The organism is Paenibacillus sp. FSL k6-2145 (genome assembly GCF_037976585.1).
Classification (GTDB): domain Bacteria; phylum Bacillota; class Bacilli; order Paenibacillales; family Paenibacillaceae; genus Paenibacillus.
This window is the reverse complement of the sequence record NZ_CP150267.1, coordinates 4,036,777-4,094,447: the sequence shown is the minus strand read 5'-3', so window position 1 is coordinate 4,094,447 and position 57,671 is coordinate 4,036,777. Positions and strand designations below refer to the sequence as shown.

The following is a 57,671-nucleotide window of genomic DNA, read 5'->3' as shown; positions in this document are numbered from 1 at the left end:
TGCCTTTGTATGCATGCAGATCCGTTCCACAGATCCCAATCCGCCGAATGGCAACCAACGCCTCTCCTTCTGCTCGTTCCGGTTGAGGCAGGTCCTGGAGCTTCAATTGATCTATTTCTTCACATACAATGGCTCTCATCGTTGTTCCCCCTTGGATGCTTTCGCTGTCGTGTTGCTTGGCTTAATATTATATTCGGGTCGTCCGCTTGACCACGTCTCGTTATGCAATGGAGCCAAAATGCGCAGCACTTCATCCAGCAGGCTCTGATCCAACGGTTCCTCTATCCAGGCTGCATTATTGAGGATATTGCGCTGGCTGGCACTGCTCACCAGTGTTGTCGGAATTCGTTCATTCGACGTGGAGAATTGCACGGCCAGCTTGGCAATGTCACTACCTTGTTCTGCACAGAAGCGGGCTGCCTTCAGGCAGAGCTCTTTCACCCGATCATCTGCCGGATGCCAGGCAGGAGCACCTCGGGTACTCAACAAGCCCATAGAAAGAGGCGAAGCATTGACGAGGCCAATTTCTTTTTTTTCCAACAAGGGCAATAACGATAATAATGAGGTATCATTCAATGAATAATGACAATACGAGATGATCGCATCCGCATCGATCTGCGGCAGAACCTTCTCGAACAACGGTAAGGGCAATCCACAAATGCCCGCATGTCGTATAACTCCCTGCTCTTTCAGTCGCAGCAACGTTGGAAAGGCTTCTTCTACGATGATCTCTGCTGGCACAAATTCAATATCATGCAGGAACAGAATGTCGATATAGTCTGTATGCAGTCGATCCAGGCTCTCTTGCACGCTATCCAGAATCCGCTGACGTGAAAAATCAAACTCATTTTCCCCGTACCGTCCGGCTTTGGTTGATAACATATATGAACTGCGCGGCAAGCTGCAGATCGCTTCACCCAACACTGTCTCCGCCTTTGTCAGGCCGTAGTAAGGTGAAACGTCTATGTAATTCATCCCCGCATCTACGGCCGCATGTACAGTGCGAATCCCTTCGTCCCGGTCAATGTCACGAAATACAGAACCGAGTGAGGATGCTCCAAAGCTCAATACAGGTACGTCCAGTTCCGTCTTGCCAAGTATTCTTCTCTTCATCGGTTTACCCCTTCCAGCGTGTCTGACTACACAAGTTCCCTTTCATTGTAACAGTTCAATTTCAATATAAAATATCGCCAATTGCGTAACATGTACTGTTTGATGACCTCAATCCGCAGAAACAAATCAAAAAGCCCGCCGTCTCTCCAAACGGAGTAGTCAGCGGGCTTGGTTTCATAAATACTTATCTAACGATCAGCATTTATGGGAGTAGTATTCAAATAATCAGGATTAGTTCTGCATTACGAAATCTTCATGCACGGAATTTTCTTCGTCGAACATGCGCACGATGTCATATCGCGTGTTACGTTGTGCCGGAATATAACCGGACTCCCGAATCAAACGCAGAATGGATTCAATGTTAACTTTATATGTTGCACCAGCAGCAGATACAACGTTCTCTTCAATCATGGTACTACCGAAGTCATTGCAGCCAAATTCAAGCGACTTCTTACCAATCTCCGGACCCATGGTTACCCAAGAGGATTGAATGTTCTTGATATTATCCAGCACCAGTCGGCTGATGGCTACAGTCTTCAAGTACTCTTCTGGAGTCTGACGCTCCAGCTTCAGGTTGGTATTGTCTGGCTGGAAAGTCCAAGGAATGAACGCCAGGAAACCTTCGGAATCATACTTGTTCGCAATACATTCGTCCTGAGCTTCACGTACACGCAGCAAGTGTAATGCACGCTCTTCCATTGATTCACCAAGGCCGATAACCATCGTTGCCGTGGTGTTCATGCCGATGCGGTGTGCAGTTTGCATAACGTCCATCCAATCCCGCCATGAGCCTTTCAAGCGGCTGATCTTCCGACGTGTGCGGTCATCCAGAATTTCAGCACCGCCGCCAGGCAAGGAATCCAGACCAGCTTCGTGAATGGCACGTACAACCTCTTCCAATGTAAGGCCATCGGATACTTCAACCATTTTCATAATCTCCGCTGGGGAGAAAGAGTGCATCGTGATATTTGGGAAACGCTCTTTGATGGCTTTCAGCAGGTCTGTATAATAGCTGAAAGGCAAGTTTGGATTCGTTCCACCTTGCATCAAAATCTCGGTACCATTCACATCTTCCGTTTCCTGAATCTTCTGGAAAATAACTTCGTCCGGAAGCACATAACCTTCATCCGAACCAGGTCTCCGGTAGAAAGCACAAAAACGGCAGTACACATCACACACGTTTGTGTAGTTGACGTTACGCCCAATTACAAATGTTCTGTATGGTTCAGGGTGCATGCGTTTCATAATAACATTAGCAGCTGCCCCGATTTTGTCCACTTCATTCGATTCAAATAGCTCAATCGTGTCTTCCAAGTCCAAACGTTCGCCCCGAAGGGCTTTATCTAAGATACGGTCTACCGTACTCATCGTAAAAAAGCCTCCCTCATGAAGAGAAATTATATAACGATCCGTCCCAACTTGTTCAAGAGAAGCAAGTTCTGGTGGCAACATCGTATTTCTGTACTCCACATATCGTAACACAGGTTACATGTGAAAAAAAGCACCTTATGTACAGGTGCTTTAAAAATAAGTAAAAATTTTTACATATGGAATGGAATTTATTCGAGATTAAGTGATACGCATCGGCGTATTCGGTCATCCACTTTTACTAGGATTCCTGAAGTGCTTGCTCCAAATCTACAATGAGATCTTCGATATCTTCCAGACCTACGGAGAAGCGCAGCAAACCATCTGTAATGCCACGGTCACGGCGAACCTCAGCTGGCATTGCCGCATGAGACATCATGGCTGGGTAGGACAGAATACTCTCCACAGCTCCCAAGCTTACAGCAACAATGGGTAGCTTCACCCGGTTAAGAACTGCTTTTGCGCGATCGCCTGAACCGACGTCAAATGAAACGACAGCTCCATATCCTGTGGACTGGCGCTCATGTGCCTCACGGCCCGGATGATCCTCCAGTCCAGGATAAAAGACAGCGGTAATATCACTACGCTCATTAAGCCATGCCGCAAGTTTAGCTGTGCTCCGTTCACTATGAGCCATGCGAGCCCCCAAGGTTTTCATCCCGCGCATCAGAAGCCAGGATTCTTGTGCCCCGAGTACAGTTCCGAGTCCATTTTGCAACTGTTTCAGTTGTACGCCAAGTGATTCCGTGCGAGCAACGGCTAACCCTGCCAGTACATCACTGTGACCTCCGAGAAACTTCGTAGCACTATGTACGACGATGTCCACACCAAGCTCAATTGGACGCTGATAGTACGGTGTCATAAAGGTGTTATCCAGAATCGTGATCAGGTCATGCTCCTTCGACCAGTCAGTTACGGCAGCGATATCCGTAATTCGTAGTGTTGGGTTGGACGGTGTTTCCATATAAACTGCCTTAGTGTTTGGCTTGAGTGCCGCTTTTACTTCATCTATATTGGTCATGTCTACAAAGGTTGTCTCGATCTGCATACGGCTTAATATGGAAGTAAGCAAACGATACGTACCTCCATATACGTCTTCCGTTACAATCATGTGATCTCCTGCGGAGAACATCATGAACACGCTTGAGATCGCAGCCATCCCCGAAGAATAGGCAAAGCCTCGTGCGCCGCCCTCCAGCAATGTGATGTAATCTTCCAAAGCCTGACGTGTCGGATTACCCGAACGACTGTAATCATGCTGAGGCGGATTGAAGATATCAAAATGATGGAAGGTTGATGCTTGATAGATCGGTACACTGGAAGCTCCAGTTGTTTTGTCAATCTCATCTCCAAAATGGAGCAATTTGGTATCAAATTTCAACTCGGAATTGGGTTTATTGTTGGACTCACTCATGAGTGCATGCCTCCTTCCACTTCCTGCTGTGCAGCTGTCAGAGCATTGCCGAGATCTGCAATCAGATCATCCGCATGTTCAATGCCTACGGAGAACCGGAGCAGACGGTCATCCACACCTACGGCGTCACGAATCTCAAGCGGAATATCCGCATGAGTCTGTACTGCCGGATAAGTCATGAGTGATTCGACTCCGCCGAGACTTTCGGCAAAAGCAATGAGTTTGATATGACGCAGCAACGGTTCAACATAACGTGCATCCTTCACTTTGAAAGAGAAGATACCTGTGTTACCCGTGGATTGTTTGTTCTGTATCTCATAGCCCGGATGATCGGATAGGCCTGGATGATACACTTCAACCACCGCTGGGTGCTCAAGCAAGTATTTAGCAATAGTAAGTGCATTGTGCTCATGACGCTCCATGCGAAGAGCCAGCGTTTTCATACCTTTCATCAACTGGTAGGAGTCACTTGGAGACAATACCGCTCCAATGGAATTATGCAGGAACGCCATCTCTGCAGATAACGCTTCACCTTTGGTAATAATTAGTCCGGCCAACACATCATTGTGTCCGCCCAGATATTTGGTAGCGCTATGAATGATGATATCGGCACCCAGTTCAATCGGACGTTGGAAAAATGGAGTCAGCAACGTGTTGTCAACAATAGTCAACAGGTTGTAACTTTTCGCCCAGGAAGCAACGGCTTCCACATCGGTGATCATCATCAGTGGATTGGTTGGTGTCTCAATAAATACAGCTTTTGTATTCGGCTGACGAACCTTCTCCAGTGCTGCAAGGTCATTCGTGTCCACATAACTTGCCGTTACGCCGAAACGGGACAGAATACGTTCCAGCAGACGATAGGTTCCACCATACAGATCCAGCGATACAATCAGATGATCCCCTTGACCAAACATGGCAAAAATCGTTTGCAGCGCGGCCATTCCCGAGCTACAGGCAAACCCTGCATCACCAGACTCCAGCGCTGCGGCCGCTTCTTCCAATACTTTACGGGTTGGATTAGTCGTACGAATATAATCAAACCCCGTGCTTTGTCCAAGCTTCGGGTGGCGAAACGCAGTGGATTGATAGATCGGAAAGTTAATGGCGCCTGTTACCGGTTCATTGATGGACCCAATTTGTGCTAAGCGGCTTTCGATTTTCAACTTGTTGTTGTCTTCCATTGCTGCATCCTCCTGTAATCTCGATTAGATTTGCGGGCCAATATCGTAAGGTGTTTCTTGATACACATAGTAATTGAGCCAGTTAGAGAATAATAAGTTGGCATGAGCGCGCCAAGTAGCCGGTGGCACACGGGAAGGATCATCATTCGGATAATAATGTCTAGGCAATGCGATATCCAACCCTTTGGCTGCATCCCGGTCATACTCCCACTTTAATGAGAACGGGTCATACTCGGCATGTCCTGTGGCAAAAATCTGTTTGCCGTCTTTGGTAGCAACCAGGAAGATCCCCGCTTCCTCGGATTCAGCCAAAATCTCTAAATTCTCATTCTTTTCAATATCTTCGCGTCTCACTTCCGTATGACGGGAATGTGGAACGTTGAATACTTCATCGAATCCACGCAACAACGGAACATGTGGTTTATTGATGGTATGCGGGAAAACGCCAAAACACTTTTCATCCAGTGCAACCTTAGGTACGTCAAAATGATGGTATAAACCTGCCTGGGAAGCCCAACATATGTGGAGGGTTGAAGTCACATTGGTTTTAGTCCATTCAAAGATCTCTTGGATTTCATTCCAATAGTTCACGTCTTCGAAATCCATCTGTTCCACCGGAGCACCCGTAATAATCATTCCATCGAAACGGCGGTGCTCAATCTCATCAAAGGTTTTATAGAACAGATCCAAATACTCCTGAGACGTATTCTTCGACGTATGGGATTTGGGATGTACGAGAACAACATCTACCTGAATAGGCGTGTTTCCCACCAGACGAAGCAATTGTGTTTCGGTCGTTTCCTTTGTGGGCATCAGGTTTAATATAGCGATACGGAGTGGACGAATATCCTGCTGATATGCAGAAGTTTCATCCATGACGAAGATATTCTCTCCTTCAAGTACTTCTTTTGCTGGTAGAGTATCGGGTATTTTGATTGGCATAGTAAGTCTAACTCCTCCTTTTGCATAGATAGATGCAGCCACCCCTGGCTTGATGTCTTCACATCAATACAGGTATAGACTGCCTTGAGCTTGTAAAAACATTGAATTGCTCTTTCATCCAACGTTACAAACAACCTCAAGTTCCTTAGCGAAAATCACTGCTGAGAAGTCGGGGCATATAACAAAGACCTTCCTCGGATTTCGAGAAAGGTCATATGTAAAAAAGATATGCGCCTCTCTCATCTCTCAGTTACAACAGTGCCACTTGACACTTAGTCGCTGCAAGAATTAGCACCGTGCGGTATACCGCCGGTTGCCGGGTTTCATCGGGCCAGTCCCTCCACCTACTCTTGATAAGATTTCGCTGTATTAGATTGTAATTAAATATGGTTCACCGTCTACTTTATTACATTAATGCCCTCACGTCAAGATGCAGTTCGATGTCTGCTTCCCAGATCGGAACCGTTCATCATCCGTTGTCATACACTGCCTCAGGGCGCGAAATAGACACATTTTTGCGCTTGAAAGCACCTTGTACCAGCGGTATACTAAACAAGGTGTTATAAACCCTTATGTGAGAGGTGACATATTAAATGGATGGCGACCCGAGGCCTGACTGGCAGCCGAATTCCGACAAACTGCATAGAGAATTGACATCAGCATGCCGGCAGCGGGACGTGACTTCCGTTTGATTATATAGTGAACGCAGCCCTGATCTCCAGGCTCCGCTGCCGACCGGCTGATTTGTTCTTTTTGCGCCCATAATGATAATATCCGCCAAGTTGGCGGGTGCAGAAGGAGTAGATTAACGATGAAAATCCGGTTGGTAAACAACGGTGTATTTATTCCGGTGGACGACATTCAGCAGGCGCTGACTCCACCAGCGGAAGGGTTTTACTGGATTGATGCAGACGTAGACGATTTGGCGGTACTTCAGCCGCTGTTCTTGATGCATGATCTGGCTGTGGAAGACTGTCTTAGTGACGAAGAACAACGTCCGAAGATTGAAATTTATGAGAACCATTATTTTATTGTGATTAATAGCATCCGTTTCGATGATGAAGAGATATTTCTACGTGCGGTGAACTTATTCCTCGGCAGACATTTCATTATTAGTGTTACGAAGCAAAAGGTCAGCGAATTGCGCACACTGAAACCAATCCTGTGGGAACAGGAAATCAGCACACCGGATCGTCTGTTGTATTTGCTGGTTGACTTGATCGTTGATAATTATTTCACCGTAGGTGACCGAATTGAAGCACGGATTGAGAAGCTTGAGGAAGACATTCTGATGCACACCAAAAAGTCACATCTGAATGAAATTATCGGGCTACGCAGTGAGATTCTGTGGCTCAAGAAAGTGCTCGGACCTCAGAAAGAGGTCATTAACACCCTGAACAAAAAAGATCTGCGTCTCATTGATGATCAACTGCAAAAGTATTTCAGTGACATCTATGAGAATGCTGTAAAAATATCTGAAACCTTTGAGACTTATCGCGACCTGATGGGCAACTTGCGAGAAGCCTACCAATCCAGTATTGCGAACCGGGCGAATGAGATCATGCGTGTATTTACCGCCATTACCACGGTCTTCATGCCGCTGACGGTCATTACCGGTATATACGGCATGAACTTTACGAATATGCCAGAGCTTAACTGGAAATACAGCTATTTTGTTGTGATTGGTCTGATGGTTACACTGGGCCTGAGCATGTTCTTCATTTTCCGCAAGAAAGACTGGGTATGAACTCGTATGAAATAACAAAGACGAAGCGCTCCTCCGGGAGAAACGCCTCGTCTTTTTTCATTTCTGATCATTAACCAACATTCTTCTCTGTCTCTGCGTGCCGACGAAAACGGATTCGAATCATGCGCAGTCTTTCATAGACCTGCTCCAGACTTCCTCCATCGGGTTTCTCTCCTCCATACACCTTATGTAATACTGGCTTCAGGAACGTATCTCCCAGCTCCTCATACGCACTCCATACGGCCTCTTGTTCGTTCTCTGGCATCACTGCCAGCTCCACGTCAAGAAGACAATCGGTGTCATAACCTTCGTGATCCAGTGCCTCTAACAGCTCAACCAACTCGCGTCGGGATAATCCGGATCGATTAACAATCTCCTCTAACGTATACCCTTCCTTCATGCCTTCAAGCACCTGCTTACGCGTGGTGAACTTATCAAGTTCCTGCTTGTACTTCTGCTCTCTCTGCTTGTATAACCAACTCTCATACTCTTCTTCCTTCAGCGCCGTGTATACCCAGTCCAGCGGGAATGTCGTTGAACGCTCCAACCCGTTTGTAATCTCCATCCATTCCGTACCATACTCAGTCGCTTTGCTCTCTCCTACGCCCGGCAGTTGCATCAGTTCATCCAGCGATTGCGGAACAAAGGCACTGATCAAACGCAGAAGACGATTGGTTGCAATAAAATACGGTGCCTTCCGGTCAGACACAGCTCTCTTCCTGCGCCATGTGCACAGATCCGTATATAATTGTTCATTGCCGTATAACTCACTGTAACAATGGAGCCGCTGTCCACCATAATTGCGTGACTTCAGATCATCATTCTCATGAAATAACCCCTGCAACTGCGGTCGGTACCCCTCACTCATCTGTATGGCAAGCTGATGACGGTAAATATGAAGCAGCTCCTCCCAAGAAGTCCCTTCATACCAGATGCTGTCCTCACGCTCTCCTTCCTCGTAGCGACTCCATCCCAGCTGCCAACTATCTTCCTCTTCCCCAATCCATAACTGTGCATACTCTGCATTCTGATCTGACATTCTGGACAATCTGTTCATGAAAATGACTTCCATTTTCGTTCCCTCCCTTTGAATATTCAGCTTATACGAGTTAGAGATACTACCTACAGGCAGCACAAAAAAACACCCCTCCTGCAAAATCCATGCAAGAGAGGTGCTTCCTCATTAACCGTACTATGCTGTTGCCCATATCATACCACAATGGTAAAATTCGTCAATCCCTTATTGCTCTACTTATTCAATGCCAATTTGGCAAGCGCCAGCGAACCACACAGCCCTGCATTGTCGCCAAGTCCTGGTGAGACAACATACTGGTCAATCTCGGATTGAAGTGCCGGATGCTGAACGTACCCTGCCAGCAACTCTTGCAGTTTGCTACGAACCATCGGGAACAGGTGCTCCTGCTTCATTACTCCGCCACCCATGACAATTTTCTGCGGAGAGAGAATCAGAACATAATTCATCAGTGCGTGTGCCAAGTAATGTGCTTCGATCTCCCAAGCTTTATGATCTGCAGGCAGTTCATAAGCCGGTTGCTCCCAACGTTTGTTAATGGCTGGTCCTGCTGCAAGGCCTTCGAGGCAGTCACTATGATACGGACAGAAACCTTCGTATGTATCCTCCGGATGTCTGCGTACAATGATATGTCCCATCTCTGGATGTGACAATCCATGGACCATTTTACCGCCAACCACAGCACCTGCACCAATACCTGTACCCACAGTGATATACAGACAGCTCTCAAGACCTTGTGCAGCGCCCCAGGTTGCTTCTCCAAGTGCCGCACCATTCACATCCGTATCAAATGTCATCGGTACATCAAAATGCTCCTTGAGCTTGCCAATCACGTTATACTGTCCCCAATGTGGTTTTGGTGTTGTTGTGATATAGCCATATGTTGGGCTTCCTTCAATTGGATCAATCGGACCGAATGATCCTACACCCAGAGCTTCAATGCCTTTGCCTTCAAAAAATGAAATCACTTGAGCCATGGTCTCTTCCGGTGTTGTTGTTGGAAAACTTACGCGTTCCAGAACTTCTCCGTTTTCTGTGCCAATACCACACACAAATTTGGTTCCGCCTGCTTCAATTGCGCCTAAGATCGTCATGTTAGTCACACTCCCAAGTTAGTTTAAAAAGGAATTCGGATTGCTTTACTTGATGACACTATAATTACCCTGCTACTTGTTCTCCAGCTTGGACAATCGTTTCATTAACGTTTGCCTCCAGCTGTCTGACAGCGCAGGAATGGCCAGCAACGCCTGGATACCATCGACATTTTCTTTCCCCTGATGCATAATTCGATTGGCTTCAAGAACCGTCATTGATGTTGGATCGGTGCTGATCCGTCGAAATATCGATGAAGGCCCTACCTCACCTTCTTGCAGTACACGAAAGTAAAAGCCGGTAAATCCACTCTCCTGAAAATAAACAGGCAGCTCCTTATAGTCATACCTCGCACCCAGCTTGAAGCAAGGTTGTCTGGGCTGACTGACCTGCACTGTGGCTTCGCCCAACTCGTACACATCACCAATCCGTACGTCTTCTTCGGCACAGCCTTCAACCGTCAGATTTTCTCCACAAGCTCCCCAATCCAGCTTGCGATCCATCAGTTGTTCCAGCGCCGGATAACGACTGTAATCGTATACACAAACGGCTTTGTCAGGGCCGCCATGATGCACCAGATCCGCCTGGCCGTCCCCTGTCATTCCAGTGAATGACAGGAAAACCGCGCCGGATACAGGATGTTTCACAATGCCGCTCAGCACTTCACGCTTCTGCCCAGGGAGCGGCTGCGGCAGTCCTACATTAATGGCCAGAACAGCTGTATTGCCCTCCTCTGGCTTTCGATCAGATGTGAGTGTCATTTGGCATCATACCTCCCATAATCACTTTCTTTTAACGCACAGAGCCGCCAAATACGAGTGTATTACTCAAGAGCCGGCCTGGAGAAGTCAGCATTTTTCCCCCGGCATACATACCCGAGGAAGCACCGCCATCCAGATTCATGGCCTGTTTGGCACCAAGCTTCTGCATCACCGCTGCCCACTCCTTGATTGTTGCTCCGGAAACAGTAGCCAGCATTACGGAACCATCCGCCATGATCGCAATACCACTTCTGGCTCCGGAAGCATTAAGAATCTTGGCATCCTTGAAACCTTCGCTCGTCGGATTTACAGCTACCTTGCCGTCTTTCACCAGACGGGGTCCTGCCCCAACAGCAGTCACTACATCTTGCCAAGGGATCTCTTTGCCTGCTGCGTTCGTATACTTATAATTCATTTCTACGGTCGAACCAACGGTGAAACGATCCGAAGAAGACTTCTGGTTGCCTGTGAAGACCAATACCGAGCCATTCTTAGGAATCGCTACATTTGTATTGGGCACTTTTTTGGTCACGATACCTTTCTCCATGACAACCGCAGTGCCACCTTTGAACCCGACTGTGGCACCTCGTTCAGGCGTATACAGCATTGTTATGCTCGCGTTCGCTGAAGGTGTTCGATTAATAAAGGTTGCATACCAACTCCGTGATTTACCTTTTGTATCCGTTACTTTACCTGTCAAACTCACCTGAAGTGAATCCATGATCGCCGAGCCGTCTTCCTTAAATCCAATGGATGTTCCGTATCTTCCAATATGTATGACCTTACCATTTGCTATTAACATGCCGTATGGATCTGGTGCTCCGTTGTATGCTTCAAAAAATGCTCCGTTAATGGCTGCTTGTGCACCATAGGCTTTCACAATTGATGGTAATGTTGCTGTCTGGCCAACTTGCTTCTTCGCGAGTCCCACAGTAACCGGTGTCCCCTTCGGAATCGAAACGGTCTGTACGGTAAAATTACGTCCTGCTGCTTTTACTTTCTGTACTTTGGTGCTAATTGCTGCTTTGGCATCCACTGTCTGTGGCGCACTTACTGCTCCCGAAAGAATTACGGGCAAGGCCAGGACGAGGGCCATAGCCCCTGTCCACCACTTTTTGCCTGTTCGTACGTTCTGCTTGTTGCTCACCCTATTGCCACTCCCATCCAAGAGCCAAGGCTCTTCATCTCAAGTTGTTCAAACTTGTCCATCACCATATCCGGATCAAGACGCAATTCACAGATATCCAGCGCACAGGCAACCGGAACAGCACAATGAATCTCTGCCAGTTTGCGGGACAGATGAAGCATGTCCAGATCATTCTCAATCTTGTTACGCACCGAAGGGGTCAGTTTATCCATGTTGCTCAAAATCCCTTCAATGGAGCCGTATTCCTGTACAAGCTTCAACGCTGTTTTCTCACCAATTCCCCGTACTCCCGGATAATTGTCGCTGGCATCTCCCATCAGACCCTTCATGTCAATCACTTGACGTGGTGTCAGTTGTTTCTCTGCCATGAGCGTTTCAGGGTTGTACACCATGTAGTTGCCATGGCCTTTTTTCATAATAATGATACTTGTGCGGTCATTGATCAGTTGCAACATGTCGTGGTCACCCGTCAGTACCATAACATTCATATCGGTCTCTTCGGTATAATACTTCGCAAGCGTCCCGATGCAATCGTCGGCTTCGAAACCTTGTGCACCTATGTTCGGAATACCCAGGCTATCCATGACTTCACGAATCAGGGCAAACTGGGGAATCAGGTCATCCGGAGCTTCGGCCCGGTTGCCTTTGTAGGCTGCATATTCTTCACCGCGGAACGTCTTACCGCCCATATCCCAACAACATACGACATGACTTGGCCCAAAAGTCTGAACCGCATCCCAGAAATAACGGATAAATCCGTAGACTGCGTTGGTAGGCACTCCTGCCTTTGTACGTCTGATATATCCGCTTGCAGATGTCGCATAAAAAGCACGGAACAACACCGCCATACCGTCTACCAGCAACAAAGTAGGTTCATTACGTTGATTCACTTGAATTTGTTCTCTCCTATCTAAATCTAGCATATAAAATATCGAAACTAATTCTATCATTATAGCATAGTTCCGCCAACCATCGTTCAGCCAAAAAAGCCCTGAATTTTTGAACATTCAGAGCCCATTAAGTGTTAGTTCATTCGACAATCATAACAATCATCGAATGACCGATCCCACCAAAAATCTATTTTACGCGTTATTCCATTCCTGCTCGTACGTTTCTTCCTTGAATCCAACCGTCACCTTTTCTCCATCCGTAACGATTGGACGTTTGATCAGACGACCATTGGAAGCCAACAAACGAATCTGTTCATCAGCGGACATGCCTGGCAGCTTGTCCTTCAGTTGTTGTTCTTTGTACACTTCCCCGCTCGTATTAAAGAACTTCTTCACTTCCAGTCCGCTCTTTTGGATGAGTTCTGTTAGTTCAGCTTCTGATGGCGGTGTGTCAAAAATAGGGATTAACTCCAGCTCATGTCCTTGAGCTTCAAGCCATTTCACAGCTTTGCGGCATGTGCCGCATTTGGCATATTGATATACTTTTAAGTTGCTCATGTATGTGTTCCTCCTGTGGCTCCGGTGTGGCTCCGGTTTCGACTTCTCGCTTCCCTTGGTTTGCTTCGCAAATCCAAAAGTCGCTCCAAATCGATACCATCGCCATGTAATTTTACTGACTTTTGCGAATGAGATCAAAACACACATTCGCTATATTTTTTGGGTCAAAATCTTACAGCTTTTATATCCTTAAAAGCTTTTGAGATTTGAATTTTTGAAATATTTAACATGAAATTGGTAAACATCAATACATTAAACCATGAAACCGTAAGATTAGCCTACGGCATGTTGTTCGGGTGCATTAAGCCCCCCTCACATGGAATAGCCCACCAGCGTTGACCTCAACCAAGGCTTGCCGTACAGAAAGCTACGACACCTACTACACAGAGGGCGTATCTAAGGAAATCTAAGAGTCCCGTCGCAGCTTCCTACAGTTCTTCTCTGGGAGCTGCCTCATCATTCAAACGCTGCTCCAGCGCGGCCATATCTGCTGGAAAAGGAGCCTGGAACGTTATTCGTTCCTGTAGAATCGGATGTTCAAACGTCAACTCACAGGCGTGTAAGGCCTGGCGTCCGATCCAGCTGTCCCGTTCTTCTCGAACAGCCATGGTCTGCTCATCGATCTCATGCATAGGTAGTGTCTTGTACATTCGATCACCGATTAATGGACAGCCGATGGACGTCATATGTACCCTGATCTGATGGGTTCTGCCACTTTCCAGCTTAAGACTTACTGCACTGGCGCTGCCTTCTGCCCAACGTGTTAAGGTCGTGTACAACGTTCTTGCAGCGTAGCCATCAGGTGTAACGATTCGGCGGTGCGGCTCTTCAGGATCACGATCAATCGGGCCATCCACTGCGCCCTGTTCCGGGACAGGGCTGCCGTGCACAAGTGCAATATATTTCTTATCCACTGTCCCTGCAATCATCTGTTCAGAGACATGCTGATGGACATAAGGATTCTTGGCTATCGCCAGCACTCCTGACGTTTCCTGATCAAGTCGATGAATCGGTCTGAACCGGAAGCGCTCGCCCTTGGATTTCCAATAATGAACAACGCCATTTGCCAAAGTACCCGTGTAATGTCCATGTGTCGGATGAACGATGATGCCCGCGTCCTTGTTAACAATAAGCAAGTGCTCATCTTCATACAGAACGGTAAATGGAATAGGTTCAGGCAAAATATCATCCGATTCCTCTTGCTCCATCCGAACTTCAACGACATCACCCGCAGCCACCTTGACGCTAATATAAACGCGCTCTCCATTTAGCATGACACCTTGTTCAGTCAGCTTAATTTTAGACAAAAGCTTACGCGACACCAGCAACCGGCGCTGAAGCACGGTCTTCAGCAGCCAGCCATCTTCTTGTTCGGTCACCGTGTAGACAATCGGCGAATAATATTGGCTCATTCTTTGCGGCGGAAGACTTTTTTGCTCCGCACATATTCAATATCCGCCACCTGTTGTCTCGCGTTGGCCGTCCGTGCAACCACGAAGAAGTAATCAGACAGTCGATTTAGATACCGTCGTACAGACGGATTAATATCTGTATGTTGTCCAAGTGTTACCGTGCGACGCTCTGCGCGACGACATACAGTACGGCACACATGAAGAGCAGAAGACAGCTGACTGCCACCAGGAATAATGAATCGTTCCACTTTTGGATTCTCTGCATCATACTGGTCGATCCATTGTTCCAGACGTGTGACCATTTCATCTCTCACCTTATATTTGGTCTCACTAATCTTCACAAAGGCCAGATCCGACCCACAATCAAACAGTTCCTGCTGAACTTCCAGAAGATGCTCACGCAGATCTTCAAATTTCCCTTGAGCAGAGTCAATAAGGCTGATCGCCTGGCCTACAAAACAGTTCAATTCATCAATCGTGCCATAAGCCTCAACCCGATCATCATCCTTGATGACGCGTCCACCAATGACCGAAGTCTGCCCTTCGTCACCTGTTCGTGTATATATGCCCATCGTTATCCCTCCAATTGGTAATATAATAATGAATACGGGAATGCCATTTTTTCAGAAACCCGTCTATCGCTTTACACGTATATAAGAATTGGTGTGCTCTGCCGAGTATACGACAAATCGAAGGAAACCAAAAGTAAAGGAGACGATTATGCAAAACTGGATAACCGATTTCATGGAACAATACGGCTACATAGGCATTGCACTCATTATTGCTCTTGAGAACGTATTTCCCCCGATTCCATCCGAAATCATTCTGCCGTTTGGCGGATTCATGACCACCTATACCAGTCTCACTCTTCCAGGAGTTATTATCGCCGCAACCATTGGTTCTGTCCTTGGTGCTGTTCTCCTGTATGGTATTGGTCTACTCATTGACGTCGAACGCCTTGAGAAAATTGTGGAACGCTGGGGACATGTTCTGCGCATCAAAAAAGAGGATATTCACCGTGTCGATGCATGGTTTGACAAATATGGCATGTGGACCGTATTGTTCTGCCGAATGGTTCCCCTCGTCCGTAGTCTAATCTCCATTCCCGCAGGCATGTCCAATATGAAATTTGGTTTATTCCTTCTCTTTACAACCATTGGTACATTGATCTGGAATGTCATTCTGGTCTGCGTTGGTGCTGCTCTTGGCGCATCATGGGAGAGTATTTTGCACTTCATGGACGTCTATTCCATTGTAGTGTACGTCATTCTGGCCATCATTGTCATCGGATGTATCATCTGGTGGATCAGACGTAGCAAAAAGCAGAAATAAAAAGGATAACTTAATAAATAAAGCCTCCTCGCCACCAATTCGTGGTTAAGGAGGCTTCTTTATGTCACCCGTTTATGTCATCTCGCTATCGTTCATCTTCATTTCGCATGCCCTGACTCTTAAGATCGATAGCCAGACCAGATACCAGCAAGTACATCTTTTCAGCATGTATCTGCAGCATCCGATTAACCGAAGCCATTCTCGCTGTAAATATTCGTTCTTCCTCGGTAGGATGCAATGTGCCATGCATTTCATTGGTAATCACAAGCAACTTCCCCTGATAAGACAATAAAGCATCAAGCAAAAGCTGTGTCTCTGAACGCTGATGATCCAGATCCTCTGTTGCCCTGAAACCGGCAGCCATCCAGGAGGTCAGACTGTCTACAATTACAATTCGCTGATCCGCCAAAAACAGATTGGATTCCCGATTAATCTGGGTGATCACCTCTGTCAGATGCTGACCGTTCCCGGCATGAATGGCACGATAATGAGCGGATGGCAATTCGGGAATAACGGGATCATGATCACCAGTGGATAAATATACACCCTCCCGGCTAATCCCGGCTGCGTACTTGAGGGCAAACCGGGTTTTACCACTACCTATGCCGCCTGTGACCGTAATCAGCAATCCGCTTCCCTCCTTCCATAGCCATTCTGAATTTTCTTTACTCTGTCAGCGCCTTCAGCACTTTTTTGGATTCTTCGACATTGGAAGATGACACTGGAATGGTGGCGAACAAATTGCTCGCAGCATATTCTACATCTTTAAACATTTTCATATCTTCGAGTGGAATGCCATAAAGATGTGATTCTTGCTTGAGATCTGAACCTCCATCTCCTTCACCCTTCTCTACCAATACTCCTCCCTCAAATACACCCCGTTCAAACTTCTTGGGATCAAAAGTATCATCCAGCGGAACATTGGAGCCATTACTTCCGTATTGTTTCATGTCGGACTCAGGCAAAATGAAGATATCATGTCCTCCAGCCGCATATTCTACCATAATTTTCTGAACATCATACATTGCACTGGTAATCACTTCCACCTTGGGTTCCTCGCCCAGTTTCTGTTGCAGATTGGCCTGTAACTGCTCTGAGATTACAGATGGATTTCCTTGGTTATCAATGATGAATATGGAAAAACCATCTTTACCTCCACAACCAGCAAGCAGAAAAACGATAGAAATGATTGCAGTAAGCCCCCAAAATCTCTTCATTCCAGTTCCCCCTTTAGTCTCCTATGTCCAATATATCACAATTGTTCCACGCAAAAAAATAACCTGGCTTATCGGGGGATCACCCTGCCTTTACATACAAAAAAAGAAGACCCTCTCAGGTCTCCCTTTCTAATTCGATTAATGAAACGTTTCGCTCCAGCATAAACGTTATTTTCCTTTAATCGGGTTAGCCTTCATATATTCGTTAATCTTTAAATCAAGCAAACTGCTGATTTCAATTACAATATCGGATGTGAATGATTTCTCTTCGAGGAAGATCTGTTCCATCTTGCGACGAAGCATATGAATTTCATCTTCCAAGGAAATGTCATGCAAAGATGCGTTATCGGGTTTCACCGACCATCGGTCGCCATGATCGCCTTCTGCCAGATAGTGCCCACGATTCGTCGGTAAATCATATTCAACACAAAACAAAGCTAACCCCTCCTTGGAAAAATGGTTTCCAAATTTATGAAAACTTATTTCAAATTGAAATTATATCACATTATTTTGTAAAAGAAAGTTATTTTTTTTCCAAAGATAACAATGTCACATTTGTAAATAGATTCTACTTTAGTATTAACCCTCTTTTTGCAGTTTGTAAACAAAGTTTCCGATTCGTTCCAAAGCTTCATTTAATTGGGTTACGGAAGTAGCATAAGAACAACGCAAGAAGCCTTCACCCTGAGGACCAAAAACATTGCCCGGAACAGCAGCCACTTTATTCTCCGTTAACAATCGTTCAGCAAACAGGTCGGAACTCATACCCGTCTTTTGAATGCTTGGGAATGCATAGAATGCTCCCTGAGGTTCATGACAATCAAGTCCAATATCCCTGAAGCCCTGCACAATTAAACGTCTACGCTGATTATACGATTCTACCATCCGATCTTTCTCACCCAAACCATTTGTCAACGCCTCAAGTGCAGCAACCTGACCCATGGCCGGCGCACACATTACCGTATACTGATGGATTTTGAGCATGGCTGCAATAAGCTCAGGATGACCACACATGTAACCGATCCGCCAACCTGTCATTGCAAAAGCCTTCGAAAATCCGCTTACGAGAATGGTCCGCTCCTTCATGTCAGGGATAGCTGCAAAGCTAACATGTTTTTGCGTATACGTCAATTCAGCGTAAATTTCATCCGCGATCACAATCAGATCATGCTTTTTAATCACTTCAGCAATAGGCAGCCACTCTTCATACGTCATGATGGCTCCAGTGGGATTACTCGGATAACACAGGATAACCACTTTCGACTTCGGCGTGATGCCAGCTTCAAGTGCTTCGGCCGTTAACTTGAACTGATCTTTCGCGTAGGTTTCAACACCAATCGGTATACCGCCACCGATTGAAGCGATGGGTGAATAAGCCACGTACGAAGGTTCAGGAATGAGAATCTCGTCGCCAGGTACGATTAATGCTCGCAAAGCCAAGTCAATCGCTTCACTGCCACCCACGGTAACAATAATCTCATCCTTGGGATCGTATTTGGTATCAAACTGAGTATCCAGATATTCACTGATGGCTTCTCTCAACTTCGGCATACCTGCGTTGGATGTGTAACTGGTCATACCTCTTTCCAGCGAGTATACACAAGCTTCACGCATATGCCAAGGTGTAACAAAATCAGGTTCACCCACACCCAATGTGATAATATCCTTGTTGTCTCCAACCAGATCAAAAAATTTACGAATTCCGGATGGAGGTATCTGCTGCACGAGGGGTGCCAGATAAGATGTCATTTTCTTGTTGTTCCCGGTTGTCTGTTCATTCACTATCATGACACATCTTCCTTTACGGCGAGATCATGAGACGGTTGTCTTCCTGATGGTCTTCAAAAATAATCCCGTCCTGCTTATATTTTTTAAGAATAAAATTCGTTTTGGTTGAAAGTACAGAGTCTATCGGAGACAGTTTCTCTGACACAAAATTAGCGACTTCACGCAGGTTGCCACCTTCCACTTCAACGAGCAGATCGTATGCACCAGACATGAGATATACGGACTTCACTTGCGGATAGAGATAAATGCGTTCGGCAATCCCTTCAAAGCCACGACCACGCTCCGGCGTGATCTGCACCTCAATCAGGGCCGTTACTTTCTCATCATCTATTTTGCTCCAGTTCACGACGGTTGCGTATTTTACGATGACGTGGTCTTGTTCTAGCTGTGCCACGGCGTTCTTGATCTTGTCTTCCGACTCCCCCAGCAGCGTCGACAGCAGTGCGGGAGTCCTTCTCGCGTCTTCCTTCAGCAGATCCAGAACTTTTAATTGCAGATCGTTCAAATCTTTCATGGTTTTCCCTCCAGCATCATCCAGGTTCCTGAAAATGAATTAATACTTATATTACATGAATTTGACGTTGATGCATAGACAAAAGACCGCCTGCCCTGAATTCAGGCAAGCGGTGGTATGGTCCTTTAACGTTAGGTGCTTCAAACCTCTTTTACAAAGGTTACATGTAATAAGGGTTACCGTTATTCGGTTGATGCTGAGGCACATTAGGAGCTTGGCTATATGAACTGTTCTGCGAATTCTTTTCCTGGATGAATTGCTGACACTTCTGTTGGGTCTGGTGTGCAGACTGGATTTGCTTGTCCACATCCTGACGAAGTGCTTTGGACGACACCGAATACATGTTGTTTTGCTGCATCAGATTGAACAGTTCCCCTTGTAATCTTAGGGTATCGTTCGTTAAGTCTGTGAACATTCGACGTGTCATGGGGCAAGAAGCTTCAGTTGTCGCAGTTGTGTATTCGCGCGAGGTTCGTCTTAAATCTGCAAGAATCGACTTCAGCAGATCCTGCTCCTGCATAAAATTTCCACCAGATGACAAAGATTGAGTGTACACGTATTTTCCTCCTATACATTGAAATAACTTGTCATGTTTTGAACTTTACTGTGATTGCGCTGGTGCAAGAGATTGATGTTGCTGTAACGTATTGACAAGAGTATTCAGATGCTGCTCATGTGAGCGAACATAATGATTCAGCGCCTGTTGAATTTGCGGATTATGTGTGATGGAGGCTGTAGCTGCACATTGTTTGATTAACATTTCCTCATTGGAAATTGAATCCGCAATATAGTTCAGTTCCTTGGGGCTCAGTGCTTGCATTTGTGAGTTTTGCATGTATATTTGACCTCCTTAATCTAAAGTTATTGCGAATTTATTGTTACCCTAACCTGAAAAAGTATACTTCAACTATATTCAACAGAGGTGATCAATTATGGAACTTATTAACGGAAAAACATTTTGGCCAACTACCTTTGCTTCCCATCCCCATTATCCTGTTTTGCAAGAAAACCTGTCCTGTGATTGTCTAATCATCGGTGGTGGAATGGGAGGCGCGTTGTCTGCTAAGCTTTTGACGGATCAGGGGATTGACACCGTTGTTATTGACAAAAGAGATATCGGTTATGGCAGTAGTATGGCAAATACGGGCCTGCTCCAATATACGAATGACAAAACGCTCACCTCTTGTATCCAGACATTTGGAGAAGAACGTGGTGTTCGATTCTACGAATTATGCCGGGATGCCATGCACCATCTCGAAAAAATTTCATCGAAGCTTGAGATAGATCCTTGGTTTGTGCCTCGCACAAGTCTCTATTGTGCCAGTCACGAGGAAGATGTATCGTTGCTAGAGGAAGAATATCGTAACCTGAAACATTATGGATTTGATGTGGAGCTGTGGGATCAGGAAAAAATTAGTGCACTATTCCCGTTCAGCAAACGTGCTGCATTATACACAAGCGGGGATGCTGAGGTTAATCCGTATCGTTTGGTTCACTCACTATTCCACTCAGCCTCACGTCAAGGAGCAAGAGTCTATGCTCATAGTGAATTCACCCATTGTGATTATGATGAAAATGGTGTCCTATGTTACACACCTCATGGCACTGTACGTGCCAAACATGTTATTTTCTCAACAGGCTATGAAACACAAGAAATTAAAAAGGACAGAGGCGCATACCTTCAAAGCACCTATGCTATCGCTACCAAGCCACTACAGGATCTCAGCAGCTGGTACAAGCAATGCATGATATGGGAGACCGAACGACCTTATCTATATATGCGCACAACTCCAGACGGAAGAATTATTGCAGGTGGACTTGATGAGAATCGTCCTCGAGAAGAACAACGGGCGATCAAGGCGGTTCATAAAGGTGAGATTTTGTTACAAAAGATTGCCGAGTATTTCCCATTACCTGATCTCGAAGTCGATTACGCTTGGGAGGCTGTCTTTGGAAGCACCCATGATGGTCTTCCGTTAATCGGTCCACACCCAGACTATCCGAATTCGTACTTTGTAGAAGGGTATGGAGGTAACGGGACCGTATACAGTATGATTGCTGCTTCCTTAATTGTGGATGCCATTACGGGCAAACAAAACCCTGATATGGATCTGTTCTCTCTCACACGTACAAGTAAACCATCTCCTGTATAACCAACAACTGAACCAATACAACTACAAACAGGGTACAGCACACGGAAAGTTCTCTTTTCCCGCCGCTGTACCCTGTCTATATATTGGGAAGCCTGCTAAGCCGAGGGCTCTTGCCCTTCCGTTTGGTTCAATAACTTGCGCATAAAGATCCATCCAATTAGCGGAGAAGCACCGAGGACAATAATAAGCCAGGTTAACATGCGTAGAGACGGAGCATTTAAGACTGTCACAATAAATATGACCAACCCACATAGTCTGCCAAGCATCAGGCATAACTCTCTCAAAACGACAAGTTCAACCCTTTTCTCCACATTTTCGCCACTTGTGCCCATCATGTCGAATCCCGCTGATATCATCGGTAGTACATATAACGGCATCGCAACAGCACTCCCAATCCCCATGATTAACAGCGTTCCATAGGTCACTTTCCAGAGAAGAGGAAGAAGCACAACGAGCAGAATGAGGGCTCCGATGAACATGCCTTTTGATCTATACTGTGGTTTGAACCATTTCCCAGCTGCCCAATAACTTACTAGTGCCACAGCTGAAGTGATGAGTGAGAACTGCCCCAATTTGTACTCCTGTGCGGTAGCCAAATATACAAGCAGTGCAATCAGGAAGGCAAAGACACCTTCACGGGCACCCTGAGCGAATAACCCCAAGCCTAAGGTCCTCCAGGGACTATCCCGCTTGGATAGCTGTATCCAAGGTTCTGACCAGCGGTATGTACCGCTCACCTTTCTTTTTTTTAGAAAAAAACTGAAAACTACCGCTATGACATAAATAACGAGTGATACCGTGAAGATGAGCCGATATCCTGTGTTGTCTGTCATGCGAGTAATAATCAGACCAGAGAACCATGGACCTATAATTCCGGTCATCGAACCAAGTAACCCAACCCAGCCATTGAATAGATCCCTGTTTTCCCGATCCGTTATTTCAAAATACACAACATTAAATGCGATCCAGAATAGCCCCAGGGAACAACCCAGTAGTATACCCAGAGGCCATATCCAGTCTACAGCTTTGGAACCAGCCCAGAGGACTATCATATAAAATATGCCGGACAGCGCAGTACCTAATCGTAGTGCACTCATTTTATTGTGTTCCTTGACCCATTTGCCAGCAAGCCAGAATGTCAGTCCAATGGCCAGTTGCTGGCTGAGAGTGAACCACCCCAACATGGCATAATCCGGACGGCTTTTCCACAGAAACACATTCAAAAAGGTTCCCGACAACGCTCCGGCTAACGCAAACAATCCATTCACGCCCAAAAGCAGAATGGATTGTCGGCCTAAAGTAATCTTCATCTGCTCCTCCTTCATCCACCTGAAGTGAATTGTGTACAGGTAGGTCTTAGGGTTAACGTGCCCCAAGCAAGAGGAAAACATGATGAATCTTCAGGATTGCTATGAAATTGGTTAGAATCTTCCGAAATGTTTATTCCTGCGTACTCAGGTTCTTGATCAGACGCAGACGATCTTCCTCAGACAGACTGTATTGAACTTGGAAACATCCCGAACATACATAGGTCAATACTTTAAACGGTGGTGACAATAGTGATCCTTCGCCTGAAGCTGCGTTAGCAACTGGCATGAAGTTATCCTGCGTTGTAGCTTGCGTACCTGCGAGAATCATGAATTCCCGGCAATTCGGGCACTCAGGCACTTCTTCCTGATGATCAAGTTGCTTCTGGACACCTTGTTCATACTGAATGAGGTCATTACCTTCATCCGCATATTTGGTCAACGTTCGCAATTCCGGCAATTTGAGTTCAACTTCATCCCCCCACAGATCTGAAAGATCCGTAGTCTGCTCCTCATCCTTTACATCATCCACATCATAGATGTCGTCCTCAGCTTCATCGTTCTCTTCATCACCGATGTTAATGTTGAGCGTTCGATATCCCTTTAATTCATTGTGGCAGTATGGACACTCTTCTTCAGGACCGAGTTCCTCATCCCATACAATTTCCGTGTGACACCAAGGGCATATTGTTGTTTCCATATTGAATCAACCTCTCTCTTTAAATCATCATGTATTCATTACATAGATCACACCGATGGCAAAAAACACGATCGATGCCGCAAACAGAATCCGTATCAATATCTTCATGACCGGTCCCCCTAGATAATGCTCGCGCCAATAACAAACGACAGCGAGACTGAAATAATCATGGATATCAATCCGACAGCTCGGTTATCCGATTCGATCTCCTTATCAATGGAGAACACGGGTGTCAGGAATTCGAACAAAAAATAGGCAATGAGCAGAAGGATAAACCCTACAAACGACCACGTCATGGCTTCATATACCGAAGATTTTGCTTGTATGCAGAACCGCAATACGTTGCAGATCCCGAAGATCTTACCTCCTGTAGCCATCGCAACGGCCACATTGCCCTTCTTGATCTCAGTCCAGCATTTATACTTAGTCACCAGTTCGAAGCAAGCCAGAAATACAAGCAGCTCCATAATCGCTACCGAGAAAAAACCGAGTACCATCCCCAAGGGATGAGATAGCAATTGGTCAATGCTTTCTATCACGCACCGTTCCCCTCTCCCCATCTGCGACCTTCATGAATAAGGTCGCAGAATATCATTGATTCATGGACCGGCTATTCCAATTCTGCGACGGTCACACCGTTCCCGCCTTCTCCGTAATTGCCCAGCCGGTAGCTTTTAATATGTTTATGCTTACGCAGGTAATCCTGAATACCGGAACGTAAAATTCCTGTACCTTTACCGTGAATAATATAAACTTGGCCCAGGTTGGCAAGGAAAGCTTCATCAATGAACCGATCTGTCTCCATCAGGGCTTCTTCCAGGTTGGTACCACGCAGATCCAATTCACTTTTCACATTGTCATCACGTGTACGTTTCATACCTGTTACCGGTTTTTGTTTCGGTTTGGCTGCGGGAGCCGACTGCTGCAGTTCCAGGTCATCCAGGGATACTTTCATTTTCATAATCCCCAGTTGTACCATAGCGTCTTTGCTGCCCGCCATCTCTACAACATGGCCTTTTTGATTCAAACTGTAGACAAGCACTTCATCACCAGGACCGATGGCACGAGTCTTCGGCGTGGTTGCCGTCTTCTTGACCGTTTTCCGGCGTTTCTCCGGTTCTGCCTCGTCCAGCTGTTTGCGGGCAGCAATGAGTTTGTGCTCCTTCACGGAAGCACCTTCTTCCATAGCCAACAGGCGAAGATCTGCTATAATCTTCTCCGCTTCCGCGCGAGCCTTTTCCACAATGCTGCGTGCATCTTCTTCTGCTTTTTCAATCCGGCGATCACGCTGCTGTTCCAGCTTCTCCAGTTCGGTCTGATGACGACTGCGTAATTTCTCCATATCCTGGCGCAAACTCTCTGCCTTCTCACGCTCTTGTTCAGCCGTAAGACGGTTCTCTTCAAGAGAAGCAATCATGTGCTCAATCCGTTGATCCTCTTCCTTCACTTCGCCACGGGCGTAGTCGAGAATGTAACCCGGCAGTCCCAGTCGCTCTGCAATGGCAAATGCATTACTTCGTCCAGGCACACCCACCAGAAGGCGATAGGTCGGGCTCAGTGTGTTGATGTCAAATTCCATGCTGGCATTAATGACACCTTTACGCTCATATGCGTATGCTTTCAGTTCACTGTAGTGAGTTGTTGCAACCATGCGACATCCCGTCCGGTGCATATGCTCCAGCATGGAGATCGCCAGTGCAGAACCTTCAGCCGGGTCTGTCCCTGCTCCAAGTTCATCGAGCAATACCAAACTTTTCGGCGTCATGTTTTTCAGAATGCGAATGATGTTGGTCATATGACTGGAGAAAGTACTCAGATTCTGCTCGATACTCTGCTCGTCCCCAATGTCTGCATAGATCGCATCAAATACACATAACTGACTGCCATCCTCAGCCGGAACAAATAAACCGGACATAGCCATCAGGCTCAGCAATCCAATCGTTTTGAGTGTTACCGTCTTACCACCCGTATTCGGACCTGTCACGATAATGGATGTGTAATCATTGCCCAGCTCAATATCGATTGGAACCACGTTTTCGATCGCAATCAGCGGATGCCGACCTTTTTTAAGTTTGATGAATCCGCGGTCATTCATGCGAGGCAATGTTGCTTTCAGTTCACGAGCCAGACGTGCTTTGGCAAAGATAAAATCAAGTGATCCCAGCAAGTCGACATCATACAACAGCCACTCTCCCTGCTCACTGACAAGTGCTGTCAATTTCTGCAAAATAATTTCTATTTCGCGTTCTTCCCGAATCCGGGTTTCGCGTAATTTGTTGTTCATTGCAACAATGGATTCCGGCTCAATGAACAATGTCGCACCCGAACCAGATTGATCGTGCACAATCCCGCCAAAGTACGAACGATATTCAGCTTTCACCGGGATAACAAAACGGTCTCCTCTGATGGTGATGAGCTGATCCTGAAGCATCTTGGATACGGTAGAGGATCGAATCATGGAATCCAGTTTTTCGCGAATCCGCGCTTCTCCGCCTCGCAGTTCACGACGAATCTGCGCCAACGTTACGCTTGCACTGTCGGCAACCTCTGCATTATCGTCAATACAGATTTTGATGGCATCCTCAAGCGTTTTTTGCTCTGACAGTTGATCACTGATATAGAACAAAGATTCGATGGGCTCATCTTCATGCAAAGTACCAATCTGACGTTTCAATCGCCGCGCCGCAAAGGTTGTATTGGATATTCCCAAAAGTTCGTGAGGGTTAAGTGTGCCTCCAATTTCAGCACGTTTGATGGAAGCCGTAATATCTACAATTCCTCCAAACGACGGTGAGCCTTTTAGACGATCAAATGTGAAGGCTTCATCAGTTTGCTGCAGCAACCGTTTCACTTCTTCAAGTTCACTGCTTGGTTCAAGTTGCTCCGCTTTCTTTTTTCCCATGGTTGTCTGAGCAAAGCTAAGCAATGTATTTAAAATTTTGCGATATTCCAGTGTGTGTAAAATTTTCGTGTCCAAGTGTACAACTCCTTCCAAACTATATCTGTATTATAACGAAAGAAACTTTCTTACGCTATTTAACGAATCCTTCCACACATAACTTCAACCATAGCACCACAAACTACAGGTGTCAGGACTGTGCAACCTCTCCATCCCCTTGGAGTTGCCCTGCTCAGTTCAATCCGAATAAAAGGAGGTAAACACCATGAATTTTCTGGGACATGTCGTGCGATTTATCATCGCTGCAATTGTATTAATGGTGGTTAGCTGGATCGTTCCCGGATTCGCCGTTGGTGGCTTCTGGAGCGCCCTGTTGCTTGCTCTCGTCATTGCCCTGCTCGGCTGGATCGTTGAAGGTATCTTCGGCAAAAGAGTCAACCCGTTTGGTCGCGGTATTGTCGGATTTATCGTTAGCGCACTGGTGATTTGGCTTGGTCAATATGTTGTAGATCATGTTGAAGTCAGCCTGCTCGGTGCCATTCTCGCTGCGCTGGTCATCGGGATTATCGATCTCTTCATCCCGGTATCCACCCCTTTTGATGCCGGACGAAGCTCCAAAAGTTAATCTCCACTTCACCTTAACGTCCCCATGAATTCTCCTAAACCTCTGAAGGCCCTGTGCCGGAAGGGGTTTATTTCATTCGGGCAGTACGCACGCTCTGCCGTACACGTTCAATTTTCAAAAAAACGACATACGCAGCGTGTACAGGCATCCACATATTGCGGTATGATGACTGGAGCAATCATTCAAATTTTATCCAAATCACGCTTTAAGGAGGCACATGATGAAGAAAGGCATAACATGGCTTGCTGCCTGTATGTTAATTCTGGTCCTCACTGCATGTGGAGGAGCGAAACAGTCCGCAGAATCTGGCAGCAATGGATCCGATGCTGATGCTGGAGTTACAGCCAGTGAAGAATTGGTCATCAAGGCGAGTAACTATGAATTCGATCAACATGAGTACCATCTTAAAAAAGGCGTTCCAGTCAACATTGTTTATGAAAATGAAAACGGAAATCACGGTATCCTTGTGCCTGAGCTGAATCTTCAACTGGATACCAGAAATAGCTCCAAAGTCATAACCCCGGACAAAGTTGGTGAGTTTGAAATGTCCTGTTCCGTCTTCTGTGGTTCAGGACACAGCAGCATGATCTCCAAAATTATCGTTGAAGAATAGTATTCAAGACAAGGAGCCCCCGCAGCGACGGGAGCTCCTTCTTTAGTATAACAAATTGTACCAGAGTACGTTGCCCACGAGCCAGTTCTGCTACATTCATTACGCTAGGTCTGGTCCTGTTCAATCAATTCAATCCATTCGTTATATTCCGTCTGCAATTTCGTATATTCATCATGCAACTGACGATATTCCGTGTTCAGCTGCTCTGCCTTCTCCTGCTCCATTTCACGTTCAACCTGTAACAAACGTAATTGATTGGCCGCTAGTTCGTAACGCTCCCCCATCTCAAGCAGTTCCGTTTCCATGATCTCTTTCTCTTGGGTCGCTTCTGCACGTAACTTGTCCAGCTGCTGTCGTTCTTGCTCCAGTCCCTCCAGCAACTCACTACTTGCCGCACTTTCTCTCTTCCAAACCGTCAGTTCATTCTCAAGTGCAGCCCAGCGTTCCTGCCAGGATTGTTCCTGAGCCGCCCATTCATCTGCACGGCGTTGCCATACCTGATCGTTCTGCTCTGCTTGTTCAACGCTTGAGCGAAGTTCTTCTTCACGTCTTGTCAACTGCTCCAGACGGGATGCCAACTCGGTCTGTTTGGCTGACAGTTCTTCGTATTTGATCTGCCACTCCAACGCTTCTTCCTCAGTCTGGGCTAGCCGGCTCTCTTGCTCCGAGTAGCGCTCGGAAAGTTTAGCTGAAGACTGTCTCGCTTCTTCAAGTGCGCTCACAATCTCTTGTTTCTCCTTGCTCAATTCATCCAGCTTGGAACTATAATTCTCTTCCCGTTGTAATGCATCACTGTAATCATTACGGATTTGTTTATAGTTATCCTGAAGTCGGTTCAGCTCTTCCCGAACAACATTTAGCTCAACTTCAAGCTGATTGCGTTTCTCTTCCAAAAGCTCTGCATCCTTCTGGTATTGCACAGCCTCTTCATGGTTGAAACGAGACTCTTCCTTCACCACGGACAATTCATCATGAAGGGATTGCACACCAGACTCCAACGTTTCATTTTGTTCAGCAACTTCAAGAATCTGATTCTCCAGGTCCCCGATCTCAGCCAATCGCTGCTCAGCAAGGTCCTTCCAGGACTGCTCACGTTCCGTAAGCGTGCCGATCTCATTCTGCAATGTACGCACCGCGGCATGAGCCTGTTCAAGCACCTTATGCAACCTACGCTGTTCCTCTTCCGACTTCACTTCAGCCTCACGAAGCTTTTGAACTTCCTGTTCAAGCTGTGCATGTTGCTCCTGAAGTTTGCGTAGCTGTGCTGTGAGAGAGGTTTCTCTATCCACAGTTTCATTATACTTCTGCTTCCATTGTTCCTGTGAATCACGGGATTGCTGGGCAGCCTGTTCCGTTTCACGCAGAAGCTCCTGCAACTGGGAACGGTCCTCTTTCAACTGCTCCAGTTGTTGCTCCAGTTCCGTGATTCGGCGAGTCTGAACTTCCTGCTCCTGTTTACGGACCCCATGCTCATGACGTAACGATTCCAATTGACCACGCTCGTGCTGAAGTTGCTGTTCTTGTTCAGCAACCATGTCCTGTGCACTGATGAGCTGGGTCATCACTTCTTCTAATTGCTCTTCGACATCTAATAGTCGAGTCTCCGCCTGTTTACGTTGTTCCTCAAGTTGCTGCTTGAGCTTGCCCTGTTCTTCTTGCAATAAGGCCTCTGCCGCCGCTTCGGCTTCTTTCGCCTGGGACGCTGCTGCTTCCTTGACTTGCTGTAATTGTTCCTCGAGGGCCGCTTCTTTCTCCATCCATTCGAGTTCCAACTGCTCGGATAACGCCTTAAACTCCGCATTCAACTGATTTATCTCAGTCAGGCGCTTCTGCTCCGCTTGTGCCTGCAAGTCAGCCCGTTCCTGATTCGCCTGATCCGTGAGCTCTTGTGTCTGTTGCAGCGCTTTTTCTTCAGCCTGTTGAAGACGAAGTTCCATCTGTTGCTGAAGTTCGTTATACTGTAGCGCTGCTTCTTCCTGAGCTTTCTTCAGATTGCTCTCTGCCTGCTCCAACTCGGACAAAATGGCCGACTCGGCTTCTTCCTTGGCTGTCTGAACCTGCTGCGCAGCTTTGGCTTCAATCTGTTGACGTTCTGCAACGGCACGGCTTTCGGCTTCTTTTAATTGAGCTGCAGTCTTGTCCTGCAGCTCTTTATATTGCGCCGCAGCTTTGGCCTGCGCCTGCTGCAATTCGGCTGCAGAACGGTTCTGAGCTTCTTTGAGCTGGGAAGCAGCCTGTGCCTGTGCATTTTTAAGCTGGTTAGCCGCTTTCTCTTCCATTTCCTTCAGCTGTTTCGTTCCCTTGGCTTCTGCTTCCTTCAGTTGTGCCGTCGCTTGGGCCTGCAATTTCTGCACTCGCTCCGTTGCTTGAGCGCGTTCTTGCTCCAGCAGCGTATTCAACTTGGCTATCTCTGAATTTTTGTCCAATTCGGACTTTTGCAACGCCTGCTCTGCTTCAATCTTCAGCTTTTGCAAATCAGCAAGAGCCTGGTCACGCCGTTCCAATTCTTGTTGATGTTCATTTTGTATGGCGTTTAACCGATTCAATTCGTTTCTCAGTTCTGTACGTTCTCCAGTAAGCATCTTCAGTTCATTACGGATTTCCTGAGTCTGAAGAGACTGTTCAGCCATATGTACAGCCGCCAGTACCGCAATACGCGGAGTATCCAGACGGGAATTTTGCTTGGAGATTGCGCCCATACGCTCATCTACCAGGTTAGCTACTTGTTTCATATAGTCGGCACTGCTGCCAACCAGTTTATAGGAAGTCCCGTAGATCTCTACGGTGACGCGTGTACGATCAGGTGTAGTCACAGTTGTGCCCTCCTTCAAGTCTGTATGTTGATTCTAAGCTGTAATCACAAAAAAGTCACATCGATCCTCTAATGCTAAGGATTCGATGTGACTTCAAACAATTCCTGCTAATCTTTGTTCAAAAAATCTTCTTTTGTCCTATTTGCGCAATTCCGCTCCGAATTGCTCTTCCAGACGAGCCACTACACGGGCATGAACTTCAGTAACTTCCTCATCGGTCAGTGTACGTTCACGATTCCGGTATACCAGTGCCATCGCCACGCTTTTCTTGTTTTCACCCAGTTTACTGCCAGTAAACACATCGAATACCTGTACGTTTTGTAACAATTCACCCGCCGATTCACGAATGGCGCGAAGCATATCTCCAGCTTCAATATCCTCATTCACAACAACCGCGATATCACGTTCCATGGCTGGGAAACGCGGAAGTTCACGATAACGAATGTCAGCGTCTGCTTCGTTGTAGATTGATTCAAGTGCAATCTCTGCGATGTACACATCATTTAGATCATACTGCTGTTGCAGTTCCGGATGCAATTGACCCAATGTACCGATCAATGTGCCTTCCCCGCCATCCTTGCCTTCCAGATAAACCGATGCGGAACGTCCCGGATGGAATCCTTCAGGGCTGTTTGCTACCAAGCGAATGCGTTGTTCAAGCCCCACATAGGCGAACAGATGCTCAAGTGCACCTTTCAGATCGAAGAAGTCTACTTTCTCTGCTCCAACATTCCACTGCTGGCTTGCACGATTCCCGGTGAGCAGCAAGCCCAGTACCGGAATCTCATGCGGTTGCTTGGTCAGCTGATCTTCTTCGGTGAAGAACACATTGCCCACTTCAAATACAGCCAGTGAATCCTGTTTACGGTTCATGTTATACACCGCTGCATCCAGCATTTGCGGCAAAATACTCGTACGAAGCACACTGCGGTCCTCACTCATAGGCATCGCGAGTTTCACGGCTTTACTGCCTTGTGTCAACGCCGGGAACAATGTCGCTTTATCCGGGTGTACAAAGGAGTAACTGATCATTTCCTGCCAGCCACTGCCGGAGAGCAATCCACGAATGGTGCGACGCATCGCTTGAGAGCGTGTATATGCCCCTGGAGTCGTTGGTCCTTCAATCCATGTGGTTGGAATGTTGTCGTATCCGTACAGGCGTGCAATCTCTTCAAACAAGTCTACGTCGAGCGTAATATCCCCTCTGCGTGTTGGTACTTCCACATCCAGCAATCCTTGATCGGCATCACCACATGCAAAGTGCAAACGAGCGAAGATGGTTTTTACCTCAAGCAAAGACAGATCGGTTCCCAGATAACGATTCAGTCTATCCAGCGACAATTGAATTACACGTTTCTCCGCAGCTTCAGCTCCAGCTTCCAAGATTCCTTGGTGCACTTCACCTTCAGCATAACGCTGAATCAGTTCAGCTGCACGATCCAAAGCCGTAATGACCGCACCCGGATCTACTTCCTTCTCAAAACGCATGCTTGCTTCGGAACGCAGCCCCAGTTGGCGCGACGTTTTCCGAACGGTTCCGCCGTCGAACTTGGCGGACTCCAAGAGCAGATTCACCGTGCCTTCCGATACCTCGGAATTCTCGCCACCCATAACCCCAGCGATGGCTACAGGTTTCACGCCGTCCGTAATGAGCAACATGTGCGGCTCCAGCTTACGCTCCTGTCCATCCAGTGTAACAATCGTTTCGCCTTCGTTGGCCATCCGCACTTCAATATGGCCCTTTTCCAGCTTATCCGCATCAAATGCATGTAGCGGTTGACCGTATTCAAGCATGACATAGTTCGTGATATCAACGATGTTATTGATTGGGCGAACACCTGCCGCCATCAGACGGTTTTGCATCCACAGCGGGGAAGCACCCAGCTTAATGCCGGTTACATAACGAGCTGCATAGTGACTGCATTGCTCCTGTGCCTTAATCTCTACAGAGATATGATTCGCAGCTGCATTACCAACTTCAACCAGTTGGTCTTTGGGACTCGGCAGCTTCACTTCACGACCCAGGATGGCACCCACTTCATAAGCTGCACCACGCATGCTGAGACAGTCGGAACGGTTTGGTGTCAGGTCCAGTTCAAGCACATGATCGTCGAGACCAAGAACCTGGCTGATTGGCGTGCCAACCTCCGTTTGTTCTGGCAGAACGAGAATACCTTCCTGCTGATCTTTCGGCAGCAATTTGTCGTTCATGCCCAGCTCTTTGGCGGAACAGATCATGCCAAGGGAGACAACACCGCGCAGTTTGGCTTTTTTGATATCCAATCCACCAGGGAGCTTCGCTCCAACCAGGGCTACGACTACTTTTTGGCCAGCATCCACATTTTTCGCACCACACACGATCTGCAGATCTTCTTCTTGGCCGGCATCGATGACACATACATTCAGTTTGTCTGCATCGGGATGTTTCTCCTTGCTCTTCACATAACCTACAACAACTTTATTCACGCCCTTGTTGCGGTTCTCCACTACATCAATTTCGACACCCGCACGGGTGATTTTCTCCGCCAATTCCTGTGGCGTCACACCTTCAAGGGAAATATAATCAGACAGCCAATCTGTCGATACTCTCATGGACGTTCACTTCCTTCATCTATAAATTGGTATTCCCGGTTCATAACGCTTGCTCTATATACGTTAATCTATTTATTGTAAAGTTACAGCCGTCCGAATTGCTTCAGGAAGGTCAGATCACTGTTGTAGAAGTGACGGATATCATCGACACCATACTTCAGCATGGCGATACGTTCTACGCCCATACCAAATGCAAAACCACTGTATTTCTCCGGATCATAACCACCCATTTCCAGTACTTTCGGGTGAACCATACCGCCGCCCAAAATTTCAAGCCAGCCTGTTTGCTTACATACGCGACAGCCGCTGCCGCCACATTGTACACAAGTTACATCCACTTCCGCACTTGGCTCTGTGAAAGGGAAGAAACTTGGACGCAGACGAATTTCTGTGTGGGAACCGAACATTTCGCGCACGAATTGCAGCAGGGTTCCTTTCAGATCGCTCATACGAATGTTTTCGCTGATGACCAATCCTTCAACCTGGTTGAATTGAAAAGAGTGCGTCGCATCATCATCATCACGGCGGTATACTTTACCTGGGCAGATGACTTTGACAGGCACTTCGCCCTTCATGCTCTGCATGGTACGTACTTGAACCGGAGACGTATGGGTACGCATCAACAAGTCTTCTGTAACATAGAAGGAATCCTGCATATCGCGCGCCGGGTGATTCTTCGGCAGATTCAATGCTTCAAAGTTGTAATAATCCATTTCGACTTCAGGACCTTCCGCAACGCGGTATCCCATACCGATGAAAATATCTTCGATCTCCTGTACCACTTTGGTCAGTGGATGCAGTCCGCCTTGACGTCCACGACGTCCTGGCAGAGTTACATCAATTTTCTCGGATTGCAGACGTTTCGCCGTCTCTTCCTTCTGGAACTGATCCTGCTTGCTGTCGATAACTTCCTCAATGGCAGCTCGAACATCGTTGGCTACTTGACCAATAACCGGACGTTCCTCTGCACTAAGTGCACCCATTCCGCGCAAAATCTCAGTCAATGCACCCTTTTTCCCCAAATACTTTACACGCAGATCACCGAGCGTCTGCGGATCATTCACACCAGACAACTGCTCCAGCGCTTCGATCTTCAATGCCTCTAAACGTTCTTTCATGTGTAATTGCCCCCTTTTTGTGGTGTTTTTGCAACAAAAAAAGGCCTTCTCTCCCCTGAAGGGACGAAAAGACCGTGGTACCACCCTTGTTAGACATCCATTGCTGCGTGGCCTTCTGGCCTGCAACTGGTTCTGTCTCACTTTGTACGGAATAACGACCGTTAACCGTTTGCCCCTACTGTTGCCTCTGTGTCTGCACACAAACAGGTTCAGGGAACCGCTTCGGAGTGAATTTCGGCAGCCTTGTTCTACAGAAACGCTCTCAATCTACGGCGCTTCCTCCCTGTCCAGAGGCACTGCTTACTTATCTCCATCATCACGTTTCTTTGTTAGTTAAACCTCTAGAGGTTGTCAAAAAGTCCGCTTTTGATTACGAATGATGCCTGGCGGCATCATCAGCATCGAATATGGCATTCAGCCGAAATGTCCGTTGCTCACGTAGTTTTCCCTACGCTCCGCTACTCCATTTCTATCTTCATCCCATCTTCTTGGTACTGAAAACCGATCTTTTTGAACACATACCCATATCGATGTAATCATCGATGATCGTTCATAATTATATGCAAAATAGTTCGAAATAGCAAGCCGTCCATGTTCTAATTTATGCTTGCACCCTTATCTTTCAATTGTTTCAGGCGCTGCTGGATTTCGCGAATCTCAGCTGCCTCGACTGCTCGCTCATTCGAATGCTCGGGCTGTGTCAGACTGTCTTTTCCAGCAGTGCTTACAGGAGACAGCAACTCCGATAGTCGCATCTCCAATCGTAACCGCTCATCATCGGATTCACGGGTCTCCAGCGCCACCTCCCGAAGTTTGGTGGACTGCTCCCAATCCGACACACCTCCTTCAAACAGAGTTGCTGTGCCACCAGTCTCCAGATCGCATAACCGATTCGCGAGTGACTTCGTCAGCATCCGGTCATGGGATACAAGCACCAAAGCACCTGAAGCCTGTTTTAATACATTCTCCATGACTTCCTGGGTATCGATGTCTAGGTAGTTTGTCGGTTCGTCCAGCACCAGCAGATTTGCTCCGCCAAAATACAGTCTCAGAAATGCCACTCTGCACTTTTCCCCCATGCTCAAATCCCCAATGTGCTTGAACACATTGTCTCTGGAAAAAAGGAAACATCCCAGAATGGTACGTGCCGCACTTTGTGTCATGGATGGAAGGGTAAGCAAGCTGTCCAGCAACGTCAGATTTTCGGGAAGCCCTTCCAGCTCCTGTGAAAAGTAACCGATTTTCAGCTGTGGATGCCGTGTGACCTTGCCTTGCAAAGGTTCCAGTTCACCAATCATCAACTTCAACAGTGTTGTCTTGCCCGTTCCATTAGGACCCCGTACAGCAAGCCGATCTCCACGTTCCAAAGTAATCCGAAGATCCCGCAGCAATAGTTTGTCTCCCGTATATGAAAAACTCACCTCTTCCAGCGCAAGCAGCTGGCGTGCAGCCAGTGGATTCATCTGTAATTCCATGTTCAATTTTGCAGCTTCACGAGGTTTATCCACCCGTTCCCGCTCCAAACGTTCCAGCTGTTTTTGTTTCGCATGGTATCGTGAAATATTTTTGTTGGCTTTGGCCTTGTAGAAGCTCTGGGTGATCTTCACCTCCACATCGGTTGCCGAATTATGCGCTTTATGGAACCATTCCTGATAATTTCGAATCGTTTCTTCCAGCGCCTTACGTTCCAATTCCTGCCTGCGGTAGATCGTTTCCTGTTCGCGTAATTCACGCTCTTTGTGGATCTTGTAGTCGGAGTATCCGCCCTTGTATTTGGTCAGGGCATCTGGACTGAACTCAATGACGCCTGTTGCTACCTGATCAATAAACGTACGATCGTGTGATACAAATAACAGCGTACCTTCATATGAGGATAACCACTCTTCAAGCCAGCGCATGCTTCCCTCATCCAGATGATTCGTCGGTTCATCCAGGATCAGGAATTTGGGTTTACTGACAAGCAGCCCCGCCAAACGAGCCTTTGTTTTTTGTCCACCGCTCAAAGAATGATAGGGTCTATTCCAATGCTCTGCGGATAATCCAAGGCGAGTCAGTACTTTCTCTACCTCAGTCTCCCACATATAACCGTTCAACTGTTCATATTGCTCCATCACCTGTGTATAAGCTGCAAGCAGTTCTTCATCCGCTTCAGTGCTGATGCTCAGACGTTGTTCCAGTTCTTCCAAGTTCCGTTTTACTTCATAGATCTGACCGCTCTCACGCCGGACCGCATCCAGTACATTCATCCCGGCCTCAATCTCCGAGCGCTGGCGCATGAACCCCCATTCCTGCTGAGGGATATGACGTTCTATCCGTCCGCCACCATGCTCCTCACCCAAAATGATGCGTAACAACGTTGTCTTGCCACATCCGTTTCGACCCAAAATGGCGAGTTGTTCGCCCTCATTAATCTCCAAATTCAATCCTGTAAACAATTCATTACCGTTCCACTCTTTTGATACTTCATGTAAGCGTACCAATGTCATCATGAGGCCTCATCCTTCCTGCATCCTTTTTGCTGAACAAAAAAAACCGCTGGCATCAGCCGGCGGTTTGGCAATTCAGGGTTGGATCAAGCATTCAAAGACAGATCTAAGGTAAGCTACGGCATGAACAAAGAAACCCCAAACACAGGGTACACGTAAACCTTCGAGGCTTACTTGTTCCATACCTTTTCCCATAGCTGAATTTGGACACACGAATCCCCTCATTGCTCAGCCGCTCTGGCTGACTGCGTTATAAAACCGTCTGCAGTTAACTGGGGTTCAATTCATGTGTTTTACTTCATGGGACGTATGGTTACCTCTCATTCATGTGTAGTATCAATTTCTCCGTTATTGTACCAGATCATTGTAAAAAAGCAAAGGGTATATAAATTAAACTAAAGAATACTTACTTACTGGCCACTACGAAAACAGAACAACCTTCTGCTCGCTGTTACCACGGGATTTCCTTTAGCGCAATAAAAAAAGTCCTTGCATCGCAAGGACTCCGGTACTGCTTCGTTAAGCGGGTGATGGGAATCGAACCCACGCTATTAGCTTGGAAGGCTAAAGTTCTACCATTGAACTACACCCGCATGATTGAAGATTTTATTGTTAAGTTCCTTAGGAATTTAACAGTGATTTTACAAATAATAATATACCATGATCCTCTATAGCATGCAAGTCATATTTCCCATTTTTTTCATTACGCATCCATCAAAAAAAGCAGGAGCACCCTCGCGCCCCCGCTGTTCCCTATCCTGTAGGCTTATCCACATCTCTCAAAAACTGCTTTTCAAATTCAGCGGCTTTAATCGGTTTACTGAAGAAATAACCCTGTGCCTCGTGACAGTGTTGATTGCGAAGAAAGACCATCTGATCTTCGTTCTCCACGCCCTCAGCTGTGACTTTCAGCTGTAAATGATGCGCCATTGAAGTGATGGTAGATACAATCGCGGCGTTATTGCTGTCTTCCATGACTTCATTCACAAATGAACGGTCAATCTTGAGCCGATCAATCGGCAGATCCTTCAGATAGTGCAACGAGCTGTATCCCGTTCCAAAATCATCAATACTGATATGCACACCAATTTCTTTGATTTTGCGCAATTGTTCGAATGACCGGTCTTTATCAAATGTCATGCTCTCTGTAATCTCCAGTTCAAGCCATACAGGCTCTAGTCCCGTCTCTTTGAGAATGCCATTGATATTGTCCAACAAATGGGAGTGCCTGAATTGTCTCATCGACAGATTCACCGAAACACACAGTTTACGATAACCGGCTTCCTGCCACTGTTTGTTCTGTGCACACGCTTCACGAAGCACCCATTCGCCAAGTGGCACAATGAGCCCACTCTCTTCAGCCAGAGGAATAAATTCCGCCGGAGATACCGAGCCTCGCTGCGGATGCTGCCAACGCACCAAGGCTTCCATGCCAACGATTAGCCCACTTTGCAGATTAACCTGCGGCTGGTAGACCAAGTAAAACTGACCTCGATCCAACGCCTTGCGCAGATCATTCTCAAGCTGCAAGCGCTCCTGTGCCTTCATCTGCATCGCATGGGCAAAACGATTCAGTTCCATTCCTTGTTCCTTGGCACTGTGCAAAGCCGTATCTGCATTCTGAATAATCTCCAGTGGTGACTCCCCATCATGTGGGAAAATGGCCATCCCGATTCCAAGTGTAAGATGATACTCATTGCCATCAACCAAGACGGGCTTCTCAAAAAGTTGCAAAATGGATCTTGTCCGACGCAACGCTGTATCGGTTGAACTGAAATCTGTCATCGTTAATGCAAACTCATCTCTTCCCAATCCAAAGACTTCTTCTCCTGGAAGTGACAAATGTTTCAGTCGTTGACCTACCTGACGCAAAACCCGATTAGCTGCTTGCTGTCCGAGCGAATCATTAATGGTTTTGAACCGATTAATATTCAGGACCAATACACCAACAAGCTGTTCCTGCACCACGGCATCATCCATCATCTTTTTCAACCGCTGGGAAAGGCGACGACGGTTGGGAAGTCCCGTTACATCATCATGATGAGCAATATAGTTCATCTTGGCTTCCGCGACCTGCTGTTGCAGGAAAGGTGTGTCCACAACGGACGTATATAGGCCTTTTTGAATGAAAAAATACGCCATGCAATTACTCAGCAATCCTAACAGCAAATTGAGATCGTTCACCCCAGTTGCTGAAACAAAATAACATTCACCAAAAAAGAAACACAGAATGCCACATAGAATGGTTGGTAGATCACCATCTTTGGTTTTTTTCCACTGCACAAACAAAAGAACTGCAATAATGCCATAGAGCAATCCGACCATAAAATGAACTCGGGTGAAGATACCACCAAGCACTTCCCCATCAAGCATACTTGGTAACATGCTCCATTCCTGGATAGCCAGTATGTACAAAATAACAAAGGTACCCAATGTCCCACTGAACAGTAAGAATTTGCGTGGTAATGCAATTTCTTTCTCATTTAAGGTATACACGAGCAGTAAACCTACGGAACATACCAAAGATCCCATGGTTGACATCATTAAGGAGAACTCCGATTCCATCATGGCTCCATTAGGAATCTCTTCTGCAAATGAAACAATATGAACCAGTTCAAACAGACCAATCAATAAAAAGAGTGTTGTCAATAATGTCCTCCGAAGAGTTAGCTTCTGTGTCCGAAACAACCAGCTTTGATTGTAGATGCCGATACAAGCCGCCGCCGCAGCGAATCCACCCAAGAGTGTCAAAACCGGGTAACCCGATATGATCAGATCAGAGCTTGAAGAAGAACGAAACCATTGACTTGCGAGGAAACACAATAAGCCGCACACAGCGACCCAACTTATTTTTCTCTGATCTTGCAGATTAACCTTCATGCCGTGTTTTCCTTCCCGGGATCACCTATCCTGAATTACATTAACCAAACCTAACAACTTACTACACGATTCGACAAAAAAAATATTAACCAACGTTCAATTCACATGCATACACATGCTATCTGGTACATAATAACATTTAATTTTGTATACGTGAACTAAAAAATAGTTACTCCTAGGAATATTTATTCATAAATATAGAGAAAAACAAGGCATTAAGAACTAAAAAAACATGGATCTCCATTTAGAGTCCATGTTTTCCTATTTTACAACTGTATTTCAGACTATATTACTTATCAAAATTCACTTCTGGTGTTGTTAATTTATCATAAAAATCAACAACCTTATCCTTGTCTTCCGATGAGCGAATCGCCATCGCTGAACGTGGATGCTCGTCCAACGCACCTGTAATCATGTAAGGCAGAATGTAACCCCATTCTTCTTTTTCTCTCAGTGGAACCATCAGCTGTTCCAATACACCAAGTACTGGACGCAGATTGTATTTCGTTCCTTTCAGATGAGCTACGAGCAATTCGGTTGGACAGTTTCCTGCCGCACGTCCCATGCCATACACAGAAGCATCAAGCAGTTCGACGCCAAGTTCTGCCGCAACCAATGTGTTAGAAAACGCAAGCTGCATATTATTATGTGTGTGAACACCAAGACGCTTGTTAGGCAAGTGAGTCTTGAACTTCTCTACCAGGTATTTCACATCATTATGGTCCAAGCTACCGTAGGAGTCTACAATGTAAACAACATCCACAGCACTTTCTTTGATCAATTCAAATGCTTCCAGCAACTCATTCTCCATAACATTGGAGAGTGCCATAATATTAAGTGTAGTTTCATATCCACGATCATGGAATGTTTGAACCAGAGCAAGTGCCTTGTCCACATCTTTGCTGTAGCAGGCAACCCGGATCAGATCCAGCATGCTCTCACTGCGAGGCAAGATATCATTTTCGTCCACACGACCTACGTCAACCAGAGCAGACAGTTTGGTATTTCCTTTTTGAGGAATAACTTTACGCAGGAAATCATCGTTCAGGAAACGCCATGGTCCTGCTTCCTCGGCACCTTTAAGCAACTTCGGAGAGTTCTTATATCCAATTTCCATATAATCAACGCCAGCTTCATTCAATCCAGCATACAGCTGTTGAACAAAGTCCACGCTAAAGTCCCAATTATTCACCAATCCGCCATCACGGATCGTACAATCTACAATTTTGCAATGATTTGTCTTCATTAATGTCTGCTCCTTTTCTGACCAACTTGTGTATTCCTCTCATGATACTTGAACGTGACAAGAAAAGTAAAGGGATTCCGGACTTATTTACTTCGATAAGATCTCCAGATTCGGTCAATCTCAACCATATCGGAACGATCGGGAGCTTTCTCTCCATAACGAACGGCATTATACGCATCTGGCAGTCTCGCAGACAGCTCATCTTCTTCTACCTTCACACCATTCTGAATAATGGTCTGTGCAGCCTCCAGCGGAGTATGCGTCCCCTGTATTACCACGCCTCGATGAGCTGCTTTTTCAATCCAAGTCCGATAGTAATACCGAACACGTTCGGCATCCTGTGCAGGGGGCGCTTCTTTCTTCCGAAACCAATTCTTTCGGACTTTTGCTGGCGCATCAAGCGTCTCACTGACATCGATATACTCCGTCCGTGGTTCCGCCTTCTTTTCACCGGGTTGTAACATCCCCTTGAATCGGTCCATAAGTCTGTTTATCGTTTTTTGACCCAACCTCAGAAGCAGCCACAGGATTGCTCCTGCTACAGCACACATCACTACCCATCCGAGGATGTTCCAGAAGACTGAGGGCTCGGATGGCGGCTCTCTCCAGTCATTCGGTATATTTAACTGCTGATTGGGGTTGTCCATTGGTAATCGTGGCTCCTCGCCGGAAATCGGACCAAACCATCCCCTGATCCATGCGAGCAAGCGATCACGTAGCGGTCCCAGCCAGGCAGCCAGACTTGGGAAAGCACCAATCGCGACGATAACAATAAACATCCACATGAACCGCTGATGATTCGCACGTGCAAAATCTCTTAATACCAATCTTCTCTTGCCGTCATTGAGTATTGCCTGATCCAGTTGCAGCATATATCGTCCAACCAGCCAAAAGGCAAAGCTGATCACTCCCGCAATATAAATCCATAGGGTGTAGGTTCGTATCGGCTGCATGAATTCTAACGAGTTCGAAGCAATCATAAGCACGATCGCACTGATTACACCCATAATCTGCAAGCGCCATAACAACACAGAATGAAAGACTGGCTGGAAGGTCAGACCTGCATAAGCCGAGATGACTCCACACAGTACCAATGTGATGATATCCGGCAACGGGAGAATGAGGCTCATCCCAACAACGAGTGCAAAGAGAAATCCTATGACGAGTGCCGTTACTCCACGAATGAATGTACTCTTCTCGCTAAAACCTGGAATTTTATGTTGAATGAACTGTCCTAACCAACCTACAAGAATGACCAGGATGAATAATGTGAACGGCAAATGTTCCATTGCGTAGAATGAAGCAAGCGTAAATATCGGAAAAAGGTAGATGCCAGCCATCAAGACGGCAAGCATTGCTATGAGTCCTTTGGTCGTCGCTACCGGTCTGTTCCTCATGCACTCACCGCCTTTGTATTACCCTTCACGTCCTCTACCGGGAGAATCGTTACACGATGTCCTTGTTCGTGCAGACGTGCAATCTCGTGCTCCATAGCGGCAGATACATAGGATGTAATCAGCAGATAGCTGCGGATTTGCTGTGCTTCTTCATTCAGACGTACTTCATCATTCAGGAATTGCTCCATGGGCACCATGCATTTCAACTCTGTCTCAGCCATAGCTTCCAGTAACCGTTCCAGATGAGGCGTGCCATAATCCGGCTCAATCCGAAGTGTATCGCGGCCTCCACCCACATGATAACCATTATGGGCGAAGCCTGCCGGCAACCCTCTACCAATGGCATCCACTGCAGCCGTGGCAGCATAACGGAGTGCCCGTTCAATCTTTTCCGGTCGAGTGACTACACTCCACATATCTGCAGATTCTTGAATGTTGACTACAATCCAGGACTGCGGATCAGCTGTCCATCCCTGTTTGTAGACCTGTAATTCACCTGTACGTGCACTCGCTTTCCAGTGGATACGATTCATGGGGTCTCCTGCACCATAAGGCCGAACACCCAGGATCAAGAACGGATCTTCAACGATCCATCGTGATACTTCCACTTCTCCCTGCCATACCTGATAAATTGCAGGAAGATCCTCTGCATTCACTAATGAAGGATACACAATCATAGACATTTGCAAAGGAATCGGTTTGGTGGAACGCCACACGCCAAAGAGATCCCCACCTGTCATCGTTGCTGTATTTAATGGATAAATTCCACGCTGAGTACATGTAAAAGGATGCTTACGCGTAATACGAGTAAACGGTTTTAACGTAAAAATACTCTTATGGTTCTGATAGATTTCGCCTTGACTAATATCCATACCTGAGCCGGAACGAAATACAAACGACACTGGCATCATCGATTCAAGTCTGAGCCACGGAACAGAGACTCGTTTCTCATTCGATATCGTCTCCACCATCTCAAGTTCATCTCCAGCGTAACAACGCAGCTTGCTGAATTGTCTGCTGTACTTGAGTTTTCGCAGTGCAGGTCGTCCAAACCACACACCATGTATAACTACGACAATGCCTCCAACAAGGACAAGCCATAATAATGCCATAAGATTAACGCCCGCTTGTAGCGAGATTCTCCGTAGGCACTTCTGTCTGATTCAGAAGTTCCTGGATGATACGCTCAGCCAAGCCCTCTTGTTGTCTGATCCGGTTACGGAATACAAGTCGGTGGGCCAGCACAGGTTCCGCCAGCACTTTAATATCATCAGGTAAAACAAAATCTCTGCCATGCAGTGCAGCCCAAGCCTGACTTGCCTTGAGTAATGCCTGAGCCCCTCGTGGACTTACGCCAAGCGAGAGCTCGGGATGTTGCCTTGTCGCTTCGGTTAACTGAATGATATATCGCAGCAAATCTTCGTTGATTTGCACTGTTTTATACGTATCCTGCGCCTTCAAAAGTTCTTCACGACTGATCACTGCCGAGAGATCATCAACTGAACGACTGGCTACCGTACGTCTCAAAATTTCTACACTCTCTTCACTGCTTGGATAACCCATGCGAATTTTCATCATAAAACGATCCATCTGCGCTTCAGGTAGTGGAAAAGTTCCCTGGTTATCTACAGGGTTCTGGGTAGCGATAACGATAAATGGCCGTTCCAGCTGTCTCGTTGAACCGTCGATACTGATCTGGCGCTCTTCCATGCACTCCAGCAAGCTTGATTGTGTACGCGGTGTAGCACGGTTAATCTCATCAGCTAGTACAAGATTGGCAAACAAGGGGCCGGGTCGGAATTCAAAATCCCCTTCTTTTTGATTAAAAAAATGAATCCCTGTTAAGTCAGAGGGCAGCAAGTCCGGTGTAAACTGTATCCGTTGGAATGTGCAGTCCAATGAAGAGGCTACCGATTTGGCAAGCATCGTTTTCCCGGTACCCGGTACATCCTCCAACAGCACATGTCCTGACGCTATGATGGCTGTCATCACCAGCTCTATGGTATGCTCTTTTCCCACAATCACTTTTCCCACGTGATCCATCAGTTGTTGATTCATTTGTTCCATTCCTTGGATTTCCATCTGCATCTCATCCTTCCGTTATGGAGCTTATGTATTCGCATTCATTACTAACTATAACCCTAATTGGCAACATAAAACAAAGGAGTTGGCAAATGGCCAACTCCTTGACTCCCCGCTTTTCTCAAAATACCAAGGGTAACATAATCATAAACTGCGTTCCTTCGCCCTTTTTGCTATCCACAGAGATGGTGCCTCCATGGTTCTTGATGATTCGGTAACTCACCGAAAGTCCAAGCCCCGTTCCGCTCTCCTTGGTCGTGAAGAATGGATCAAACAAACGTACAAGCGTATTATGGTCCATTCCATGACCGTTATCCGCGATGGAGATCTGCACAAACTTGTTTTCCGTAGCGGTAGATATTCGAATTAAACCCGTATGTTCTTCGCCAACTTCCTCAATGGCATCCATTGCATTTTTCACCATATTCAAAATAACCTGCTTAATCTGTTTGACATCAATGGACACATTCAGCGGGGCATCCCCTTCATCCAGTATAATCTCGCATCCCTTCATCAAACCTTCGCTTTCGGTCAGCAAGACCACCTCTTTGAGCAAAGAGTCGACGGACATCACGGTCTTCTGTGGAGCTGACGGTTTGGAAGAATTCAAAAATTCGTAGATGATGTCATTCGCCCGATCAATCTCCGTCAGTATGATTCGAGCGTACTCGTCTTTGCCGAGCTGCAGCAAATGGGGCCTGAGCAATTGGATGAACCCACGGATTGCAGTCAACGGATTACGAATTTCATGAGCAATAGATGCTGAAATTCGCCCCAGCATCGCAAGTTTGTCATTTTGATAAGCGGTCTGTTCAATTTGTTTATAATCAGATACATCTTTGACGCTGAACAAGAAGTCGCCATCCATCTGATCACCGTACGTCACAGTAACCAGCCAATGCCTTCCGTATTCATCAATCAACTCATGATAGCGCTTACGGTGAAAAATAGTTTCCCGATAGATACGTAAAATTTTCTTTTTCTTGAATCGGCTCATCTGCGGATGATGCAGCATTTGCATCAGGGTGCAGCCGCTCAACAGACTTCTTGGAAGTTCCAACAACTTTGCCATCTGAACGTTAATAAACGTCAATACACCGTGACTGTCAAACAACATAATACCGCTATCCAGATGTTCCAGTACATTCTCGTACTTGTTGTTATCCAGATGCACAGGCGGGAAACCATCCGTTGGTTGAGGCACTGTATCCTGAAATTCACTAATCATGTCAGGTTCCTCCTTTTCACGTAAATGATAAACTTGCCATTCGGACATCATATCATCACAGAAACAGGAAGGGCCGATTTTATTTTTCATTACCGGTGCCCTTTCGTTGGGGGGCTGAGCCGAAAATATGGATGGCATGGCCGGAACTCAAGCTGGTCTATTCCCGGTAACCAACAGTCGATCCGGAAAATCATATACGTTTGTCCCATTCTGACCTTCTCCTATTCCCAAACACGAACATTTTTTTTGCTCCGCCTCTTTTGCAAGTCTGTTTTTATCATAGACAAGTTTATAGAAGAGAGTCAATCGGAGAAAGTGTCGAATGGAAATTATTTTAAAAAAAACCTCGAACTAGTTCCAGAATACAGCACAAAAACGAAGCCGTTTCACCCAATAGGCAAATCAGCTTCGTTTTTAATATCTTTAATTTGTGATATATCCGAGTTCATCTATAGTCCGGTCTTATTATGCTGAATTTTCAGTCTGCGCTGACTCATCACAGCTAATCGACGTTTAAGTTCGCTTTCCCACTTCTCGTCTTTGGTTTCCTTCGCGAGCCTGAGCAAATCCAGAGCCATATCAATCTGGCGCTGCACAATAACCATGGCATCCTCGCTCTCACGGTTTACACAGTTTTCAAAAATCGCATCCTCATCTTCTGTAACATAATCTTGAAAGTCGATCTCGGATGCACCGTCTCCATGCGCATATTCAGCCAGAATTTCATATTCATTTTCCACTTTATAATGCACCTCAACCCGGTGACACACCGGGCAAAACAGCAGGGGAACATTATGAACCTGGGTGCGGTAATGCTTCAGCGTGCCCTTCGTTCCAACCATACTTGCCCCACAACAGTAACTCATTTTTGTTCACCCTCCTTATTACGTGCCGGGACTTTTTTGTTAAAATGCCATCCCGTACACTTCCAGCACTTCCGAAAAGGAATAGTTCCATCAGTGTATCACATTCATGTACAGATTATAAATGCAGAGCACCGGAATATTTACCGGGTTTCCATACCCTATTCGCCTTAAAGGCCATCAATTCCTCTTTCAACAGATAAAAAGAAGACTTTCTTCTAATATATTATTAACACGCTTAGCTGCTTGTTCAAACACTTTTGATTAACTTCGTAATAACTTCCGGCAAAAGGGTGCAAAAAGCCCTCAATCCCTAACGGGATGAGGGCTTGAACAAAAAACGTTCAAGTTAATCTGGCTTACAGGTTATTGTCGCCTGGTTTCCAGTTCATTGCACACAATCCGCCGGATTGCAGTGCTTGCAGTACGCGAAGTGTTTCTTCAACACTACGGCCTACATCGTTGTGGTTAACCACTTGATATTTCAATTCGCCTTCTGGATCGATGATGAACAAGCCGCGCAATGCTACGCCTTCTTCTTCGATCAGAACCCCGTAATCTTTAGCCACTTGCTTCGTGATGTCAGAAGCCAGCGGGAAGTTCAATTGACCCAAACCATTGCTGTCTACTGGTGTGTTGATCCATGCTTTGTGGCTGTGTACGGAGTCTACGCTCACGCCAAGGATTTCTGTATCCAAAGCTTTGAATTGCTCGGAAGCAACGCTCAAAGCTGTAATTTCAGTTGGGCACACAAATGTGAAGTCCAAAGGATAAAAGAAGAATACAAGCCATTTGCCACGATAATCGGACAGTTTAACGGAACCAAAGTCTTGTCCGTCTCCCGATACTGTTTCCATTGCGAAATCCGGTGCTGGTCTACCTACCAAACGTTCTGCCATAACTAAAAATTCCTCCTTTGGGATTATGTAAGCATCCTTGCGGATTGCTCATCATCAAGAAAAACGCGTACGCTTTTCCTGTAATTAAAATGATTTGATACTTGATAACAAGTACAAGTAAAATGTTATCATCCGGACTTCCCAAAGTCAAGATTATAAACATTATTTTTTTATAATCATTATAAATAAGGATTTTTCGTGGCAAAAATGATAAAGGAACAGCCCTCTGTACATTCCATAACTGGAAACAAAGGGCTGCCATGTTGTTGGTAATATAATTACGCCTGTTTCTGAATAGCCGCTACGATCAAATCGCCCATCTCGGTCGTGCTGATCGCTGTGCTCTTGTCTACAGCAATATCACTTGTGCGATGTCCTGCGTTCAATACATCCGACACAGCTGCTTCAATGGCATCTGCACCCTCTGCATAACCAAAGGTTGTGCGGAACATCAACGCCAAAGAAAGAATGGTTGCAATCGGATTAGCGAGGCCTTGACCTGCGATATCTGGTGCAGAACCGTGTACCGGCTCATAGAGTCCGAAGCTGCCTTCTCCCAGTGATGCAGATGCAAGCATACCGATGGAGCCAGTCAGCATCGCTGCTTCATCACTCAAGATATCTCCGAACATGTTTTCCGTTACGATGACATCGAAGCTGGACGGACGACGCAGCAATTGCATCGCGCAGTTGTCTACCAGTACATGCTCCAGTTCAACATCCGGATAATCTGGTGCTACCCGGTTCACGACTTCACGCCAGAGACGGGAAGTTTCCAATACGTTGGCTTTGTCTACAGAAGCCAGCTTTTTGCGACGTCCTTGCGCAATTTCGAATGCCTGACGAACGATCCGCTCCACTTCTGTTACATTATACGCACATGTATCTACTGCCTCTTCGCCCTGTGCACTTTCACGTCTGAACTTCTCACCAAAGTAAATACCACCTGTCAACTCACGTACCACCATCAGATCTGTACCTTCCAGGACTTCAGGCTTCAGAGTTGAAGCATCCTTCAGGCAATCAAATACGACAGCTGGACGCAGGTTGGAGAACAATCCAAGTGCTTTGCGAATACCCAGCAGGCCTGTTTCCGGACGAAGCTCCTTGCTGTTGTTATCCCATTTTGGACCGCCAACTGCTCCAAGCAGGACTGCGTCTGCACTTTTACATACAGTCAATGTTTCTTCAGGAAGAGGTGTACCCTTCTCATCAATTGCGATTCCGCCAAACAGCGCATGCTCTGTCTCAAAACGATAACCGAATACTTCCTCCGTACGTTTAAGAACTTTCTCAGCCTCAGCTACGACTTCAGGGCCGATTCCGTCACCAGCAATAACTGCAATTTTTTTCACATCTGCCATTGGGTTGTCCACTCCTTATATTTCATTCATTAATTATTCATAAAGTAACGTCTCATATTAACTCTCTCTTTTGTATCATATTCCAAGGTCATTTGACCAAGATATACAATCTATGACTTTAATAGATTTTACCTATAAGCCAATAGAGATTGGCCTTTCCAAGTTGTTCTGACCTCCCGGCTGGGTTAAAATATAGCTGAATTCAAATTAGGTACGCAGGAGGGATAAGCAACATGCAATATTCGTATTTGGGTAAATCAGGACTCAAGGTCAGCCGAATCTGTCTCGGTACCATGAATTTCGGGCCTGCTACAGATGAAAAAGAAGCTTTCCGCATTATGGACGCAGCACTTGATGCAGGCGTGAACTTTTTTGATACCGCTAACATCTACGGCTGGGGTGAGAATTCCGGTCTTACCGAAGAAATTATCGGACGCTGGTTCAACCAGGGTGGTGGCAGACGTGAGAAAGTGGTTCTGGCCACCAAAGTCTATGGCTCCATGCATGATGATACAGATGGCCCCAACAACGAAGCTGGCCTCTCCGCTTACAAAATCAGACGGCATCTCGAGGGTTCCCTCCGCCGCTTACAGACCGATCATATCGAACTATACCAGATGCATCATATAGACCCTGCCATATCGTGGAATGAGCTGTGGGGCGCATTTGAAAATGCCGTTCATCAGGGTAAAATCGGTTATGTAGGATCGAGTAACTTTGCTGCATGGCAGATTGCAATCGCTCAAAGCGAAGCCAAGAATCGTCATTTCCTCGGCCTGGTTTCCGAACAACATAAATATAGCCTCAACTGTCGTTTGCCTGAGTTGGAAGTACTGCCCGCTGCCAAAGAGCTGGGCCTCGGCGTTATTCCATGGAGTCCACTGGATGGTGGTTTATTAGGACGTAACGCTCTGCAGAAGCTGGAAGGAACACGCAGCGGCGGCATCGCTGGACGGATCGAGCAGCAGCAAACTCAGCTTGAAGACTTTGCCGCACTGTGTCGTGATCTCGGTGAACCACAGGATACGGTGGCTTTGGCATGGGTTGCAGCCAATCCGGCAGTGACCGCCCCGATTATCGGACCGCGTACGCTGGAGCAGTTTGAGACCGCACTCAAATGTCTGGACGTGACTTTGGATGAAGCGGTGCTCAAACGTCTGGATGAGATTTTCCCGGGTCCAGGTGGACATGCCCCTAATGCATACGCGTGGTAATAGCTTGATAGCGTAAGCCAATGCAATAGGTAATCGTAGAAAAGGTTCTGTGTTTCACTGCCATAATTATATAAATCAGCATTTTGCATAATTCGAATTATACCGCTCACGGGTACAAGATATAGACGAACAGAATCATTTCGATCTATATCTTGCTGATTGGAAGACGCTTAGAGGATTTATGCAAAATGCTTAAATACAAGCAAAAGAGTCTGACCCTCCACAGGAGAGTCAGACTCTTTACGTACCTCACTAAACGTAACAAAGCAAGCCGAACGAATTACGATATCAATTCAAATCAAGATAGATCTTCCTGGCAGCGTACATACGTCCCAGCTTAAAGTTCAGTTCAAAGAAGGGGGCGTGCTCCTTTCATCGGAGCCTACAGGTTAACGTTTACACGGTTCGTATATGTCTTGCGCTTCTCAATCAATTGATTCAGGCCGTCTACATAGGCACGTGCACTTGCACCCAATATATCTGTGCTTACGCCACGTCCTTGTACCGAAACCTGATTTTGAGTCAACACAACATGTACTTCACCCAATGCATCCTTGCCATGTGTTACCGATTTGATGGAGTAGTCAGACAACGTTACGTCTTCCCCACTCACTTGGTCAATCGCATTGTAGATTGCATCTACCGATCCATTACCCTCTGCTTGCTTCTCAAGCGTATCCCCGTCAAGCGTTGCAATGCGAACTTTGGCTGTTGGTACCGATTCATCTCCGTACGTTACGAAGATCGATTCCAGTTTATACACCTCAGGTGCATCCTGCAATTTCTCTTCAATTACGGCAAGCAGATCTTCATCAGTAACTTCTTTTTTCTTATCAGCCAGATCTTTGAACTGGGCGAAAGCCCGATTCAATGCTTCTTCTTCCAGCTCATATCCCAGATCAATCAACCGCTCACGGAAGGCATGACGACCAGAATGTTTACCCAGTACAAGCTTGCTTTCTTTCAGACCGATGGACTCTGGAGTCATAATTTCGTACGTTGTTTTTTCCTTCAGCATGCCGTCCTGGTGAATGCCGGATTCATGTGCGAAGGCATTTGCGCCAACAATGGCTTTGTTTCCAGGCACAACCATACCTGTCAAACGGCTAACCAAACGACTGGTCCGTGCAATCTCAGACAACTGCAGCGATGTTTTCGCCTGGAAAAATTCCTGACGTGTCTCCAGTGCCATAGCAATTTCCTCGATCGCCGTGTTTCCGGCACGTTCACCAATGCCATTGATCGTACCTTCGATCTGATCGGCTCCGTTGAGAATGGCAGCAAGTGTATTGGCCGTCGCCATACCCAAGTCATTATGACAGTGGGCACTCAGCTGTACCTTTTCAATACCGTGTACATTCTCCTTGAGATGTTTGAAAATGTTTCCGTATTCATATGGGCTCAGGTAACCAACCGTATCCGGAATATTCACGACCGCTGCACCTTCTTCAACAGCCATATTCACCATTTCCACGAGGAAATCATACTCGGTACGACCTGCATCCTCAAGTGAGAATTCAATCTTCGAGAATGTTTTCTTTGCATAACGAATCGCGGAACGAGCTGTATCCAGTACCTGCGCTTTGTCCATGCGCAATTTATGTTGGCGGTGAATAGGTGAAGTTGCCAGGAAAACGTGAATACACGGGTCCTGAGCACCTTTAAGTGCTTCTTTAACCGCATCAATGTCTTGCTCTCTGGAACGGGACAAGCCAATTACAGTCACATTTTTGACTGCATTTGCTACTGCATTGACAGCTGCCAGATCACCTGGAGATGCCGCCGGGAAACCCGCTTCCATCCGGTCAATGCCAAGCCGCTCGAGCTGATGGGCAATTTCCACCTTTTCACGAGTGTTCAGATTGACTCCCGGGGATTGCTCTCCATCACGCAGCGTTGTGTCAAATACATAGATTTTACGCACGCTTCGCACCTCCTGTACTTGTTATTATATGTTTCTCTGAACCAGCAATAGCGGCTCACGCATAAGCACGGCCGCTATTCCCAGTTAAAGCTCTAAGTTTACTTGAATACCTTAAAGTGCATGTTCTAGAAGTTAATGCTTACTTCTTGATCCAGTGCATCATCTCACGCAATTGTCCGCCAACCACTTCGATTGGGTGTTCAGCTTCGTTACGACGAGTTGCTGTCAAGAATGCACGTCCGGATTGGTTTTCCAGGATGAAGTCGCGTGCGAATTTACCTTGTTGGATATCCGTCAGCACTTCTTTCATTGCTTTCTTCGTATCTTCAGTTACAACGCGAGGTCCAGTTACGTAGTCACCGTACTCAGCTGTGTTACTGATGGAATCACGCATGCTTGCAAGTCCACCTTCATACATCATGTCAACGATCAGCTTCAGTTCGTGCAGACATTCGAAGTATGCCATTTCAGGAGCGTAACCTGCTTCTGTCAATGTTTCGAATCCAGCTTTTACCAATGCACTCACGCCACCACACAGGACAGCTTGCTCACCGAACAAATCTGTTTCTGTTTCTTCACGGAAGGAAGTTTCGATAACCCCTGCGCGTGTACAACCGATACCTTTAGCATAAGCCAAACCGATTTCTTTAGCTTTACCCGTTGCATCTTGCTCAATCGCGATCAGGCCCGGTACACCAAAACCTTCCACATAAGTACGACGTACCATGTGACCAGGGGACTTAGGAGCTACCAGCAATACATCGCTGTTTTTTGGAGCAACAATTTGACCGAAATGAACGTTGAAACCGTGTGAGAAGAGCAATGCAGCGCCTTCTTTCAGGTTTGGTTCGATTTCGTTTTTGTATACAGAAGCTTGAGTTTCGTCTGGCAGCAAGATTTGAACTACATCTGCGCGGCTTGTTGCTTCAGCCGGGGACAGAACTTCAAATCCGTCATTTTTTGCAGTGTCGAAGGATTTACCTTCACGAAGTCCGATGACTACGTTCAATCCGCTATCACGAAGGTTTTGGGCTTGGGCGTGGCCCTGGCTACCATAACCGATTACCGCGATCGTTTTTCCTTTCAATACGTTAAGCTCTGCATCCTGTTCATAATAAGTAGTTACTGGCATGTTTATAAGTCCTCCTTTGTATTGTAAAGAACCCTTCATTAATGAGCGGGTGTCTCAAGGGACCGACTCGCTTGGCGTATCAAAAGCGTCTCTGGTCTGATCCGATCCGTTCAGACACCCGCCCATTAATGCGGGAATGTAGCTATCTTTTCAAGCGTTACATCACTAAAATGTTACATTGCAACTTTTAAGGGACTGACACTCTCACATAAGATCAACTGTATATGTTAGCTAACCGTCGTCCCTCTTCAATCATTATAGCCTTATACGTTACCGCGTACCAATGCAGTTATGCCTGTACGGGACAATTCGCGAATACCATATGGCTTGAGTAATTCAATCATAGCATCAATTTTGTCCGTATCTCCGACTACCTGCACAATCAGGCTGCCTGGGCCAACATCTACAACGGATGCGCGGAATGTTTCTACCACACCCAGAATCTCAGGACGCTCGGAAGGCTCTGCTTTCACTTTAATCAGGGCGAGTTCACGGGCTACCATCGGTTTCAGGCTGAAATCAACCACTTTAATAACATCGATGATTTTGTACAATTGTTTCTCAATCTGCTCCAGCGTTTTATCGTCACCAATGGTGACAATAACCATCCGGGAGAGTCCGGGTTCTTCCGATTGACCTACTGTAATACTCTCAATGTTAAATCCGCGTCGACCGAACAACCCTGATACCCGCTGAAGGACGCCAGGCTGATCGTTTACCAGTATCGAGATCGTATGTCTTATCATTCGTCAGCATCCCCCATCAGCATTTGATCAATTGTCGCTCCTTGCGGAACCATTGGATATACATTTTCTTCCTTGCGTACTACGAATTCAACAACGACCGGTCCTGGTGTATCCAAGGCTTCCTGCCAAGCACGCTGGGCTTCTTCCTTATTGGTTGCACGCAAACCTTTTACGCCATAAGCTTCAGCCAGTTTTACAAAATCCGGACTTCCTGCCAGATCAATATGGCTGTAACGGTTCTCATAGATGATCTCTTGCCATTGGCGAACCATTCCGAGTACCTGATTGTTAATGATCACAATTTTTACCGGTATATTGTTAATGGCACAGATCGCAAGTTCTTGGGAACACATCTGCATTCCGCCGTCACCGTTAATGGAGATAACGAGTCTGTCCGGATTGGCCATCTGAGCACCTATGGCAGAAGGGAATCCAAAGCCCATCGTTCCAAGACCACCCGAAGTTACCCATGAACGCGGTTGATTAAATTTATAATATTGTGCTGCCCACATCTGATGTTGTCCCACATCCGTAGTTACAATTGCTTCACCTTTGGTTGTATCATTCAGCATTTCAACAACCCACTGGGGTTTCAGCACTTCGTCTGAATCCGTGTAGCTGTAAGGTTTCTCTTGTTTCCACTGTTTGATCTGGTCTCTCCATGCATCTGCACGCTCTGCACGTCCAACTTCTTTGTTGGCTATTTCCAGTACCGTCTTCACATCACCAACGATTGGAATATCGGTTGCAATGTTTTTACCAATCTCAGCCGGATCAATATCGATATGAACGATCTTGGCATGTGGAGCGAATCCATCCAGCTTGCCTGTTACCCGATCATCGAATCGAGCGCCGATATTAATCAGCAGGTCTGCTTTTTGAATAGCCTGATTGGAAGTGTACGTTCCGTGCATACCTGGCATACCCGTCCATAATTCATGACCGCTTGGGAAAGCGCCTAGACCAAGGAGAGTAGTCGTAATTGGAATGCCTGTCTTCTCAACAAACTCGAACAGTTCTTCATGTCCTCCCGAGTATACCACACCGCCACCAGCGAGAATCATTGGACGCTCTGCTTCCTGAATGGCTTGGGCCAAACGGTCAACCTGCAGTTTGTTTGGCACTGTCCGTGGATTGTACCCTCTCAATATAACAGGTTCAGTTGTTGGTTCAAACAATGTTTTGTTCGCTGATACATCTTTTGGGATGTCGATCAGTACAGGACCTTTACGACCGGTATTGGCAATATGGAATGCCTCATGAATTACGCTGGACAGATCTTTTACATCTTTCACCAGGTAACTATGTTTAGTGATTGGCATTGTAATCCCGGTAATATCCGCTTCCTGGAAAGCATCTGAACCGATCAGGCTTGAAATAACGTTCCCCGTAATGACTACGAGTGGTACTGAATCCATATACGCTGTTGCAATGCCCGTAACCAGATTTGTTGCTCCTGGTCCGGAAGTAGCGATGCAGACACCAACTTTGCCGCTTGCACGTGCATATCCGTCAGCTGCATGTATTGCACCTTGTTCGTGACGGGTGAGAACGTGTTTGAAATCCTCGAAACCATACATCGCATCGTAAATGTACAACACTGCGCCGCCTGGGTAACCAAATACGCACTCGACACCTTCAAGTAACAAACTTCTCAGCAGAATTTCGGATCCGCTAATGACCTCCGGCTTCATCCATTTTTCACGTAATTCATCTGTTGACCGTACTTCTGGAATTTGAGCTCCCATCAGTCATCCTCCTCTCGAAATTTACACCATTCTGACATTTAAAGTTACAAAAAAAACCTTCCATCCCTGCAAACAAGTTCATGCTTGCGAGGGACGAAAGGTTATCGCTTCCGTGGTACCACCCAACTTTGCCCGAAATTTCGCAATAACGGACCTTACCAGGTACAACAAAACGAATAGCTCAAACGAACATAGTCGTTTCCCATACCTGTTGTCTGTAACGCAGACATACGATTTTCCCTAATACGCGAAAGGAGTGACATCCAGTGCTTTTCAGGAAAACAGCTCCGAGGTGAGCTCGTATATAAGGGATAATGGTGGTGGTTTCAGCAATTCCAGCCACTCTCTGAGCAAAAGAGCCCTTAAAACTTCGTCCTCTTCATAGCCGATGAAATATTCTCGTTAAATGTTAGGAACATTATATGATTCCTCCAACCGATAAGTCAATACCTGTTTTGCATAAAAATTCAGAGAACCTTCCTTCTTCCCTCTTCAGCCTATAAGGTTGCCCTAATCCCAGCGCTTCATTCAGTCACCTTTTATCTTGCTTCGGGCATAGGATATACGAGCAGCACGACTGGTCCTGAAAGGAGGCTCCGCATGGTGATTCGGCAACGCACATCCAAGCTGGATGATGGCGCCATCATGAAGTTGATTGACACTCAACTTGTTCCTTTATCCCATATGAGCGAAAAGGAAATTAATAAAATCCGCAAAGAAATACCCCTGCGAATGAACAGGGGCATGACCTTTGTTGTCTCGCCGGAGCCAGACAAAGCTGCTGTGGCATTCATCCATTTTCTCATGCATGGGGAATTGCTCTATGTCGATATGATGGCCGTTAGTCCGAAAGAACAACGCAAACGTTACGGGCAAACTTTGTTGCTCAAAGCAGAGAGCTTTGCGGCATCTCGGGGTTGTCGAAGATCTAAAGTGATGGTGGATGAGGGCAATACCAAAGGGCTTCAGTTTTATCAAAAAAATGGATACAGCGCGATTCGATACATCATGATAAGCCGTTGCTACGAATTGGAAAAAACATTGTAGAATATCCTAGAAAAATCCTGGTGGGCGTGGACCTGGACCATAAGGGCCGAATCCAGGACCAGGTCCATATCCGCCACCAGGTCCTCCAGGTCCATATCCCGGTCCGTAGCCAGGACCATATCCAGGGCCTGGTTTTGGTCCAGGTCCATATCCGGGACCGAAGCCGGGACCACCTCCATAAGCATAAGGCAGTGTGGCAATAGCGAGCAGATCAAACAATACCAGTGGCAGAATCGCTTTTGTACGTACTTTTTTGCCATTCAAACGCTTGAGTACCAGTTTGTTGCCCGATACTTTCAACAGCTTTCCCGTAACCCGAGTGCCGTCTTTTTTGATTGCAACAATATTTTTGCCTATTAATTTCATCGCTTCATCACGCGTAACTTGTTGTTTCATACTTTCCCCTCCTCCTCGGATCGTTCAAAACAGTGTATTCGTCCATCACTGAATTCGCCTGTTTCTTTGTCCCTACCTGAAAATATGGGTATCTGCATGAGAACCAAAACAAACGTGAAAAAGTGGATTGGTGATGCTCAAGAAAACAAAAAAAGGCCCGCACAAGGCGGACCCTTTTATCAAGCTTTTGGATAGTAAATTGACATATTGCAAGTTTACCTTTTACCCGGGTCATACGCTTCACCGAGTGCAGACGGAGCCGAAGAACGTCCAACCGCTGCAACGAGAACGATGATGGTAAGCAGGTAAGGCAACATAAAAATAATTTCCTGGGGAATACTTTGTGACCATTCAAACAACTGTACATAGTTTCGGATCGCTTGTGAGAATCCAAAGAAGACAGCCGCACCAAAGGCACCAATCGGATTCCACTTACCAAAGATCATAGCTGCAATGGCAATATAACCTTGGCCGGAAACTGTATTGTGTGAGAATGTACCCGTAGTTGTCAACGTAATCGCAGCTCCACCAATGGCCGCAAGCGCACCACTGATCATAACGCCAATATAGCGATAACGAAGCACTTTAACACCAACCGTATCAGCCGCACTTGGATGTTCACCTACAGAACGAAGGCGCAGACCAAATGGCGTTTTGAACATAATGTAATACGTCAGGAATACGAAC

Annotated in this window: 51 protein-coding genes, 1 tRNA gene and 1 riboswitch (2 of these 53 only partly in view); of the genes, 7 read left to right on the top strand and 45 right to left on the bottom strand. The window is 46.4% G+C overall.

The window, feature by feature from the left end:
• The 6 genes from NZ043_RS18285 to metA all read right to left on the bottom strand — a co-directional run.
• Window positions 1-139, bottom strand: partial view of a zinc-binding alcohol dehydrogenase family protein gene (locus NZ043_RS18285; protein ID WP_133384136.1) — the 5' portion only. Its footprint begins 875 nt before the window's first position; the window shows 139 of its 1,014 coding nt (coding positions 1-139); the start codon lies at window positions 137-139; its stop codon lies off the left edge, out of view.
• The gene (locus NZ043_RS18280; protein ID WP_339309032.1) at window positions 136-1,113 is read right to left on the bottom strand and encodes an aldo/keto reductase; all 978 of its coding nucleotides are present in this window, start codon (window positions 1,111-1,113) and stop codon (window positions 136-138) included. Before NZ043_RS18280 ends, NZ043_RS18285 begins: the two co-directional genes overlap by 4 nt.
• Before the next feature lie 231 nt (window positions 1,114-1,344).
• The gene (gene mqnC / locus NZ043_RS18275) at window positions 1,345-2,481 is read right to left on the bottom strand and encodes a cyclic dehypoxanthinyl futalosine synthase (RefSeq protein ID WP_062835957.1); all 1,137 of its coding nucleotides are present in this window, start codon (window positions 2,479-2,481) and stop codon (window positions 1,345-1,347) included.
• A gap of 241 nt (window positions 2,482-2,722) precedes the next feature.
• Window positions 2,723-3,895: an aminotransferase class I/II-fold pyridoxal phosphate-dependent enzyme gene (locus NZ043_RS18270; protein ID WP_036669808.1), complete on the bottom strand. Its 1,173-nt coding sequence runs from the start codon at window positions 3,893-3,895 to the stop codon at window positions 2,723-2,725.
• A complete protein-coding gene (locus NZ043_RS18265) occupies window positions 3,892-5,079 on the bottom strand; it encodes a PLP-dependent transferase (protein ID WP_339309031.1) in 1,188 nt (395 codons plus the stop codon). Before NZ043_RS18265 ends, NZ043_RS18270 begins: the two co-directional genes overlap by 4 nt.
• 24 nt (window positions 5,080-5,103) lie before the next feature.
• Complete coding sequence (metA, locus tag NZ043_RS18260; protein ID WP_036610071.1) at window positions 5,104-6,021, bottom strand: homoserine O-succinyltransferase; 918 nt, start codon at window positions 6,019-6,021, stop codon at window positions 5,104-5,106.
• Between the two features lie 236 nt (window positions 6,022-6,257).
• Window positions 6,258-6,381, bottom strand: a riboswitch (SAM riboswitch).
• A 451-nt stretch (window positions 6,382-6,832) separates the two neighbouring features.
• Between metA and corA the strand changes: the two genes are divergently transcribed.
• Complete coding sequence (gene corA / locus NZ043_RS18255) at window positions 6,833-7,768, top strand: magnesium/cobalt transporter CorA (RefSeq protein WP_062833460.1); 936 nt, start codon at window positions 6,833-6,835, stop codon at window positions 7,766-7,768.
• Window positions 7,769-7,838: 70 nt separating this feature from the next.
• Here the strand turns inward: corA and NZ043_RS18250 are convergent, their stop codons facing one another.
• The 8 genes from NZ043_RS18250 to NZ043_RS18215 all read right to left on the bottom strand — a co-directional run bounded on the left by NZ043_RS18250 (window position 7,839) and on the right by NZ043_RS18215 (window position 15,233).
• Window positions 7,839-8,840 carry an HRDC domain-containing protein gene (locus NZ043_RS18250; protein ID WP_339309030.1) on the bottom strand — a complete coding sequence of 334 codons (1,002 nt, stop codon included), beginning with the start codon at window positions 8,838-8,840 and terminating at the stop codon, window positions 7,839-7,841.
• 176 nt (window positions 8,841-9,016) lie between these two features.
• A complete protein-coding gene (locus NZ043_RS18245) occupies window positions 9,017-9,895 on the bottom strand; it encodes an ROK family protein (RefSeq protein WP_133384132.1) in 879 nt (292 codons plus the stop codon).
• Between the two features lie 72 nt (window positions 9,896-9,967).
• The gene (locus NZ043_RS18240; protein ID WP_133384131.1) at window positions 9,968-10,654 is read right to left on the bottom strand and encodes an MOSC domain-containing protein; all 687 of its coding nucleotides are present in this window, start codon (window positions 10,652-10,654) and stop codon (window positions 9,968-9,970) included.
• A 31-nt stretch (window positions 10,655-10,685) separates the two neighbouring features.
• Window positions 10,686-11,801 (bottom strand): phosphodiester glycosidase family protein, encoded by a 1,116-nt coding sequence (locus tag NZ043_RS18235; protein ID WP_133384130.1) that lies wholly within the window; start codon window positions 11,799-11,801, stop codon window positions 10,686-10,688.
• The gene (locus tag NZ043_RS18230) at window positions 11,798-12,691 is read right to left on the bottom strand and encodes a 5'-3' exonuclease H3TH domain-containing protein (protein WP_253507003.1); all 894 of its coding nucleotides are present in this window, start codon (window positions 12,689-12,691) and stop codon (window positions 11,798-11,800) included. Before NZ043_RS18230 ends, NZ043_RS18235 begins: the two co-directional genes overlap by 4 nt.
• A gap of 192 nt (window positions 12,692-12,883) precedes the next feature.
• Complete coding sequence (locus NZ043_RS18225) at window positions 12,884-13,249, bottom strand: arsenate reductase family protein (protein ID WP_133384128.1); 366 nt, start codon at window positions 13,247-13,249, stop codon at window positions 12,884-12,886.
• 428 nt (window positions 13,250-13,677) lie between these two features.
• The gene (locus tag NZ043_RS18220; RefSeq protein ID WP_133384127.1) at window positions 13,678-14,661 is read right to left on the bottom strand and encodes an RluA family pseudouridine synthase; all 984 of its coding nucleotides are present in this window, start codon (window positions 14,659-14,661) and stop codon (window positions 13,678-13,680) included.
• Entirely contained in the window at window positions 14,658-15,233 is a 576-nt protein-coding gene (locus NZ043_RS18215; RefSeq protein WP_124113702.1) for a cob(I)yrinic acid a,c-diamide adenosyltransferase, read from the bottom strand. The genes NZ043_RS18220 and NZ043_RS18215 overlap by 4 nt, the downstream gene beginning before the upstream one ends.
• Window positions 15,234-15,381: 148 nt before the next feature.
• Here NZ043_RS18215 and NZ043_RS18210 point away from each other — a divergent pair, with 148 nt between their 5' ends.
• Window positions 15,382-15,993: a DedA family protein gene (locus NZ043_RS18210; RefSeq protein WP_091014720.1), complete on the top strand. Its 612-nt coding sequence runs from the start codon at window positions 15,382-15,384 to the stop codon at window positions 15,991-15,993.
• 85 nt (window positions 15,994-16,078) lie between these two features.
• On the opposite strand, the gene NZ043_RS18205 is transcribed toward NZ043_RS18210, so the two are convergent.
• The 7 genes from NZ043_RS18205 to NZ043_RS18175 all read right to left on the bottom strand — a co-directional run bounded on the left by NZ043_RS18205 (window position 16,079) and on the right by NZ043_RS18175 (window position 20,347).
• The gene (locus NZ043_RS18205; protein ID WP_017689625.1) at window positions 16,079-16,621 is read right to left on the bottom strand and encodes a bifunctional adenosylcobinamide kinase/adenosylcobinamide-phosphate guanylyltransferase; all 543 of its coding nucleotides are present in this window, start codon (window positions 16,619-16,621) and stop codon (window positions 16,079-16,081) included.
• A gap of 37 nt (window positions 16,622-16,658) precedes the next feature.
• The gene (locus tag NZ043_RS18200; protein WP_017689626.1) at window positions 16,659-17,210 is read right to left on the bottom strand and encodes a hypothetical protein; all 552 of its coding nucleotides are present in this window, start codon (window positions 17,208-17,210) and stop codon (window positions 16,659-16,661) included.
• Between the two features lie 168 nt (window positions 17,211-17,378).
• On the bottom strand, window positions 17,379-17,645 hold the full coding sequence (locus NZ043_RS18195) for an aspartyl-phosphate phosphatase Spo0E family protein (RefSeq protein WP_062833452.1): 267 nt from the start codon (window positions 17,643-17,645) through the stop codon (window positions 17,379-17,381).
• A gap of 144 nt (window positions 17,646-17,789) precedes the next feature.
• A complete protein-coding gene (locus NZ043_RS18190) occupies window positions 17,790-18,998 on the bottom strand; it encodes an aminotransferase class I/II-fold pyridoxal phosphate-dependent enzyme (RefSeq protein WP_133384126.1) in 1,209 nt (402 codons plus the stop codon).
• A gap of 13 nt (window positions 18,999-19,011) precedes the next feature.
• Complete coding sequence (locus NZ043_RS18185; RefSeq protein WP_024628343.1) at window positions 19,012-19,512, bottom strand: Lrp/AsnC family transcriptional regulator; 501 nt, start codon at window positions 19,510-19,512, stop codon at window positions 19,012-19,014.
• Between the two features lie 160 nt (window positions 19,513-19,672).
• Complete coding sequence (locus tag NZ043_RS18180; RefSeq protein ID WP_091032758.1) at window positions 19,673-20,068, bottom strand: spore coat protein; 396 nt, start codon at window positions 20,066-20,068, stop codon at window positions 19,673-19,675.
• Between the two features lie 45 nt (window positions 20,069-20,113).
• Window positions 20,114-20,347 carry a hypothetical protein gene (locus NZ043_RS18175; RefSeq protein ID WP_091032761.1) on the bottom strand — a complete coding sequence of 78 codons (234 nt, stop codon included), beginning with the start codon at window positions 20,345-20,347 and terminating at the stop codon, window positions 20,114-20,116.
• A 97-nt stretch (window positions 20,348-20,444) separates the two neighbouring features.
• Here NZ043_RS18175 and NZ043_RS18170 point away from each other — a divergent pair, with 97 nt between their 5' ends.
• Window positions 20,445-21,665 (top strand): FAD-dependent oxidoreductase, encoded by a 1,221-nt coding sequence (locus NZ043_RS18170; RefSeq protein ID WP_133384125.1) that lies wholly within the window; start codon window positions 20,445-20,447, stop codon window positions 21,663-21,665.
• A gap of 95 nt (window positions 21,666-21,760) precedes the next feature.
• Here NZ043_RS18170 and NZ043_RS18165 read toward each other — a convergent pair whose 3' ends face one another.
• From NZ043_RS18165 to NZ043_RS18150, 4 genes are all read right to left on the bottom strand, one after another.
• Complete coding sequence (locus NZ043_RS18165; RefSeq protein ID WP_091032766.1) at window positions 21,761-22,975, bottom strand: MFS transporter; 1,215 nt, start codon at window positions 22,973-22,975, stop codon at window positions 21,761-21,763.
• Between the two features lie 130 nt (window positions 22,976-23,105).
• Entirely contained in the window at window positions 23,106-23,672 is a 567-nt protein-coding gene (locus NZ043_RS18160) for a hypothetical protein (protein ID WP_133384124.1), read from the bottom strand.
• A 119-nt stretch (window positions 23,673-23,791) separates the two neighbouring features.
• A complete protein-coding gene (locus NZ043_RS18155; RefSeq protein ID WP_082219034.1) occupies window positions 23,792-24,232 on the bottom strand; it encodes a DUF350 domain-containing protein in 441 nt (146 codons plus the stop codon).
• Between the two features lie 50 nt (window positions 24,233-24,282).
• A complete protein-coding gene (locus tag NZ043_RS18150) occupies window positions 24,283-26,649 on the bottom strand; it encodes an endonuclease MutS2 (protein ID WP_091032771.1) in 2,367 nt (788 codons plus the stop codon).
• A gap of 187 nt (window positions 26,650-26,836) precedes the next feature.
• Between NZ043_RS18150 and NZ043_RS18145 the strand changes: the two genes are divergently transcribed.
• Both NZ043_RS18145 and NZ043_RS18140 read left to right on the top strand, forming a co-directional pair.
• Window positions 26,837-27,196: a phage holin family protein gene (locus NZ043_RS18145; protein WP_017689637.1), complete on the top strand. Its 360-nt coding sequence runs from the start codon at window positions 26,837-26,839 to the stop codon at window positions 27,194-27,196.
• 220 nt (window positions 27,197-27,416) lie between these two features.
• Window positions 27,417-27,809, top strand: coding sequence for a cytochrome C oxidase subunit II (locus NZ043_RS18140; RefSeq protein ID WP_091032773.1), 393 nt, complete (start codon window positions 27,417-27,419; stop codon window positions 27,807-27,809).
• A gap of 104 nt (window positions 27,810-27,913) precedes the next feature.
• Here the strand turns inward: NZ043_RS18140 and NZ043_RS18135 are convergent, their stop codons facing one another.
• From NZ043_RS18135 to leuB, 14 genes are all read right to left on the bottom strand, one after another.
• Window positions 27,914-30,622: a cell division protein ZapA gene (locus tag NZ043_RS18135; protein WP_091032776.1), complete on the bottom strand. Its 2,709-nt coding sequence runs from the start codon at window positions 30,620-30,622 to the stop codon at window positions 27,914-27,916.
• Between the two features lie 138 nt (window positions 30,623-30,760).
• On the bottom strand, window positions 30,761-33,214 hold the full coding sequence (gene pheT / locus NZ043_RS18130) for a phenylalanine--tRNA ligase subunit beta (protein ID WP_091032778.1): 2,454 nt from the start codon (window positions 33,212-33,214) through the stop codon (window positions 30,761-30,763).
• 83 nt (window positions 33,215-33,297) lie between these two features.
• Window positions 33,298-34,332 (bottom strand): phenylalanine--tRNA ligase subunit alpha, encoded by a 1,035-nt coding sequence (pheS, locus tag NZ043_RS18125; RefSeq protein WP_017689641.1) that lies wholly within the window; start codon window positions 34,330-34,332, stop codon window positions 33,298-33,300.
• Between the two features lie 596 nt (window positions 34,333-34,928).
• Window positions 34,929-36,821, bottom strand: a complete 1,893-nt coding sequence (gene abc-f / locus NZ043_RS18120) for an ABC-F type ribosomal protection protein (protein ID WP_339309029.1) — start codon at window positions 36,819-36,821, stop codon at window positions 34,929-34,931.
• A 519-nt stretch (window positions 36,822-37,340) separates the two neighbouring features.
• Window positions 37,341-37,411: transfer RNA gene (locus tag NZ043_RS18115), tRNA-Gly, on the bottom strand.
• 160 nt (window positions 37,412-37,571) lie between these two features.
• Window positions 37,572-39,698 carry an EAL domain-containing protein gene (locus NZ043_RS18110; protein WP_091032783.1) on the bottom strand — a complete coding sequence of 709 codons (2,127 nt, stop codon included), beginning with the start codon at window positions 39,696-39,698 and terminating at the stop codon, window positions 37,572-37,574.
• A gap of 289 nt (window positions 39,699-39,987) precedes the next feature.
• Window positions 39,988-40,944: an aldolase catalytic domain-containing protein gene (locus NZ043_RS18105; protein ID WP_047842252.1), complete on the bottom strand. Its 957-nt coding sequence runs from the start codon at window positions 40,942-40,944 to the stop codon at window positions 39,988-39,990.
• Window positions 40,945-41,027: 83 nt separating this feature from the next.
• Entirely contained in the window at window positions 41,028-42,341 is a 1,314-nt protein-coding gene (locus NZ043_RS18100; RefSeq protein ID WP_133384122.1) for a DUF4129 domain-containing protein, read from the bottom strand.
• The gene (locus NZ043_RS18095; protein WP_047842250.1) at window positions 42,338-43,453 is read right to left on the bottom strand and encodes a DUF58 domain-containing protein; all 1,116 of its coding nucleotides are present in this window, start codon (window positions 43,451-43,453) and stop codon (window positions 42,338-42,340) included. Before NZ043_RS18095 ends, NZ043_RS18100 begins: the two co-directional genes overlap by 4 nt.
• A 4-nt stretch (window positions 43,454-43,457) precedes the next feature.
• Window positions 43,458-44,423: a MoxR family ATPase gene (locus NZ043_RS18090; RefSeq protein WP_047842249.1), complete on the bottom strand. Its 966-nt coding sequence runs from the start codon at window positions 44,421-44,423 to the stop codon at window positions 43,458-43,460.
• Window positions 44,424-44,544: 121 nt separating this feature from the next.
• The gene (locus tag NZ043_RS18085; RefSeq protein ID WP_133384121.1) at window positions 44,545-45,651 is read right to left on the bottom strand and encodes a PAS domain-containing sensor histidine kinase; all 1,107 of its coding nucleotides are present in this window, start codon (window positions 45,649-45,651) and stop codon (window positions 44,545-44,547) included.
• 449 nt (window positions 45,652-46,100) lie between these two features.
• The gene (locus NZ043_RS18080; protein ID WP_017689649.1) at window positions 46,101-46,517 is read right to left on the bottom strand and encodes a hypothetical protein; all 417 of its coding nucleotides are present in this window, start codon (window positions 46,515-46,517) and stop codon (window positions 46,101-46,103) included.
• Between the two features lie 356 nt (window positions 46,518-46,873).
• Entirely contained in the window at window positions 46,874-47,413 is a 540-nt protein-coding gene (locus NZ043_RS18075) for a peroxiredoxin (RefSeq protein WP_091032840.1), read from the bottom strand.
• A 278-nt stretch (window positions 47,414-47,691) separates the two neighbouring features.
• Entirely contained in the window at window positions 47,692-48,777 is a 1,086-nt protein-coding gene (gene leuB, locus NZ043_RS18070; protein ID WP_133384120.1) for a 3-isopropylmalate dehydrogenase, read from the bottom strand.
• Window positions 48,778-49,010: 233 nt separating this feature from the next.
• Between leuB and NZ043_RS18065 the strand changes: the two genes are divergently transcribed.
• Complete coding sequence (locus NZ043_RS18065) at window positions 49,011-49,991, top strand: aldo/keto reductase (protein WP_249911279.1); 981 nt, start codon at window positions 49,011-49,013, stop codon at window positions 49,989-49,991.
• Window positions 49,992-50,373: 382 nt separating this feature from the next.
• Here NZ043_RS18065 and NZ043_RS18060 read toward each other — a convergent pair whose 3' ends face one another.
• From NZ043_RS18060 to ilvB, 4 genes are all read right to left on the bottom strand, one after another.
• Window positions 50,374-51,915 carry a 2-isopropylmalate synthase gene (locus tag NZ043_RS18060; RefSeq protein WP_017689653.1) on the bottom strand — a complete coding sequence of 514 codons (1,542 nt, stop codon included), beginning with the start codon at window positions 51,913-51,915 and terminating at the stop codon, window positions 50,374-50,376.
• Between the two features lie 139 nt (window positions 51,916-52,054).
• The gene (gene ilvC / locus NZ043_RS18055) at window positions 52,055-53,047 is read right to left on the bottom strand and encodes a ketol-acid reductoisomerase (protein WP_062833429.1); all 993 of its coding nucleotides are present in this window, start codon (window positions 53,045-53,047) and stop codon (window positions 52,055-52,057) included.
• Between the two features lie 263 nt (window positions 53,048-53,310).
• Window positions 53,311-53,793, bottom strand: a complete 483-nt coding sequence (gene ilvN / locus NZ043_RS18050; protein WP_024628317.1) for an acetolactate synthase small subunit — start codon at window positions 53,791-53,793, stop codon at window positions 53,311-53,313.
• On the bottom strand, window positions 53,790-55,541 hold the full coding sequence (gene ilvB, locus NZ043_RS18045) for a biosynthetic-type acetolactate synthase large subunit (protein ID WP_091032851.1): 1,752 nt from the start codon (window positions 55,539-55,541) through the stop codon (window positions 53,790-53,792). Before ilvB ends, ilvN begins: the two co-directional genes overlap by 4 nt.
• Before the next feature lie 600 nt (window positions 55,542-56,141).
• Between ilvB and NZ043_RS18040 the strand changes: the two genes are divergently transcribed.
• The gene (locus tag NZ043_RS18040; protein ID WP_091014845.1) at window positions 56,142-56,588 is read left to right on the top strand and encodes a GNAT family N-acetyltransferase; all 447 of its coding nucleotides are present in this window, start codon (window positions 56,142-56,144) and stop codon (window positions 56,586-56,588) included.
• A 6-nt stretch (window positions 56,589-56,594) separates the two neighbouring features.
• Here the strand turns inward: NZ043_RS18040 and NZ043_RS18035 are convergent, their stop codons facing one another.
• Both NZ043_RS18035 and NZ043_RS18030 read right to left on the bottom strand, forming a co-directional pair.
• A complete protein-coding gene (locus NZ043_RS18035) occupies window positions 56,595-56,984 on the bottom strand; it encodes a hypothetical protein (protein WP_047842246.1) in 390 nt (129 codons plus the stop codon).
• 215 nt (window positions 56,985-57,199) lie between these two features.
• Window positions 57,200-57,671, bottom strand: partial view of an ABC transporter permease gene (locus NZ043_RS18030; protein ID WP_062833426.1) — the end only. 491 nt of this gene lie beyond the right edge of the window; the window shows 472 of its 963 coding nt (coding positions 492-963); its start codon lies beyond the right edge, outside the window; its stop codon occupies window positions 57,200-57,202.

Bases quoted from the DNA above. Each gene is read 5' to 3' on its own strand.
- mqnC (WP_062835957.1), bottom strand. From the start codon at position 2,481: ATGAGTACGGTAGACCGTATCTTAGATAAAGCCCTTCGGGGCGAACGT.
- NZ043_RS18155 (WP_082219034.1), bottom strand. From the start codon at position 24,232: ATGGGGAGAGGGGAACGGTGCGTGATAGAAAGCATTGACCAATTGCTA.
- NZ043_RS18225 (WP_133384128.1), bottom strand. From the start codon at position 13,249: ATGAGCAACTTAAAAGTATATCAATATGCCAAATGCGGCACATGCCGC.
- NZ043_RS18095 (WP_047842250.1), bottom strand. From the start codon at position 43,453: ATGGCATTATTATGGCTTGTCCTTGTTGGAGGCATTGTCGTAGTTATA.
- NZ043_RS18040 (WP_091014845.1), top strand. From the start codon at position 56,142: ATGGTGATTCGGCAACGCACATCCAAGCTGGATGATGGCGCCATCATG.
- NZ043_RS18165 (WP_091032766.1), bottom strand. From the start codon at position 22,975: ATGAAGATTACTTTAGGCCGACAATCCATTCTGCTTTTGGGCGTGAAT.
- NZ043_RS18035 (WP_047842246.1), bottom strand. From the start codon at position 56,984: ATGAAACAACAAGTTACGCGTGATGAAGCGATGAAATTAATAGGCAAA.
- ilvB (WP_091032851.1), bottom strand. From the start codon at position 55,541: ATGGGAGCTCAAATTCCAGAAGTACGGTCAACAGATGAATTACGTGAA.
- pheT (WP_091032778.1), bottom strand. From the start codon at position 33,214: ATGAGAGTATCGACAGATTGGCTGTCTGATTATATTTCCCTTGAAGGT.
- NZ043_RS18075 (WP_091032840.1), bottom strand. From the start codon at position 47,413: ATGGCAGAACGTTTGGTAGGTAGACCAGCACCGGATTTCGCAATGGAA.
- NZ043_RS18280 (WP_339309032.1), bottom strand. From the start codon at position 1,113: ATGAAGAGAAGAATACTTGGCAAGACGGAACTGGACGTACCTGTATTG.
- pheS (WP_017689641.1), bottom strand. From the start codon at position 34,332: ATGAAAGAACGTTTAGAGGCATTGAAGATCGAAGCGCTGGAGCAGTTG.
- NZ043_RS18265 (WP_339309031.1), bottom strand. From the start codon at position 5,079: ATGGAAGACAACAACAAGTTGAAAATCGAAAGCCGCTTAGCACAAATT.
- metA (WP_036610071.1), bottom strand. From the start codon at position 6,021: ATGCCAATCAAAATACCCGATACTCTACCAGCAAAAGAAGTACTTGAA.
- NZ043_RS18215 (WP_124113702.1), bottom strand. From the start codon at position 15,233: ATGGGCATATATACACGAACAGGTGACGAAGGGCAGACTTCGGTCATT.
- NZ043_RS18145 (WP_017689637.1), top strand. From the start codon at position 26,837: ATGAATTTTCTGGGACATGTCGTGCGATTTATCATCGCTGCAATTGTA.
- abc-f (WP_339309029.1), bottom strand. From the start codon at position 36,821: ATGATGACATTGGTACGCTTACATGAAGTATCAAAAGAGTGGAACGGT.
- NZ043_RS18160 (WP_133384124.1), bottom strand. From the start codon at position 23,672: ATGGAAACAACAATATGCCCTTGGTGTCACACGGAAATTGTATGGGAT.
- NZ043_RS18100 (WP_133384122.1), bottom strand. From the start codon at position 42,341: ATGAGGAACAGACCGGTAGCGACGACCAAAGGACTCATAGCAATGCTT.
- NZ043_RS18270 (WP_036669808.1), bottom strand. From the start codon at position 3,895: ATGAGTGAGTCCAACAATAAACCCAATTCCGAGTTGAAATTTGATACC.
- NZ043_RS18090 (WP_047842249.1), bottom strand. From the start codon at position 44,423: ATGGAAATCCAAGGAATGGAACAAATGAATCAACAACTGATGGATCAC.
- NZ043_RS18190 (WP_133384126.1), bottom strand. From the start codon at position 18,998: ATGATAGTGAATGAACAGACAACCGGGAACAACAAGAAAATGACATCT.
- NZ043_RS18085 (WP_133384121.1), bottom strand. From the start codon at position 45,651: ATGATTAGTGAATTTCAGGATACAGTGCCTCAACCAACGGATGGTTTC.
- ilvN (WP_024628317.1), bottom strand. From the start codon at position 53,793: ATGATAAGACATACGATCTCGATACTGGTAAACGATCAGCCTGGCGTC.
- NZ043_RS18245 (WP_133384132.1), bottom strand. From the start codon at position 9,895: ATGACGATCTTAGGCGCAATTGAAGCAGGCGGAACCAAATTTGTGTGT.
- NZ043_RS18065 (WP_249911279.1), top strand. From the start codon at position 49,011: ATGCAATATTCGTATTTGGGTAAATCAGGACTCAAGGTCAGCCGAATC.
- NZ043_RS18200 (WP_017689626.1), bottom strand. From the start codon at position 17,210: ATGAAGAGATTTTGGGGGCTTACTGCAATCATTTCTATCGTTTTTCTG.
- NZ043_RS18185 (WP_024628343.1), bottom strand. From the start codon at position 19,512: ATGAAAGATTTGAACGATCTGCAATTAAAAGTTCTGGATCTGCTGAAG.
- NZ043_RS18220 (WP_133384127.1), bottom strand. From the start codon at position 14,661: ATGAGCCAATATTATTCGCCGATTGTCTACACGGTGACCGAACAAGAA.
- NZ043_RS18080 (WP_017689649.1), bottom strand. From the start codon at position 46,517: ATGAGTTACTGTTGTGGGGCAAGTATGGTTGGAACGAAGGGCACGCTG.
- NZ043_RS18210 (WP_091014720.1), top strand. From the start codon at position 15,382: ATGCAAAACTGGATAACCGATTTCATGGAACAATACGGCTACATAGGC.
- NZ043_RS18175 (WP_091032761.1), bottom strand. From the start codon at position 20,347: ATGCAAAACTCACAAATGCAAGCACTGAGCCCCAAGGAACTGAACTAT.
- NZ043_RS18110 (WP_091032783.1), bottom strand. From the start codon at position 39,698: ATGAAGGTTAATCTGCAAGATCAGAGAAAAATAAGTTGGGTCGCTGTG.
- NZ043_RS18240 (WP_133384131.1), bottom strand. From the start codon at position 10,654: ATGACACTCACATCTGATCGAAAGCCAGAGGAGGGCAATACAGCTGTT.
- NZ043_RS18140 (WP_091032773.1), top strand. From the start codon at position 27,417: ATGAAGAAAGGCATAACATGGCTTGCTGCCTGTATGTTAATTCTGGTC.
- ilvC (WP_062833429.1), bottom strand. From the start codon at position 53,047: ATGCCAGTAACTACTTATTATGAACAGGATGCAGAGCTTAACGTATTG.
- NZ043_RS18170 (WP_133384125.1), top strand. From the start codon at position 20,445: ATGGAACTTATTAACGGAAAAACATTTTGGCCAACTACCTTTGCTTCC.
- NZ043_RS18105 (WP_047842252.1), bottom strand. From the start codon at position 40,944: ATGAAGACAAATCATTGCAAAATTGTAGATTGTACGATCCGTGATGGC.
- corA (WP_062833460.1), top strand. From the start codon at position 6,833: ATGAAAATCCGGTTGGTAAACAACGGTGTATTTATTCCGGTGGACGAC.
- leuB (WP_133384120.1), bottom strand. From the start codon at position 48,777: ATGGCAGATGTGAAAAAAATTGCAGTTATTGCTGGTGACGGAATCGGC.
- NZ043_RS18250 (WP_339309030.1), bottom strand. From the start codon at position 8,840: ATGGAAGTCATTTTCATGAACAGATTGTCCAGAATGTCAGATCAGAAT.